Origin of the sequence: Vibrio sp. 10N.261.45.E2, assembly GCF_002875705.1 — a bacterium.
In the GTDB taxonomy this organism is placed as follows: Bacteria; Pseudomonadota; Gammaproteobacteria; order Enterobacterales; family Vibrionaceae; genus Vibrio.
On sequence record NZ_MCZZ01000113.1, the window covers coordinates 1 to 57,671 of the forward strand.

General features: G+C 44.3%; 41 protein-coding genes and 1 riboswitch (1 of these 42 running past the window's edge). Of the genes, 31 read left to right on the forward strand and 10 right to left on the reverse strand.

From position 1 onward, the window contains the following. Nucleotides 1-557 precede the first annotated feature (557 nt). Nucleotides 558-1,838: a sodium:proton antiporter gene (locus BCT34_RS09560; protein ID WP_076654585.1), complete on the reverse strand. Its 1,281-nt coding sequence runs from the start codon at nt 1,836-1,838 to the stop codon at nt 558-560. Nucleotides 1,839-2,007: 169 nt separating this feature from the next. Here BCT34_RS09560 and metH point away from each other — a divergent pair, with 169 nt between their 5' ends. Continuing rightward, nucleotides 2,008-5,685, forward strand: a complete 3,678-nt coding sequence (gene metH / locus BCT34_RS09565) for a methionine synthase (RefSeq protein ID WP_076654586.1) — start codon at nt 2,008-2,010, stop codon at nt 5,683-5,685. 98 nt (nt 5,686-5,783) lie between these two features. Here the strand turns inward: metH and lysC are convergent, their stop codons facing one another. Then, complete coding sequence (gene lysC / locus BCT34_RS09570) at nt 5,784-7,151, reverse strand: lysine-sensitive aspartokinase 3 (protein ID WP_076654587.1); 1,368 nt, start codon at nt 7,149-7,151, stop codon at nt 5,784-5,786. 108 nt (nt 7,152-7,259) lie between these two features. Further along, nucleotides 7,260-7,437: riboswitch (Lysine riboswitch) on the reverse strand. Nucleotides 7,438-7,613: 176 nt separating this feature from the next. Here lysC and BCT34_RS09575 point away from each other — a divergent pair. Continuing rightward, entirely contained in the window at nt 7,614-8,753 is a 1,140-nt protein-coding gene (locus tag BCT34_RS09575; RefSeq protein WP_076654588.1) for an alanine--glyoxylate aminotransferase family protein, read from the forward strand. Nucleotides 8,754-8,854: 101 nt separating this feature from the next. On the opposite strand, the gene BCT34_RS09580 is transcribed toward BCT34_RS09575, so the two are convergent. The 4 genes from BCT34_RS09580 to BCT34_RS09595 all read right to left on the reverse strand — a co-directional run bounded on the left by BCT34_RS09580 (nt 8,855) and on the right by BCT34_RS09595 (nt 15,372). Further along, nucleotides 8,855-10,618 carry a PglL family O-oligosaccharyltransferase gene (locus BCT34_RS09580; RefSeq protein ID WP_076654589.1) on the reverse strand — a complete coding sequence of 588 codons (1,764 nt, stop codon included), beginning with the start codon at nt 10,616-10,618 and terminating at the stop codon, nt 8,855-8,857. 96 nt (nt 10,619-10,714) lie between these two features. Next, nucleotides 10,715-13,546, reverse strand: coding sequence for an excinuclease ABC subunit UvrA (gene uvrA, locus BCT34_RS09585; protein WP_076654590.1), 2,832 nt, complete (start codon nt 13,544-13,546; stop codon nt 10,715-10,717). Nucleotides 13,547-13,694: 148 nt separating this feature from the next. After that, nucleotides 13,695-14,567 carry a UTP--glucose-1-phosphate uridylyltransferase GalU gene (gene galU / locus BCT34_RS09590; protein WP_076654591.1) on the reverse strand — a complete coding sequence of 291 codons (873 nt, stop codon included), beginning with the start codon at nt 14,565-14,567 and terminating at the stop codon, nt 13,695-13,697. Nucleotides 14,568-14,724: 157 nt separating this feature from the next. After that, nucleotides 14,725-15,372, reverse strand: coding sequence for a LuxR C-terminal-related transcriptional regulator (locus BCT34_RS09595; protein ID WP_076654592.1), 648 nt, complete (start codon nt 15,370-15,372; stop codon nt 14,725-14,727). Nucleotides 15,373-15,650: 278 nt separating this feature from the next. Between BCT34_RS09595 and BCT34_RS09600 the strand changes: the two genes are divergently transcribed. From BCT34_RS09600 to tldD, 26 genes are all read left to right on the forward strand, one after another. Beyond that, nucleotides 15,651-16,208 carry a single-stranded DNA-binding protein gene (locus BCT34_RS09600; RefSeq protein ID WP_017061342.1) on the forward strand — a complete coding sequence of 186 codons (558 nt, stop codon included), beginning with the start codon at nt 15,651-15,653 and terminating at the stop codon, nt 16,206-16,208. A 161-nt stretch (nt 16,209-16,369) separates the two neighbouring features. Then, nucleotides 16,370-18,385 carry an RNase E specificity factor CsrD gene (gene csrD / locus BCT34_RS09605; RefSeq protein ID WP_076654593.1) on the forward strand — a complete coding sequence of 672 codons (2,016 nt, stop codon included), beginning with the start codon at nt 16,370-16,372 and terminating at the stop codon, nt 18,383-18,385. A 2-nt stretch (nt 18,386-18,387) separates the two neighbouring features. After that, on the forward strand, nt 18,388-19,830 hold the full coding sequence (locus BCT34_RS09610) for an MSHA biogenesis protein MshI (RefSeq protein WP_076654594.1): 1,443 nt from the start codon (nt 18,388-18,390) through the stop codon (nt 19,828-19,830). Beyond that, nucleotides 19,830-20,477 (forward strand): type 4a pilus biogenesis protein PilO, encoded by a 648-nt coding sequence (gene pilO, locus BCT34_RS09615; protein ID WP_076654595.1) that lies wholly within the window; start codon nt 19,830-19,832, stop codon nt 20,475-20,477. The genes BCT34_RS09610 and pilO overlap by 1 nt, the downstream gene beginning before the upstream one ends. Further along, nucleotides 20,470-20,802, forward strand: a complete 333-nt coding sequence (locus BCT34_RS09620; protein ID WP_017061346.1) for a hypothetical protein — start codon at nt 20,470-20,472, stop codon at nt 20,800-20,802. The genes pilO and BCT34_RS09620 overlap by 8 nt, the downstream gene beginning before the upstream one ends. A 15-nt stretch (nt 20,803-20,817) precedes the next feature. Continuing rightward, nucleotides 20,818-22,464, forward strand: coding sequence for a pilus (MSHA type) biogenesis protein MshL (gene mshL, locus BCT34_RS09625; RefSeq protein ID WP_076654596.1), 1,647 nt, complete (start codon nt 20,818-20,820; stop codon nt 22,462-22,464). Nucleotides 22,465-22,517: 53 nt separating this feature from the next. Then, on the forward strand, nt 22,518-23,357 hold the full coding sequence (locus tag BCT34_RS09630; protein WP_076654597.1) for an AAA family ATPase: 840 nt from the start codon (nt 22,518-22,520) through the stop codon (nt 23,355-23,357). A 2-nt stretch (nt 23,358-23,359) separates the two neighbouring features. Next, on the forward strand, nt 23,360-24,538 hold the full coding sequence (locus BCT34_RS09635) for a tetratricopeptide repeat protein (protein ID WP_076654598.1): 1,179 nt from the start codon (nt 23,360-23,362) through the stop codon (nt 24,536-24,538). Further along, nucleotides 24,528-26,252, forward strand: a complete 1,725-nt coding sequence (locus BCT34_RS09640; RefSeq protein WP_076654599.1) for a GspE/PulE family protein — start codon at nt 24,528-24,530, stop codon at nt 26,250-26,252. Before BCT34_RS09635 ends, BCT34_RS09640 begins: the two co-directional genes overlap by 11 nt. A gap of 12 nt (nt 26,253-26,264) precedes the next feature. Further along, nucleotides 26,265-27,488, forward strand: coding sequence for a type II secretion system F family protein (locus BCT34_RS09645; protein ID WP_076654600.1), 1,224 nt, complete (start codon nt 26,265-26,267; stop codon nt 27,486-27,488). Between the two features lie 3 nt (nt 27,489-27,491). Then, nucleotides 27,492-27,947 (forward strand): MSHA biogenesis protein MshF, encoded by a 456-nt coding sequence (locus BCT34_RS09650; RefSeq protein ID WP_076654601.1) that lies wholly within the window; start codon nt 27,492-27,494, stop codon nt 27,945-27,947. A gap of 79 nt (nt 27,948-28,026) precedes the next feature. Further along, entirely contained in the window at nt 28,027-28,602 is a 576-nt protein-coding gene (locus tag BCT34_RS09655) for a prepilin-type N-terminal cleavage/methylation domain-containing protein (RefSeq protein WP_076654602.1), read from the forward strand. Nucleotides 28,603-28,637: 35 nt separating this feature from the next. Next, nucleotides 28,638-29,105 carry a type II secretion system protein gene (locus BCT34_RS09660; protein ID WP_076654603.1) on the forward strand — a complete coding sequence of 156 codons (468 nt, stop codon included), beginning with the start codon at nt 28,638-28,640 and terminating at the stop codon, nt 29,103-29,105. 144 nt (nt 29,106-29,249) lie between these two features. Next, nucleotides 29,250-29,756: a prepilin-type N-terminal cleavage/methylation domain-containing protein gene (locus tag BCT34_RS09665; protein WP_076654604.1), complete on the forward strand. Its 507-nt coding sequence runs from the start codon at nt 29,250-29,252 to the stop codon at nt 29,754-29,756. 2 nt (nt 29,757-29,758) lie between these two features. Then, nucleotides 29,759-30,145, forward strand: coding sequence for a type II secretion system protein (locus tag BCT34_RS09670; RefSeq protein WP_076654605.1), 387 nt, complete (start codon nt 29,759-29,761; stop codon nt 30,143-30,145). Beyond that, entirely contained in the window at nt 30,145-30,888 is a 744-nt protein-coding gene (locus BCT34_RS09675; protein ID WP_076654606.1) for a prepilin-type N-terminal cleavage/methylation domain-containing protein, read from the forward strand. Before BCT34_RS09670 ends, BCT34_RS09675 begins: the two co-directional genes overlap by 1 nt. After that, entirely contained in the window at nt 30,878-31,321 is a 444-nt protein-coding gene (locus BCT34_RS09680) for an MSHA biogenesis protein MshP (RefSeq protein WP_076654607.1), read from the forward strand. The genes BCT34_RS09675 and BCT34_RS09680 overlap by 11 nt, the downstream gene beginning before the upstream one ends. 3 nt (nt 31,322-31,324) lie before the next feature. Beyond that, nucleotides 31,325-35,089 carry a DUF6701 domain-containing protein gene (locus tag BCT34_RS09685; RefSeq protein WP_131828419.1) on the forward strand — a complete coding sequence of 1,255 codons (3,765 nt, stop codon included), beginning with the start codon at nt 31,325-31,327 and terminating at the stop codon, nt 35,087-35,089. A 150-nt stretch (nt 35,090-35,239) separates the two neighbouring features. Further along, nucleotides 35,240-36,283, forward strand: a complete 1,044-nt coding sequence (locus BCT34_RS09690; RefSeq protein ID WP_076654609.1) for a rod shape-determining protein — start codon at nt 35,240-35,242, stop codon at nt 36,281-36,283. Between the two features lie 360 nt (nt 36,284-36,643). Then, a complete protein-coding gene (mreC, locus tag BCT34_RS09700) occupies nt 36,644-37,531 on the forward strand; it encodes a rod shape-determining protein MreC (protein ID WP_076657002.1) in 888 nt (295 codons plus the stop codon). Next, complete coding sequence (gene mreD / locus BCT34_RS09705) at nt 37,521-38,009, forward strand: rod shape-determining protein MreD (RefSeq protein ID WP_076657003.1); 489 nt, start codon at nt 37,521-37,523, stop codon at nt 38,007-38,009. Before mreC ends, mreD begins: the two co-directional genes overlap by 11 nt. Before the next feature lie 7 nt (nt 38,010-38,016). Further along, nucleotides 38,017-38,661 carry a Maf family protein gene (locus BCT34_RS09710; protein WP_076657004.1) on the forward strand — a complete coding sequence of 215 codons (645 nt, stop codon included), beginning with the start codon at nt 38,017-38,019 and terminating at the stop codon, nt 38,659-38,661. Nucleotides 38,662-38,682: 21 nt separating this feature from the next. Then, nucleotides 38,683-40,152: a ribonuclease G gene (gene rng, locus BCT34_RS09715; RefSeq protein ID WP_017061363.1), complete on the forward strand. Its 1,470-nt coding sequence runs from the start codon at nt 38,683-38,685 to the stop codon at nt 40,150-40,152. A gap of 10 nt (nt 40,153-40,162) precedes the next feature. After that, complete coding sequence (locus BCT34_RS09720; protein WP_076657005.1) at nt 40,163-44,035, forward strand: YhdP family protein; 3,873 nt, start codon at nt 40,163-40,165, stop codon at nt 44,033-44,035. Nucleotides 44,036-44,109: 74 nt separating this feature from the next. Beyond that, a complete protein-coding gene (locus BCT34_RS09725) occupies nt 44,110-44,922 on the forward strand; it encodes a carbon-nitrogen hydrolase family protein (protein ID WP_076657006.1) in 813 nt (270 codons plus the stop codon). 19 nt (nt 44,923-44,941) lie between these two features. Further along, on the forward strand, nt 44,942-46,387 hold the full coding sequence (gene tldD / locus BCT34_RS09730) for a metalloprotease TldD (RefSeq protein ID WP_076657007.1): 1,446 nt from the start codon (nt 44,942-44,944) through the stop codon (nt 46,385-46,387). A 108-nt stretch (nt 46,388-46,495) separates the two neighbouring features. Here tldD and BCT34_RS09735 read toward each other — a convergent pair whose 3' ends face one another. Beyond that, nucleotides 46,496-47,875 (reverse strand): PhoH family protein, encoded by a 1,380-nt coding sequence (locus tag BCT34_RS09735; RefSeq protein ID WP_076657008.1) that lies wholly within the window; start codon nt 47,873-47,875, stop codon nt 46,496-46,498. A gap of 466 nt (nt 47,876-48,341) precedes the next feature. On the opposite strand from BCT34_RS09735, the gene rapA reads away from it, so the two are divergent. Further along, nucleotides 48,342-51,251 carry an RNA polymerase-associated protein RapA gene (gene rapA / locus BCT34_RS09740; protein ID WP_076657009.1) on the forward strand — a complete coding sequence of 970 codons (2,910 nt, stop codon included), beginning with the start codon at nt 48,342-48,344 and terminating at the stop codon, nt 51,249-51,251. A gap of 130 nt (nt 51,252-51,381) precedes the next feature. Here rapA and BCT34_RS09745 read toward each other — a convergent pair whose 3' ends face one another. Further along, nucleotides 51,382-52,659: a divalent metal cation transporter gene (locus BCT34_RS09745; protein WP_076657010.1), complete on the reverse strand. Its 1,278-nt coding sequence runs from the start codon at nt 52,657-52,659 to the stop codon at nt 51,382-51,384. A 158-nt stretch (nt 52,660-52,817) separates the two neighbouring features. Here BCT34_RS09745 and rluA point away from each other — a divergent pair, with 158 nt between their 5' ends. Together rluA and BCT34_RS09755 are read left to right on the forward strand one after the other, a co-directional pair. Then, entirely contained in the window at nt 52,818-53,552 is a 735-nt protein-coding gene (gene rluA / locus BCT34_RS09750; RefSeq protein WP_076657011.1) for a bifunctional tRNA pseudouridine(32) synthase/23S rRNA pseudouridine(746) synthase RluA, read from the forward strand. A 34-nt stretch (nt 53,553-53,586) separates the two neighbouring features. Then, nucleotides 53,587-54,549, forward strand: coding sequence for a D-2-hydroxyacid dehydrogenase (locus tag BCT34_RS09755; protein ID WP_076657012.1), 963 nt, complete (start codon nt 53,587-53,589; stop codon nt 54,547-54,549). A gap of 85 nt (nt 54,550-54,634) precedes the next feature. Here the strand turns inward: BCT34_RS09755 and BCT34_RS09760 are convergent, their stop codons facing one another. Next, complete coding sequence (locus BCT34_RS09760; protein ID WP_076657013.1) at nt 54,635-55,072, reverse strand: universal stress protein; 438 nt, start codon at nt 55,070-55,072, stop codon at nt 54,635-54,637. Nucleotides 55,073-55,179: 107 nt separating this feature from the next. Then, nucleotides 55,180-57,671, reverse strand: partial view of a TRAP transporter permease gene (locus BCT34_RS09765; protein WP_076657014.1) — the 3' portion only. Its footprint extends 88 nt past the window's final position; 2,492 of the gene's 2,580 nt are visible here — the last part of the coding sequence; the start codon falls outside the window, past its right edge; its stop codon occupies nt 55,180-55,182.

Here is a 57,671-nt window from a genome sequence, read left to right on the forward strand (position 1 = left end):
ATTAACGGAATTGGTATTAGCTTCTTGGCGTTTATCTAATGGAGTAGATCTAATTAATACCTTACAGATCTCGTCCTTTACCTGAGTAGTCGAGAGCCGGATACTTAGGTTTTATTCTGTTTCAGCTCTTTTTTTCTAGGGTATCACGTGTTTTAGCTAGCTTAACTCGTCGTTACTCTCGCCTCTAAATCTAGAATGATTCACTCCTCTCTCGCTTTTCACCACTTTCACTTGATTTGAAATTACTGGTTTAGGTTGCTAACGGTCATTTACCCTCATATCTATATTTTTGTAGTTTTGGGTGCTATCAAAGCGAATATAGGCATTGAGCTTAGCTGCTTTAAAAGCTTGTTTAGTTAGTACTCTGCGAAATTTATGATTTGGGAATGCAGAGAAGTCATGATTGAATCTCATTGTCTCTTCTTGGCCAAAAGAAAATAGAGAACTGTGAGAGTTTTGAAGCAAGATAAGGCGGGTATGGTGACCTGAGACAAGGGAGATAAATGGATTAAAAAAGGCCGCTTAAGTAAGCGGCCTATGTTCATAAGTGGGGAGAGTTAATCTAACTCTTTCTCGGCTTGTTTTGCTTTCTCTATCATAGGAGTGATTGTTGAGCCTTGAACCAGAATAGAGAACACAACAACGGCATAGGTCATGACAAGGATGATTTCTTTAACATCAATTGCCTTGTCTTCAATTACCCAGATACCAGAAGGGATTGAAAGTGCCATCGCGAGAGCTAAGCCGCCACGTAAACCACCCCAAGTTAGAATCTTAATCGACCATGGATTGTAAGTTCTAAAGCGCTTAAACCCGATATAAGACAAGAACACACTTAGGTAGCGAGCACTTAATACGAGAGGAGCAGCGAATGCCATTAAAATCCAGTCCTCTTGGTGGAATTTGAACAGCAGCATCGACATGCCAATCAATAGGAATAATACGCCGTTTAGGAATTCATCTATCAATTCCCAGAAGTGATCTAGGTGATCTTCACTCTCTTTCGAGAATCCGATAAAGCGAGTCCAGTTACCGATCATGATACCTGATACCACCATCGCTAATGGCCCTGATACATGCAGAACTTCAGCAAACGCATAACCAGCGGTTGGGATGCCGATAGTTAATAGCAACTCCATTGAGTGGTCATCGGTGTTGCTGATTAGGTAGTGGAATGCGAGACCCAAAACAAAACCATAGACAATACCGCCAATCGCCTCTTGAACGAATAACATTGTCACACTGCCGACGGTTGGTGCTTCTGTACCAAATGCGATCGTAAATAGAGTTACGAAGATAACTAAACCAAAACCATCGTTAAATAGAGATTCTCCCTCGATTTGAGTAGAGATTCGTCTAGGCGCATCGAGTTTCTTTACGATGGCTAATACGGCGATTGGATCGGTTGGAGAGATGAGAGAGCCAAACAGTAGGCAGTAAATCAGATCAAATTGAATACCGATGAACTGACAGAACCCGTACAGCACAAAACCAATAAAGAATGTTGAAAACAGCGTTGCACCTAATGCGAGTACTGTTATTTCCCACTTTTGGTCTTTTAGATTCGGTAATTTAATCCCTAAACCACCGGCAAAGAGCAAGAACCCCAATATCCCTTTAAGTAAGAAATCTTCAAAGTTGATACTGGCAACGGTTTCTGAGGCGATGTCAGCCAGTTGGAACCAATTGTTTTGTCCTGCAATGATAATCAGTAGAGATAACATCATTGAGCCAGCTGTGATGGCGATGGTTGTCTGCATTTTACCGATTTTCGTATTCACGAAAGCAATAAGCATGGCTGCAGCGGACAAGAAGCATAAGGTGTAATAGACCGACATTGGGATTCCAATATGTAACAAAGTATGAATATGAATTTTCGTTGTCTCATGCTCAAATAGCAAACATTTTTTTGTCATGAGTCGGTAATCAATTTCCTTTTTTAGACGTCTAGACTCCTTTTTAATGTGTGATAGGATGGAGGGATAATTAAAGGAATGAGGTTGTACCGTGGGAAGTAATGTAAGGCAAAAGATTGACGCTCTGTTGAAGCAACGAATTTTACTGATTGATGGCGGCATGGGCACCATGATTCAGGATTATAAATTGGAAGAGCAAGACTATCGTGGTGAACGCTTTGCTGATTGGCACAGTGACTTAAAGGGCAATAATGATCTTTTAGTTCTTACGCAGCCTAAGCTTATCAAAGATATCCATTCAGAATACTTGGAAGCTGGGGCAGACATCCTCGAAACCAATACCTTTAACGCTACAAGCATCGCTATGGCTGACTATGATATGGAAAGCCTCAGTGAAGAAATTAACTTTGCTGCTGCCAAGCTTGCTCGTGAAGCGGCTGATGAATGGACTGCAAAGACCCCTGACAAGCCTCGCTTCGTAGCCGGTGTATTAGGCCCAACTAACCGAACGTGTTCTATATCACCTGATGTAAACGACCCTGGTTATCGGAATGTCAGCTTTGATGAGTTAGTTGAAGCCTATTCTGAATCGACTCGTGCGCTTATTAAAGGTGGTTCAGACTTAATTCTTATTGAAACTATCTTCGATACTCTAAATGCGAAAGCGTGTGCTTTTGCAGTTGAGTCGGTTTTTGAAGAAGTTGGTATCACATTACCGGTGATGATCTCAGGTACCATTACTGATGCATCAGGTCGTACGCTTTCTGGGCAAACGACAGAAGCATTTTACAACGCCCTTCGTCATGTAAAACCTATCTCATTTGGATTGAACTGCGCATTAGGCCCTGACGAATTGCGTGAGTATGTTGGTGAGATGTCTCGTATCTCAGAAAGCTATGTTTCTGCTCACCCTAATGCAGGTTTACCTAATGCATTTGGTGAATATGACCTTTCTCCTGAAGATATGGCTGAACATGTTAAGGAATGGGTTGAAAGTGGCTTTTTAAACCTGATTGGTGGTTGTTGTGGTACTACGCCAGAACATATTCGCCATATGGCAGAAGCGGTTGAAGGCGTAACCCCACGCCAATTGCCTGACTTACCTGTGTCGTGTCGTTTATCCGGTTTAGAACCACTGACCATCGCTAAAGAGTCTCTTTTTGTAAACGTGGGTGAGCGTACTAACGTTACTGGTTCTGCTCGTTTCAAACGCTTGATCAAAGAGGAGCTTTACGATGAAGCTTTGAGTGTGGCTCGAGAGCAAGTTGAGAACGGCGCTCAAATTATCGATATCAACATGGATGAAGGGATGCTAGACGCTGAGGCGTGTATGGTTAAATTCCTTAATCTATGTGCTTCTGAACCTGAGATCTCGAAAGTGCCAGTCATGGTCGACTCTTCAAAATGGGAAGTTATCGAAGCGGGTCTGAAATGTATTCAAGGCAAAGGCATCGTTAACTCTATCTCTTTAAAAGAAGGCAAAGAGAAGTTTGTTGAGCAAGCCAAGTTAGTGCGCCGTTATGGTGCTGCTGTCATCGTAATGGCATTCGATGAAGTCGGACAGGCGGATACTCGAGAGCGCAAAGTTGAGATCTGTACTAATGCCTACAACATTCTTGTTGATGAAGTCGGTTTCCCACCAGAAGACATTATTTTTGACCCGAACATTTTCGCGGTTGCGACTGGTATCGATGAACACAACAACTACGCGGTTGATTTCATTGAGGCGGTGGGAGACATCAAACGTGACCTCCCGCATGCGATGATCTCTGGCGGTGTGTCGAATGTTTCATTCTCATTCCGCGGCAATAATTACGTACGTGAGGCTATTCACGCGGTGTTCCTATATCACTGTTTTAAAAACGGTATGGATATGGGCATCGTAAACGCAGGTCAGCTAGAAATTTACGATAATGTTCCAGAAGATCTGCGTGATGCTGTTGAAGATGTCGTACTAAACCGTCGTGATGATTCGACAGAACGATTGCTGGATATGGCGACCGAATACCTAGAGCGCGCTGTTGGTAAGGTTGAAGATAAGTCGGCATTAGAGTGGCGTACTTGGCCTGTAGAGAAGCGTTTGGAGCATTCTTTGGTCAAAGGCATCACCGACTTTATTGTTGAAGATACCGAAGAAGCTCGCGTTAATGCCTCTCGCCCTATCGAAGTGATTGAAGGCCCTCTAATGGACGGCATGAACGTTGTTGGAGACTTGTTTGGTGAAGGTAAGATGTTCTTACCACAGGTTGTAAAGTCTGCACGTGTTATGAAGCAGGCGGTTGCCCACTTAGAGCCATTCATCAATGCATCCAAAGAAGTAGGTGCGAGTAACGGTAAGATTTTGTTAGCGACTGTTAAAGGTGACGTGCACGATATCGGCAAAAATATCGTTGGTGTCGTTTTACAATGTAATAACTACGAGATTATCGATTTAGGCGTGATGGTTTCGTGTGAGAAGATTCTCAAGGTAGCCAAAGAAGAGAATGTCGACATTATAGGTCTGTCTGGACTAATTACACCGTCTCTTGATGAAATGGTACATGTTGCCAAAGAGATGGAAAGACAGGGCTTCAAGTTGCCTCTTCTGATTGGTGGCGCAACCACATCTAAAGCTCACACTGCGGTTAAGATTGAACAGAATTACTCAGAGCCTGTTGTTTACGTGAATAATGCCTCGCGTGCTGTGGGTGTTTGTACTTCACTCCTTTCTGATGAGTTGAAGCCCGCTTTCGTTGAGAAGCTAGATATCGACTATGATCGCGTTCGAGATCAGCACAATCGTAAGAAGCCTCGTACTAAGCCTGTCACACTAGAGAAAGCTCGAGCCAATAAAGTCGCTATCGATTGGGATTCTTATACTCCACCGGCACCCGTTAAACCGGGAGTTCATATCTTTAATGATTTTGATGTGTCTACTTTGCGCCAATACATCGACTGGACGCCATTCTTTATGACATGGTCATTGGTTGGTAAGTACCCAGCTATTCTGGACCATGAAGAAGTAGGTGAGGAAGCAAAACGCTTATTCAAAGATGCCAATGATTTACTGGATCGCGTAGAGAAAGAGAAGCTACTTGAAGCTCGTGGTATGTGTGCCATGTTCCCTGCGAACAGTGTTGGTGATGATATTGAGGTGTATACCGATGAATCGCGAACTGAAGTGCTAAAGGTTCTACACAATCTTCGTCAACAAACAGAGAAACCAAAAGGCTTTAACTATTGTCTGTCTGATTACATTGCGCCGAAAGATAGTGGTAAAGCGGATTGGATTGGTGGTTTTGCTGTAACGGGTGGTATAGGTGAGCGTGAGCTGGCTGATGAATACAAAGCGAAAGGTGATGACTACAACGCAATAATGATTCAGGCGGTTGCTGACCGATTGGCTGAAGCGTTCGCGGAGTATCTGCATAAAGAAGTGAGAAAGGATATTTGGGGTTACTCGCCAGATGAGGATTTGTCTAACGACGATTTGATTCGAGAGAAATACCAAGGTATTCGTCCAGCCCCGGGTTACCCTGCTTGCCCAGAGCACACAGAGAAAGGCACGTTGTGGGAGTTGATGGACGTTGAAAAAGCGATCGACATGTCGCTAACCACGAGTTACGCAATGTGGCCAGGTGCATCTGTGTCTGGTATGTATTTCTCACATCCTGATGCTCGATATTTTGCGATTGCACAGATTCAACAGGACCAAGTGGATAGCTATGCCGACCGTAAAGGTTGGGATATGTTAGAAGCCGAGAAGTGGTTAGGTCCAAACATTAACTAATGATTGTTCCATAAGGTAAAAAGGAAAAGGGTTGCTCAAGAGCAACCCTTTTTGTATCTGTCGTTTGGTAGTTCTAAATTAATCGAGCAACCGTCTTTTTATTCAAACAGTTCTTGATGCAGTTTTTGAATTGCTAGTTTAGATACAGATTCATCTAACAAGAAGCACAGGTTGTGTGGGCTTGCTCCGCAACAAATCATGCGCAGGTTAAAGTCTTCAAGAGTGCCGAACACCTGCTTCGCATAGCCTTTGCTTTCACTCATGTTATTACCAATAAGGGCAACAAGGCATAGATCGTGTTCAATATCGACAGAACACAGCTCTTCAAGCTCCAGGCGAGCGGCTTCTGGTAATTCAGGAGCTCCACCTGATGTATCTGTTTGATCGAGAGTGAGTGACACACTGATCTCTGAGGTGGTAATAAGATCGACCGAGATCTTATGCTTAGCAAGGATCTCGAATACTTTCGCAAGGAAACCGTAAGCGTGGAACATGTTAGCACTGCGGAGTGTCACCATGGTTTGGTTACAGCGAAGGGCAAGGGCTCTGAATAGTGGAGAGCTTTCCACTTGCTGTCGAATCCAAGTTCCACCTAATTCTGGCGCTTTAGAAGAGCTGACAAATACCGGGATTTGGTGGCGCAGTGCAGGTACTAGTGTTGATGGGTGCAAGATCTTCGCACCAAAGTTTGCCATTTCCGAAGCTTCACTAAAGCTGATCTCTGGGATTGGAGATGCTTTCGGCGCAATACGAGGATCCGTGGTGTAGATACCAGGAACATCCGTCCAGATATCTAGACCAATAGCTTGCACAGATTCGGCGATCAGTGCTGCTGAATAATCACTGCCTCCACGGCCCAAAGTTGTGGTGTTACCTTCGTTATCAGCACCGATAAAACCTTGGGTAACGACCACCTGCTGTTGGCAAAGTGGAATAAGTTTCTCTTTCGCTAGCGCTGAAATATCTTCAAGTTGAGGTTCAGCTTTACCGAAGTCATCATTGGTACGCATCACTTCTCTGATATCGAAACGAATAGCTGGTGTACCACGTTCACGAAGGATTTGAGCAAGGATATGTGTCGACATTAACTCGCCACAAGCGACAAGATGATCGGTTAGTTTAGTGCTTGCTTGAAATGATGCGGCCTCTGCTGCGCTCGCAATGTCATCAAGAATGCGGTGAACTTCTTTCTCGATGCTAATCGGGTCTGCGAGTTGGTCAAGAATCGCGTTATGAATGTCCGCTAATTGGGTCATCAATTCCTGACGACGCGCTTTGTCTTGAACACCATTTGCCAGTTCAACCAGTAAATTAGTGACGCCTGAACATGCACTGCTCACGACCAGTTTCGTATTTGAGTTGTTTTCAATAATGGCAGCACAACGGCTCATTGCTTCAAAGTTGGCAACACTTGTTCCACCAAACTTAGCGACATTAAAAGAACCAGCTACATTAGATGCACTCACGATATATCTCCCACGACTTCCTAAAATAAAATTACGGTTGGGTAATCCAACGTCCGATGTTTTTCGAAGAGAGTTTTAGAGCAAAAAGAGAGGAATTATTAGAATAGTAACCTCAGAAGCTCTTCACCATATAGAAATGGTGACAGTTGACGGGATTCAGCCCGCTCAACCGATAATAAAGGTCCGACATCCTTTTATTATCTCGGCACTGCTCCCCATGAATGTTCTGTATTGGAAATGCGGTTCCACAAAACATCTGCCTGGGCAGTGCTCCTCTTCTGCTAGATAGCCATTTCATTGAACGTGTTTGCGGTAACAATGTCAATCCGTAACTTGAGATAATTGAAAAATAATTTTAACAATTATGTGACACTGGTTTGACCTCAATACTTATGGCTAATTGCTGAGGTAATCAATTTGCTTTAGGGTGGATTGTTCACAACATTAACGTAAGGGATGTACATGTCTAATCTAACACTCACTACTGCTATCGATAGTTTTTACCCACCACACCGAACGTTAATGGGCCCTGGTCCTTCTGATATCTCGCCTCAAGTACTACAGGCTTTGAGTCGTCCAACCATCGGTCACCTAGATCCACTGTTTATTGCGATGATGGACGAGCTTAAACAACTTCTTAAATATGCATTTCAGACTGAAAACGAATTTACAATTGCCGTGTCTGCACCGGGCAGTGCGGGGATGGAAACTTGTTTTGTTAACTTGATTGAGCCTGGTGAAAAGGTGATCGTTTGTCGTAACGGTGTCTTCGGTGAGCGGATGCGAGAAAATGTTGTGCGCTGTGGTGGCGAAGCCATTCTTGTTGATGACGAGTGGGGCAAACCTGTTTCTGTCGATAAGGTAGAAAAAGCATTATCAGAAAACCCTGATGCCGTTGCCGTTGCATTTGTTCATGCAGAGACATCAACCGGAGCGCTCTCTGATGCTCAAGCAATCTCAGCTATCGCTCGTCAGTTTGATGCGTTAACGATTGTTGATGCTGTGACGTCACTCGGTGGCGTGCCTTTGCTGGTTGATGAGTGGCAGCTTGATGCGGTTTATTCTGGAAGCCAAAAGTGTCTGTCTTGTGTGCCAGGGCTATCTCCGGTGACCTTCTCTCAAAGTGCTGTTGATAAAATGAAAGCTCGCCAAGCGCCAGTGCAAAGCTGGTTCTTGGATCAAAGTTTAGTATTAGGTTACTGGAGTGGAGAAGGTAAGCGAAGCTACCACCACACTGCACCAGTAAATAGCCTCTATGCTCTACATGAGTCGCTGGTTTTGTTGAAAAATGAAGGCCTAGATAATGCGTGGTCTCGTCACCATGCGATGCACCAAGAGCTTAAAGAGGGTGTAGAGGCACTAGGATTAAAATTTGTGGTTGATGAAGAGAGTCGTCTGCCACAGCTAAATGCACTTTATTTCCCTGAAGGAATTGATGAAGCGAAGATCAGAACGCTGCTTCTAGAAGAGTACAATCTTGAAATTGGTGCAGGGCTTGGCTCTTTGGCTGGTAAGGCTTGGCGTATCGGATTAATGGGCTACGGTGCTCGTAAAGAGAATGTCGCGTTGTGTCTGAAAGCGTTAAAAGATGTTTTGAAATAACGGTAATAAACCGACATTAAAAAGAAAAGCGCACGATCTCTCGTGCGCTTTTTGTATTTAAACCAATCATCTAAATGGTGTTTGAGTGTGAGATCTAAATACTATTCAGCAAATGAAACACTGTCTTCTGCTTGTGACACTTTCTTATACTGAACCTTTGAAAAGTCTCTGTTAGGGAACAAAAACATCGCTTCGCTGCGGATTTGTTCTGCTTTGCTTTCTTCCCCTAAACCTTGGTAAGCAAGAATCAGATTGCTGTAGAAAGCCGGCCTTGGTTTAGTTTTTATGATCTCCAGTGACCAATCGATATAAGGTTGTATAAGACTCGGATCGGCTTTGTAGAGGCCAATGTTGAGGTAAGTGCTGTATATGTCCCAATCGTAGCGATCTTTCCACACCACAGGATTCGTTACCTGCTTAAGAATGTCCGGGTTTTTAGGCTTGGAAAGCTCAAACTTAGTCAATACATAGTTGGTATGCAGGGCGCTCAACATATAAAAACTGACCAAGATAGGGACCACTAAGCTCGATACTCTAAACAGGGTTTTACTGATGATGCTGAACGGTTGTTGGTAATGTCGGGAAGAGCGTTGATCGACCCAGTAAATCAATATAATGAATGTTATCCAGTGAATCGCCGAGTGGTAAAAAGGATACTCAAGCTGAGAGTGCAAAAGAATTGGGATGAATAATGCGAGCAGAGCTAGACGCGTTCCCTTTGCAGAACTTGCTATGCGTGACATCACCAATATTGCAGCAATCAAGATGCCGATGATTGGTACAATTCCTCCTTCTACTCCCCAAAACAGAAACTCATTGTGCGGGTGATCCATGGAAGGAAGACCTGGGTGATAGTTTGAATTCAGTTGATGCTGACGAGCGGTATATAGGGTGTACTCAGATTCAAATTTCCCGTAACCATAACCGGTAAATGGCTTTTCGATCATCATGTCTAGAGCTTGTGGGAAGGTATAAGCTCGCGGGCTTTCTAAGTGAGTCCTTTTACTTGCAAGACTATCTGTCGTGCTGAGGTTGATCACCGTAAACGCCACCGCGATACCGACAACTATGGATGCGCACCAACCGTAAAAGCGTTTCTTAGTCGCGAACTTGTATAGATAGGGCAGAATACAGATAAGCCCCATTACAGCGGCCAACCACCCTGTGCGTGACGCAATAATAATTAGTAAGGGCACGGTTAAGGTTGGAGTTAAATACAGTAGGAATGATTCGCTGATTTTATGGTTATATTTAGCAGGCTGCCTCGCTAATAAGTAAGCCGAAAGGACAAAACCAGTCGCCAAAAAGCTAGCCATTACATTAGGTTGTTGGAATATCCCATATGGTCGGTTTGCAGCTGTGTTGTAGCCAAATAGGTTGCCAGGTTCCAATAAGAAATATTGCACATAGCCAAATAGTGCTTGTATAACAACAGCAAGCACAATGAACCACAACATGCGTTGTTTGTGTTTATTGCTGAACTTAAATTGCTGCAGCACGACGAACAGTGCGAAACCTGCCCATAATCCAAGTAAGCGGCCTGATGCTCCTTCTGGAGATGCATTGCTGAATAAAATCGGCAGTGTCAATATTACGCAGCTGATCAGTAAACCTATTGTTAACTTGGAATACTTAAGTACTCGATTGGTCGCTAGCTGGTAAAAACCAATCGCTAGGGTGAAGCTTAGCGCCAGCCAAGTTGTTGGATTAAATGATAACGCAAGGCCTGAGCCACCAGGGTTCGGCATGAAAAAATGCATGGCCAACAAGAATACGACAGCCAATGAAGCCAGAAATGCTTTGTTGAGTGGTAGTTGAGTGACCTGATTTTCTAGCTGGGTACCGCTAGTGTGTATTGTTGCCATAAATCCCTAACCTTATAAAAACAGAGCTTGTTCCTTCTGAAACAAGCTCTGTTACTTTAACACTTTTCTGTCTGCCCACAGGGCGCTATTTTACACCTACTTCAAATTTAACATAGACTTAAGGAAGCGAGCAGTGTGTGAACCTTCGACCAACGCCACATCTTCAGGTGTGCCTTCTGCAACAATCTCACCACCACCTTGACCACCCTCAGGGCCAAGATCTAGTATCCAGTCTGCGGTTTTAACGACATCTAAGTTGTGCTCAATCACAACAACCGTATTACCGTGATCGCGCAGTCGATGCAGCACGGTTAATAGCTGTTGGATATCGTGGAAGTGAAGGCCAGTTGTTGGCTCATCAAGAATGTATAAGGTTTTACCGGTGTCTCGCTTCGATAACTCACGTGCCAATTTAACACGCTGTGCTTCACCACCAGATAAGGTAGTTGCCGCTTGGCCTAAGCGAATGTAAGAAAGTCCCACATCCATAAGCGTTTGCAGTTTGCGTGCAATTACTGGAACAGGATTGAAGAACTCACGGGCATCTTCAACGGTCATCTCTAGAACTTCGTCAATGGTTTTACCTTTGTAGCGAACCTCTAGAGTTTCACGATTATAACGCTTACCTTTACACACATCACACGGTACATACACATCCGGTAAGAAGTGCATTTCCACCTTGATAACACCATCACCCTGACATGCTTCACAGCGTCCACCACGCACGTTAAAGCTAAATCTTCCCGCTTTGTAACCACGTGAACGTGACTCTTGTGTGCCAGCGAATAATTCACGGATAGGAGTGAAGATCCCTGTGTAGGTTGCAGGGTTTGATCTTGGTGTACGACCGATAGGGCTTTGATCTATGTCGATCACCTTATCGAAATGTTCCAATCCTTTAATCTTTTTATGTGGTGCAGGTACTGCTGTGGTAGCTCCGTTAAGCTGAGTATGAGCGACCTTAAAGAAGGTATCGTTGATTAGCGTTGATTTCCCCGAACCTGATACACCAGTTATACAACTGAACAAGCCTACAGGAATTGTCGCGGTGACATTCTTTAGGTTGTTCCCCGTTGCACCAACGATCTCTACGACCTTTTTCTTGTCGATAGGTGTTCTCTTTTCAGGCACTGCAATCTCTTTAGCACCGCTCAGGTATTGGCCGGTTAAAGAGTTCGGGTTGTCGATGATGTCTTGCATAGTACCTTCTGCAACCACGTGCCCACCATGAACGCCAGCCCCAGGGCCAATATCGATGACATGGTCTGCACAGCGAATGGCATCTTCGTCATGTTCCACAACAAGCACGGTATTGCCTAAGTCTCTGAGGTGAATCAAGGTTTGCAAGAGGCGTTCATTATCACGCTGGTGGAGGCCAATCGATGGCTCATCTAACACGTACATGACACCCACTAAACCTGCGCCGATCTGACTTGCTAGACGAATTCTTTGTGCTTCACCACCAGACAGTGTTTCTGCACTGCGTGATAGGTTAAGGTAGTTCAAACCAACGTTAACCAAGAAATGCAGGCGATCATTGATCTCTTTCATTACTTTATCGGCGATCTGCCCACGTTGACCGTCTAACTTCAACTCTTGGAAAAACTGTAGTGCGTCAGCAATGCTGAGTTCAACGATTTCTGGCAGTGTTGTATCGCCGATAAATACATTTCGTGCTTCTAATCTCAGGCGAGTACCACCACAGCTAGAACACGATTTGGTTGAGATGTATTTGGCAAGATCTTCACGTACTGCGCTAGATTCAGTATCGCGGTAACGGCGCTCTAAGGTATTTAAAATCCCTTCGAATGGGTGACGCTTAACTCGAATATCACCTCGGTCATTGATGTACTTGAATTCCACTTCAGTACGACCTGATCCCTTGAGAATGATCTCTTGAGTCTTTTTAGGAAGAGAATTAAATGGCGCATACAGATCAAAACCATAATGGTCTGATAACGACGTTAGCATCTGGAAATAGTAGTAGTTCTTTTGATCCCAACCTTTAATCGCACCTTCTGCAATACTTAGGTTTTCATCTAAAATCACTCGACTTGGGTCAAAATATTGTTGAACACCAAGGCCATCACACGTACCACAAGCACCTGCTGGGTTGTTAAATGAGAATAGGCGAGGTTCAAGCTCCTGCATGCTGTAACCACACTTTGGACAAGCGAAGTTAGCAGAGAATACGATCTCTTCTTGATCTGTTTCATCCATCCAACCGACAACAGCAATGCCGCCAGAGAGCTCTAATGTGGTTTCAAACGATTCGGCCAAGCGTTGTTGAAGATCTGGCCGAACCTTGAATCTGTCTACCACGACTTCAATGGTGTGCTTCTTATGCAGTTCAAGTGCTGGTGGATCGGATAAATCACAAGTTTCACCGTCAACACGTGCACGAATAAAGCCTTGCGCGGCTAAGTTCTCCAGTGTCTTTACGTGCTCGCCTTTTCGCTCTTTAACAATTGGCGCAAGTAACATCATCTTTGAGCCTGCAGGCAGTTCTAATACCTTATCGACCATTTGGCTGATGGTTTGTGCCGCTAGGGGGATGTTGTGATCTGGACAGCGAGGTTCGCCGACTCGAGCGTACAATAATCGAAGGTAATCATAGACCTCAGTAATCGTACCGACGGTTGAGCGAGGGTTATGTGAAGTCGATTTTTGCTCTATTGAGATAGCTGGAGACAAACCTTCAATATGGTCGACATCAGGCTTTTCCATAAGAGATAGAAATTGACGAGCGTAAGCCGACAAAGACTCAACATAACGACGTTGACCTTCTGCGTAGAGAGTATCAAACGCAAGTGACGACTTTCCTGAACCTGATAATCCGGTGATAACCGTCAGCTTATCACGAGGTATAGTTAGGTTAATGTCTTTGAGGTTATGCGTACGAGCGCCTCTAATTTCTATTTTATCCATCTCAATAGACCATGTAATTTTAAGTGGCTAAAGTATTACATAGAGTGAGATTTGTGCAAAGTTTTACTGGATAAAAAAACAGTAAACAAAAAGGGCGACTCAAAGAGCCGCCCTTTTAAAATCAGTAAAGCGAGGTATTAACTCGTCGTTATGCTTCTTTCTTTGTCGAGTGTTTACCTAGCTCGACTTGCTGTTGATCTTTCTTGTATAGGTTCTCAAAGCAGTAGTTGGTCGCTTCGATATAACCTTCAACACTACCGCAGTCAAAACGTTGACCTTTAAATTTGTAAGCCAATACACAGCCCGCTTTTGCTTGTTTAAGCAATGCATCGGTAATTTGGATCTCACCGCCTTTACCTGGCTCTGTCTGTTCGATCAATTCAAAGATATCTGGAGTCAGAATATAACGACCAATGATCGCTAGATTGCTAGGTGCAGTGCCTTGCTCTGGTTTCTCTACCATGTCATCTACACGGAAAAGGTCATCTTTAATCATTTCACCAGAGATAACACCGTACTTGTGAGTCTCTTCTTCTGGAACTTCTTGTACAGCGACAATAGAACAGCGGAACTGTTTGTATAGCGCAACCATCTGAGCTAACACACCTTGTTGTTCATTAACACAAAGGTCATCAGCTAGTACAACGGCGAATGGTTCATCACCTACCAGTTCGCGACCCGTTAAGATGGCGTGACCAAGGCCTTTCATCTCACGTTGGCGAATGTAGGTGAAGTTAGCCGCTTCAATCGTTTCACGGATATTAACTAATAGGTCTTCTTTATTAGTGCCACTGATCTGATGCTCAAGCTCGTAGTTCTTGTCGAAGTGATCCATGATTGAATGCTTACCACGGCCAGTAACGATACACATTCCATCCATACCAGCTTCGATAGCTTCCTCTACACCATATTCAATCAGAGGTTTGTTTACTACAGGCATCATTTCTTTGGGCATTGACTTAGTCGCAGGTAAGAAACGTGTACCGTAGCCAGCCGCCGGGAAAAGGCACTTTTTGATCATGATAAGACCCTTTATCTATAATAATTATTGATTCAACCTGGGTAGTTGATATTTCTGAGGGCAACTCTAGCACAAGTCATGTCGAAAATTCAGCAACAATGCCTATGGTTTATTAGAGCTTCCCTCAAAATTATCGTCACTTTAAGAAGCGGATCAATTATGCAAGCAGATTCTGATTGGCCCACGCAATGGCTTGGACTCTATTTTTGACTGCCAACTTACGGAATATCTGATAAAGGTGAGATTTAACCGTGAACTCACTAATAAACAAGTCATCGGCGATTTGTGTGTTTGATGAGCCTGATTGAAGGCAGCGAATCACTTGAATCTCACGAATGGTTAAATCAACATTGGTTGGTGTCGTGTTGGTATTGACCATATTACGGTAATAAAACAGCAGTTGACTGGTTACCTTTCTTGGTAGCCAGTTATCGCCATCAATGACTTCTTGAAGACCACGAGCAATCTTGTCCTTTTGCTCGGTATTGTAAAAGAGCCCTTTTAGTACCCCATAGGTAAGAAGCTCTGAGGTCGGAAGTTGCTGAGGGACATTGAATAAGATGATCTCATTGTTTTTCCACATAACTGTCAGGTTAGGACAATTAACCAGTAGCTGTGGAACCTCTTTGTAATCGACGAGCAAGATCCGGTTGCTCTGCTTTCTATCGACTAACATTAATTCGTCGGGCGTCATTCGGTAGAGAATAATAGATAAGTGCTTTTCTATTTCGTTTACATGTAGATAGGTGTCGTTCGGGTCGATGCACATAAAATGCAAAGTGCGAGCGTATCGAGATTTTCTCATTGAAACGTCCTGTTTAAGTGGAATGGGATTCCACGTTGTCATGCAGGCTTTCGCTTCTCTAGCACCTTAATGGTGACTTGTGTTGAATATCAATTATCAAAGTAAATGAGTGGTTTGTAAGTGGAGAAAAAAGCAACATCGCTCTGAATATCATGATTTGTTACGTTTTTATTCTTTGTAGTGAGGAGAGAATAGGAATGCGATTTATCACTGCAGAAAAGCATGCTATTCTTGTGCGCTAAAATTTTCTGAGACTATGAATTTAGACGGAGCAAATCATGGCTAGCCGTGGAGTTAACAAAGTTATATTAGTGGGTAACCTAGGTAATGACCCTGAAATTCGTTACATGCCAAATGGCGGTGCAGTAGCGAACATTACCATTGCAACGTCAGAGTCATGGCGTGATAAAGCAACTGGCGAACAGCGTGAAAAAACAGAATGGCACCGTGTTGCTCTGTTTGGCAAGCTAGCTGAAGTTGCTGGTGAGTACCTACGTAAAGGTTCTCAAGTTTACATTGAAGGTCAACTTCAAACTCGTAAATGGCAAGATCAAAGCGGTCAAGATCGCTACACAACAGAAGTGGTTGTTCAAGGCTTCAACGGTGTAATGCAGATGCTTGGCGGCCGCGCTCAAGGTGGTGCTCCTGCTCAAGGTGGCATGGGTAACAACCAACAGCAAGGTGGTTGGGGTCAGCCACAGCAGCCACAACAACAGCAGCAACAATACAGTGCTCCTGCTCAACAGCAGCCAAAAGCACCTCAACAAGCTCCTCAGCAGGCTCAACCTCAATATAATGAGCCGCCAATGGATTTTGATGATGACATCCCATTTTAAGCCCTGTTTTTAATATATTATAAAGACAGTATTAAATTGGAAAAGGCCGCGTTCATCGCGGCTTTTTGTTACCTACAATTCTTAACGCTTTGTTTACAACGTCAATTTATAGTATAAGTAGCAATACGGTATAATGTGAGTTGAAAAGGATTTCGTTATTCATGAGATATACCCCGACACTAAAATTGAGCACACGATTGGTTGCATTTGTCACCGTGATAGTGATCAGTGCGATGTTCATTCTTTTTATTGGTGGCACACTTTCCTTTAAGCGTATTGGACAGGAATATTTAGACCATTATTTGGTTGGTATTGTCGACGTTGTAGATAAAGATATGGAAGATCCCGACGCTGCGTATTCAATGCAACGCTGGATGCCTAAGATGTTGCAGGCGAGCAATATTGTTGAGATGAAGCTCTCGAACAAGACTGGCATCATTTATCGTTTCAAAGATACTTCCCCACAAATTGATCCTAATCGACTATATGAAAAAAGCTTCGTTTTAGAGCGAAATGAAGGTTATCGGATCGAATTTAAAGCACTTCCACCTTATATTGGTTACAACTACTCAATGGAAGCGATGTGGTCAATTACTTTGGCTGTCGCATTGGTCCTGTTCTGTCTGGCTCGTGGTGTTCGTTGGTTGAAAGAGCAACTCATGGGCTCTGAGATTTTGGAAGAACGAGGAAGAATGATCTTGGCCGGTCAGGTAGAAGCTCATGCAAAGGGAGATGAACGTGAATGGCCTTATACCGCAAGTGAAGCTTTGGACGTATTGATTGAAGAGCTGCAAGATGCTCGTCAAGAGCGAAGCCGCTTTGATACCTTTATTCGTACCCACACCTTCCTAGATAAACTGACGGGAACCGCTAACCGAGTTTTATTCGATAATAAGTTGGAATCCGCTCTGCATGAAAGCGGTGCTCGAGGCGGTGTGTTATTAATACGTATCGATGAGTGGGAACAAGTTAGTGATGCTAACGACAAGCAAATCACTGACGGCTTTATTATTGAAGTGGGCGAAGTATTATCGAATATCGTTCAGCGTTATCCTGATGTCATTTTTTCTCGTTATTACGAAGCGGACTTTGCTGTATTTATCCCTCATCAGGGAGCAAAAGATATTGCGACCTTGGCCGCTCAATGTTTAAGACAGTTAGATAAGCTCACTCCACCAGAGCCTTTGGAATCGGATAACTGGTGTCATATTGGTGTCACCATGTATACCGAAGGTGAGCGCCACAGTCAGATCATGGATGAAACGGAAACGGCATTAAAGAGCGCTCAGGTAGAACGTATTAATAACTGGAGCCGTTACCCGAAACAGAATAAGAATGAGCTTGATAGAGGCAGCGTTCGTTGGAGAACATTACTTGATAAAGCACTGCTTCCTGAAAATTTAGTAATCTTTGCTCAGCGGTGTTATCTTATGCCGGAATCTGGTCAAGTTAATGAATTACATAGAGAAATATTCACTAGAATTCAAGATCCTGATAAAGGTTTATTGAAATCGTCTCGATTCATGCCTGCGGTAGAGCAAGTGGGCTATCAAGCTCAAATGGACCAATCGGTTCTAAAGGTTGTGTTGAAATCTCTCAAGGACTCAACTCAATCTATTAACTATTCGGTGAACCTGAATGTTACTCCATTTGCTAATAAACAGCATTTTAAGTGGTTTAGAAGTGAGTTGTTACAGCTCTCTGCCCAACATCGTTCTCAGCTTGCTTTTGAGTTTCCAGAGGGGCATTTGATCGCTCATCTTGATTATATGAGACCGGTGGCAAAGATGCTGCGTGGTTTAGGGTGTAAAGTTGTGGTTGGCCAAGCTGGACGAACCATTGTTAGCACACACTACATAAAGGATTTAAAGGTTAATTATATTAAGCTTCATCGAAGCCTAATAAAGAAGATTGATCAAAGGCATGAGAACCAACTGTTTGTCCGAAGCTTAATTGGGGCGTGCGGTGATTCTCCGACCAAAGTTATTGCAGTTGGGGTCGAGACAAAACAAGAAAAGAATACCTTGATAGAGTTAGGCATTAACGGCTATCAAGGGAGGTATTTCGACGAAGAGCAACAAATTATCCCTTTGCCTAATCAAGCTGAAAAGGCCGCGAAAGCGGAGTCTGTTGTGAAAGTTGGACGAAGAAATCGATGGCGTAAGAGTAGTAGTTAAGAATGAATTTTAAAGCGATTTTAGACAAGATAAAGCCAACGAATAATAAAGGTAGCTCGCAAGTTGTCCTGCTGGGCAATGATGCCATTTATATTTCATCGACAGAACAAGAGCCTCAAGTAACCAGTATTCCAGTGGTTAATGGAGACTGGGAAAGTGCGCTAAAAAAATCGCTTAGCAGTGAAGCGTTTACCACTCATAGCCTTCAATTGATCGTCTGTGCGAACTACTACCAAACCTACCAAATTGATAAACCGGATATTCCTGAGAGTGAATGGTCGGTAGCACTGCCTTTTTTACTCAAAGATCTTGTTTCTGAAAGAGTCACTGAAATTACGGCGAGTGCGGTCGCGCTACCAACGTCGAACAAGCTGCAAGTGTATGTTTTACCTAAAAAGCTGTTAGATAAGATCTTAAATGTTACCAACTCAGTTCAGACCGAACTAAGTGGTGTGGTTCCAGAAGATGAAATCTGGGGTTACAGTGCGGGTGAGCTGTCTAATTTCATTCTGTTACAACGCAGCACTAATTCACACTTTAAGCTTGGTGCGTTTGTTGAAAATACCGTCTGCTTTCAAAGAACAATTCGCAGTGTGGTTCCTCCTTTAACTGGTGTGGCATCAAGTGCTCTTCAGTTAGATGGCCTTGCTTTAGAACTGCAACGTTCGATTGACTACCTTTCTTCGCAGATTAAAGGCACTCAGCTTCACCAGCTGAAAATTTGCTGTGACGAAGAAGATGAAGCTGAATTACAGAGCGCTTTAAATAGTACATTGAGCTCGACGGTTTCATTGTTGGTTGAAGGTGATCGTGATAATACAGAGAGTTTGTTGGTCAAACTTGCCGCCGAAAAAGAGACTTTTAATGTCAATCTTTACCCTGAACATCTGAAGCCTAAAAAAGAATATTTTACGCTGACAAATGTTGTTGCGAGTTGGGCGCTCGTTTGTGTTTTGCTGCTTGGTGGTTATTTTGCGATGCAGTATCAAGTTTCTAATCTAGATAAAGATATAACAGCCCTGCAACAAGACTCGAATCAACTTAACAAGCAAGTTAACCAATTGAATAGTAAGTTAACTCAGCATAAACCGTCTCCAGAGAAAGTAGCGGCCGTTGCGCGTCTCAAACGTGAGACTGAGGCTAAAAAAGAGGCTTTGAAGGCTGTTGGACAATACGACGAATCCCAACAAGTCGGGTATTCTGGCGTCATGAATTCCTTAGCTAAATTAGGCCGAAATGACATCTCTCTTTCGCACATCTACATGACTCATGACACTCTAGATCTTAGTGGCTTGGCTCGTAACGCAAATGTCGTCCCTAACTGGATTGGTCAGTTTAAAAGTGAGCTTAATTTAGTTGGACGTGCTTTTGAAAAACTAAAAATAGGTCGTAATGATCAGGATGTGGTGACGTTTGAGTTAAGTACTCGTCGGGAGAGTAAATAATGCAGCAGTGGAATCAGCTTAGCGATAAGTTTCTTGCATTGAGCCAAAGAGAAAAATGGCTACTTTTCGTGTGTGGTTTTGTTGGACTATCCATGTTGTTGTTCACCTTACTGGTTGAGCCTGCGTATCTCGATCTGCAAGCGAAAAATGCCAAAATGACGAGCTTGACTCAATCAAACCAAAGGCAACAAGGTGAGTTACTTGTTCTACAAGCTAAGTTAAACAAAGACCCAGATAAAGAAATTAACCTCGAATACAAGAAACTGATGCGAGAGAGCCAAGATCTTTCACTGCAGCTTTCAGAGATTGTCGACGGGTTGATTACGCCTTCTCAAATGTCGCAATTATTGGAGAGTGTTCTTAATGCCGGCAACGGGCTTAAGCTTGAATCGCTAGAGTCGTTAAAACCAGAGGCGATTTCGAACAATAAAGAAACCAGTGAATATTCAGGCTACTTTCTTCACCCAGTGAGAATGGAACTAACAGGTAGCTATTTTGATATTTCAGCTTACCTTCAAGCTCTTGAGTCCCTTCCTGTTAGCTATTACTGGCGCACATTTGAATACACGGTAGAGGAATATCCTAAAGCTCGACTGGTGTTCGAGGTTTATACATTAGGTACCAGACAGGAGTTTATCGGTGGTTAGAACTCTTTTGTTGTCCTTGCTATTTAGCAGCTCCTTTGTGTGGGCTGAGCAAGATCCAACGGCGCCATTAGGCTGGCTTTCACCTCAACAGAAAACGGCACCTGCTAAGAAAGCACCAACTCGCTATCGCTTACCTTCTTTAGAAAGCATCGTGTGTAAAGGAGATACACCTTGTTATGCGATTATGAACGGTCAGATTCTCGGTCAAGGAGAGACGATCAGAGGGTATCGAGTTAAGAACATAGATCCAGAATACGTCACTCTGCAGAGAAGCTCTAAGCAGTGGAAATTAGAGATGTTCTCTTTAGATGTTAAGAATAATTAAGGTTAGAGTGAAGACATGCGTAAACTTGTAGTAGCAATTCTAGTGTCATCTTTAGTCGGCTGTTCGATGGGGCATAGAGATCCTGTTGAGATTAAAGAATCTTTAAACGAATCAATTAATGAAGCCAATAGCAGAGCGCTTCATGAGCTGCCTTCGTCGGTTCAAGATGACCTTATGCCTCAGCTTAGTTCTGATTCCATGTCTCCGGGTATGGATACCGTTAAGCGCTTTCGTATTCAAGCAAAAGGCGTTGAAGCGAGAACCTTTTTTGCCAGCTTAGTGAAAGGTACAGAGTACAGTGCAGCCATTCACCCTGGTGTATCTGGAAATCTTACGCTTAATCTAACAGACGTGACGCTAGATGAAGTATTGGCTGTTGCTCAGGATATGTATGGCTACGATATTGAAAAGCGTGGCAAAGTTATTCAAGTTTACCCTGCCGGTCTTCGTACTGTAACAATTCCCGTCGATTACTTACAAGTTAAGCGTGCCGGTCGCTCATTAACGACGATCACAACAGGTACGATCTCGAACTCAGACAACAACTCATCGAGCTCATCAAGTTCAAACTCTAACTCGTCGAATTCATCCAATTCTTCTAATTCTTCCAACTCTTCGAATTCAACGTCGAACGGTGGTACAGAGATTGAAACAACGTCTGAAAGTGATTTTTGGCCGCAGCTTGAAGCGGCAGTGGCTCACTTAATTGGCTCGGGTGACGGGCAAAGTGTTGTCGTTACCCCACAAGCGAGTGTGATTACCGTGCGTGCTTATCCTGACGAAATCCGTGAGGTGCGAGAGTTCTTAGGCATCTCTCAAAAACGCCTGCAGCGTCAAGTAATCCTAGAAGCTAAAATCATGGAAGTAACCTTGAGTGATGGCTATCAACAAGGTATTAGCTGGTCTAATTTATCGAAATCTATCGGTAGCGGTGGTGTGGTTATTGACCGTCCTGCAAGTACTCTACCTCCGCTAGATGCGATTAGCTCTCTACTTGGTGGGCAAACAAACGTAACGATTTCTGATGGTAGCTTCGAAGCGGTATTGAGCTTTATGGATACTCAAGGTGACCTTAACGTTCTTTCTAGCCCAAGAGTGACCGCATCTAACAACCAAAAAGCGGTGATCAAAGTCGGTACGGACGAATACTACGTAACGGATTTATCAAGTGCGGTCGGTAGTGGGGATAACGCGAATGTGGCTCCTGAAGTCGAGTTGACTCCGTTCTTCTCTGGTATCTCTTTAGATGTAACGCCTCAAATCGATGATAAAGGTAATGTGTTCCTACATGTTCACCCTGCCGTTATTGAGGTTGATGAAGAGGTTAAGGAGCTGAACCTAGGGTCTACGACGGGGCTGGTTTCATTGCCATTAGCAAAAAGTTCTATTCGTGAATCTGATTCGGTGATTCGAGCTCGAGATGGCGATGTTGTCGTGATTGGCGGTTTGATGAAATCAAATACCAGCGATGTGACCTCTAAAGTCCCATTCCTTGGTGATATTCCAGCACTTGGCCACTTATTCCGTAACACCAGTCAGCTAACGCAGAAAACCGAGTTGGTGATTTTGCTGAAACCAACCGTAGTCGGAGTGAATACTTGGCAATCAGAACTGGAGCGTTCACGTGACCTTCTTCAGCAGTGGTTCCCTGATGAAGAGTAATTGCCTACTTTCTCGATGTAGATTGGCAGCATCTTACTAAGCTAGGTCGCCTTATGTATCAAGCTCATTTTGGTTTTGAACAGCTGCCATTTACCCTAACGCCGAATACCGATTTCTTTTATGGTTTAGCGCCTCATTTTGAAGCGATTCAGACGGTAATATCGGCGTTGGAAATGGGCGAGGGTGTGATTAAGGTGACCGGAGAGGTAGGCACCGGAAAAACCATGGTTTGTCGAATGTTGGTTAATCACCTCCATGACTGTACAGCTCTGATCTACTTACCCAACCCTGTGTTATCAGGGGCTGATTTGCGCCATGCCGTTGCTACCGAGCTTGGCCTAACTGTTGAGAATGAAGCCACTTTGGTGGATAACATTCAACACAAGCTCATTGAATTACATAACTCAGGTTTAAGAGTGGTGGCGATTCTTGATGAAGCTCAAGCTCTATCGGATGAAGCCCTCGAAACATTAAGGTTGTTCGGTAACCTTGAAACGGAAGACAAAAAACTGCTGCAGATAGTGTTATTTGGTCAACCCGAATTAGATGCTCGATTAGAGGCTTACCACCTAAGACAGTTTCGTCAAAGAATCACATTTAGTTCAACATTGAGGCCACTGACTCTCGATGAAACCGTGGCGTATATTGATAATCGAATCGCTAAGTCTGGTGGTAATCCTGAGTTGTTCAGCTTGAATCAAAAAAAGGCAATTTGTCGCTCTTCATTAGGTATCCCTAGATTGATAAACCAACTTTGCCATAAGGCTCTATTGCTTTCGTTCAGTCAAGATAAGAAAAGTATCGACAATCAGCACCTGTTTTCCGCTATGCATGAAACATACGATGTGTGTAAGCCTAAATTTAAAACGCCAATACTGTGGGGTTGGAATTAATTATGAGCGTCATTAACAGCGCCTTGTCTGAATTGGCAAAGAAAAAATCTGCAACTTCGATTGAAGCGGCCGTCGTGCCTAAAGTAAAAACACGCTCCCCGTTAGTTTGGGTTATTGCAGGTTTTACTTTGAGTTTAGCAATGGGCGGGTGGGCGATATCGCAAGGCCCAGCGATTGAATCACCTATTGTTGAGCAGTCAATATCAACTCGAGATTTGCAGGTGCAAGTCTCTGTCGTTGACCATTCAAATGGCGCACAAGAAGATGTTCAACCGATTTCGTCGCCTACCAAGAAGTTGGTGACGTTAGACTCTGCGAACTTTTCAACAGAAAACACAGCGGTGGTAAAAAGTGCCCAAGCTAAGCCTATCGTATCTGAACCGGTGTTTGCTCCTGCCCCAAAAGTAACAAAACCGCAAACTCCAACTCAGCAGCAAGCTTTAGCTAAACCGCTAAGCAAGCCTAAAACTGAAATTTCCCAACCAGTTCATATTGCTAGTGTGGCAAAAAAAGAAACTATCTCTAATGAACGTGTAGCTCCTGATAGTTCAGAAAAAAGCGGGATGTTGATTGAGCAGGTTGAGTTAACACCTGAACAGTTATCCGTGAATGCACAAGGTCGCGCTCAGAAAGCACTTGATGCGAACGACCTGACGGGCGCATTGAAAGGTTATACCGAGGCGCTTCGTTACGCTCCAAAAAATGAAGATGTCCGTCAAAAACTGGCGATACTCTATTTTGGTAAAGGCGATACTCGCAAGGCCTATGAGCTTTATCAGTCTGGTATCAAGCTCAACATCAACAGTGAAAAACTGCGTTTGGGGTTATCAAAACTGCTGGTTAAAGCAAATCAATCAGAAGCGGCTTTAAGTCCTTTAATTCACTTGCCACCGAATCCGACCCAAAATTATTTGGCCATGCGTGCGGCGTTGAGTCAAAAGTCTCAGCAAGAAGAAGTAGCACTGGAGAGTTACCAGAAGTTGGTAGAGGTCGATTCAGATAACGCTCGCTGGTGGTTAGGCTTAGCGATTCAGCAAGAACGCCAGCTCGACTTTAAGGCCGCTAAAGTGTCATACCAAGGAGCTCTAACCAGAGTCGGTATCTCATCTCAATCACAAAACTTTGTGCGCGACCGGTTAAAAATACTTAATGCTTTAGAGGAGAGCGGCGATGCAAATTAGATTAAGAAAAAGACTTGGTGATTTGCTTGTCGAAGAAGGCATCATCACTGAAGCTCAAGTTGAACAAGCATTGGCAGCTCAGAAAAGTACCGGGCGTAAGCTAGGTGATGCGCTAATTGAGCTTGGCTTCTTGTCAGAACAGCAAATGCTGAGCTTTCTCTCACAACAGTTAGCGATTCCTCTTCTTGATTTAAGCCGAGCTGTTGTCGATGTTGAAGCGGTTCAGCTTTTACCAGAAGTGCATGCTCGTCGCCTTCGTGCATTAGTGATTGGACGCCAAGGTGACACTTTGCGTGTCGCGATGAGTGATCCTGCAGATCTGTTTGCACAAGAGTCTTTGCTTGGTCAGCTTGGTGATTACGCTCTTGAGTTCGTTGTTGCCCAAGAGAGACAACTGGTTGATGGCTTTGACCGTTATTACCGAAGAACCAAAGAAATCGCCTCGTTTGCTGAGCAACTTCACGCTGAACATCAAGTTAATGATGCCTTTGACTTCGATATTGCAGAAGAAGATAGCGACGAAGTTACCGTCGTTAAGCTGATTAACTCGCTATTTGAAGATGCAATCCAAGTGGGTGCTTCGGATATCCATATTGAGCCAGATTCAAACGTATTGCGCCTCCGTCAGCGTATCGATGGCGTGCTGCATGAAACATTACTTAATGAAGTGAACATCGCTTCTGCATTAGTACTGCGCTTAAAGCTGATGGCTAACCTCGATATCTCAGAGAAACGTCTTCCTCAAGATGGTCGCTTTAATATTCGCGCTAAAGGTCAGTCGGTTGATATTCGTATGTCGACCATGCCTGTACAGCACGGTGAATCTGTGGTTATGCGTCTTCTTAACCAATCAGCAGGTCTACGTAAATTAGAAGAATCCGGTATACCAAGCAATCTGTTGGTTCGTCTTCGTCAACAGTTACGCCGTCCACATGGCATGATCTTGGTTACTGGCCCAACGGGTTCAGGTAAAACAACAACCTTATACGGCGCGCTCAGTGAGTTAAACGAACCAGGTAAAAAGATCATTACCGCGGAAGACCCTGTGGAATACCGTCTTCCTCGTGTGAACCAAGTTCAGGTAAACCCTAAGATCAACCTCGACTTCTCGACTATCTTAAGAACTTTCCTGCGTCAGGATCCCGATATTATCCTTATTGGTGAGATGCGTGACCACGAAACGGTTGAGATAGGCTTAAGAGCCGCACTGACTGGTCACTTAGTATTGAGTACGCTGCACACCAATGACGCGGTAGACAGTGCGCTGCGTATGATGGATATGGGCGCTCCGGGTTACTTGGTGGCGAGTGCGGTTCGAGCAGTTGTCGCACAGCGATTGGTTCGTAAAGTCTGTAATGACTGCAAGATCGAAGATGAGTTAGACGAACCTCGTAAGCAGTGGCTGAGTGTCCGCTTCCCAAATCAAGTAGGTGTGCCATTTATGAAAGGCCGAGGTTGCCAGAACTGTAATTTAACCGGTTACCGTGGGCGTATTGGTGTCTTCGAGATGTTAGAGCTAGAACAAAACATGATGGATGCCCTCAGAGCGAATGATGCGGTTGGTTTTGCCCAAACGGCAAGACAGTCTGAAAACTACAAACCGTTACTCGCGTCTGCGATGGAGCTTGCTTTGCAAGGGATCGTGAGCCTTGATGAGATCATGTATCTTGGCGAAGGCGATGCTTCCGGTGCGACTGACCCAATTTATCTGTAAGGGTAGAGTGATATGCCAACGTATCGTTATGTAGGTCGCAGCTCTGATGGTAGCCAAGTAAGTGGGCAATTGGATGCGAATAACGAAGATCTTGCTGCTGAAAGTTTGATGAGTAAAGGGATCATTCCAACCTCTATCAAACTGGGTAAAAGTGGTGGTTCAACCTTAGATATGGATGTATCGAGCCTGTTTTCGCCAAATGTACCACTTGAGGTCTTGGTTCTGTTTTGTCGACAGCTATACAGCCTAACCAAGGCAGGTGTACCACTATTAAGGTCGATGAAAGGCCTCACTCAAAACTGTGAAAATAAACAGCTAAAAGCGGCGCTTGAAGAGGTGGTCGCTGAACTAACCAATGGTCGTGGATTAGCAGCATCGATGCAGATGCACCCTAAGGTATTTAGTCCGCTGTTTGTGTCGATGATCGGAGTGGGTGAGAACACGGGTCGTTTAGACCAGGCTTTGCTGCAATTGGCGGGTTACTACGAACAAGAAGTCGAGACTCGAAAGCGAATCAAGACCGCGATGCGTTATCCAACCTTCGTGATCAGTTTTATTTTGATCGCAATGTTCATACTTAACATCAAGGTTATTCCACAGTTTTCTAGCATGTTCGCACGTTTCGGTGTTGAGCTGCCGCTGCCTACTCGGATCTTGATTGGTATGTCGGAGTTCTTTGTTAATTATTGGGGCTTAATGCTTGGCGTTATCTTTGGTCTTATCTTTGCTTTTAAAGCATGGGTTAAGACAGACAAAGGGCTAGAAAAGTGGGATAGATTGCGCTTAAAGATGCCAGTTATTGGTGGGGTGGTAAATCGAGCACTGTTGTCACGCTTTTCACGTACTTTTGCCTTGATGTTAAAAGCGGGTGTGCCACTTAACCAATCGTTAGCGTTATCGGCCGAGGCTCTGGACAATCGCTTTCTAGAATTACGAGTTCAAGCCATGAAGTCAGCAATTGAAGCGGGTAGTACGGTTTCATCAACTGCGATTAACGCCGAAATTTTCACACCACTGGTGATACAAATGATTTCAGTCGGTGAAGAGACGGGGCGTATCGATGAGCTCTTGCTCGAAGTGGCTGACTTTTATGATCGCGAAGTCGATTACGATCTAAAAACCTTAACTGCCAGAATTGAACCGATCTTGTTAACCATCGTTGCAGGTATGGTGTTGATTTTGGCGCTAGGTATTTTCTTGCCGATGTGGGGAATGCTGGATGCAATCAAAGGCTAGGGAATGCTAAATAACCTACAACGCTCACGTTTTGTTATTTGGAGTGTGGTTATTCTTTTTCTGATTGTAGGCCTACTTTCGTTATCGAAAACGGTAGAAGAAGAAGCGACTAACACGGCATTTATCGTGGCGAGTAAGCAAATGCTAGAGCGAGCCAATCGTTTCAAGCAGCAGTATTTATTAACGGGTGTTGAGCGAAATGGTATTTCAGAGCAACCAAGGTTATATAGCCGAACGGGTTGGATAATGCCGATCCAAGGTTCAGAACGGGACTGCAATTATTGGCTGGATCAATTGTATCCTCAGGGGAGCATTTTAGGGCTAAGCTTTCCAAGTGTTGAAGATAAAAGTGATAACATACAGTTTCATTGCAGTTATCATTATAGTGATAAGTATCAGGTAGATATATTACTCAAAAAAGAAAGATTTAGTATTAAAGCCAATATTTTGGCTTTGTGAAAATATTGACAGTTTTTGTATGGTTTTATACGAGCGTGAATGTATAATGCGCGTTAATAATTAGATGAGTAGGTAGAAAATGCTTAAGAATCAAAAGGGTTTCTCCCTTGTCGAATTAGTCATAGTGATTGTGGTCGTTGGTTTATTGGCGGTGGCTGCTTTACCTCGCTTTCTCGATGTGACAGATGAAGCCAAGAAATCAAGCATTGAAGGCGTTGCTGGTGGTTTTGCAACGGCAGTTTTGTCGGCAAGAGCACAGTGGGAAGCAGAAGCGCGACCATCAGAGAAGATAGGTGTTGAAACATACAATACTGTAAATTATGATGGTGTTGATTTTTGGTTAACAAGATCAAAGAACAGTAACAACGAAGATACCGACTTTCGAGATGGTTACCCTTGGACTCTGAATAATAATTCTAGCACCGCGCCACAAGACATTTCAGATAAAACATGTTCTGAACTGATGGAAAACTTGCTGCAAAATCCACCTAAAGTAGGTGCGGTTTCGGAAGTTGATAGTGACTCAAATTACAAATATTCAGCGCAAGCGAATTCAGGTGATGCAACCTGTACCTACGTTCAATTAGAAGGTAGTACCGAGCATGAGTTTGTTTACGAAATTAAAACTGGTCGTGTGACCGTAACTTTGCAGTAAGTCTGCGTAAAATTAAACATAGAGAGAGCTTAACTATGAAAAGACAAGGCGGTTTCACCCTAATCGAATTAGTGGTTGTAATTGTTATTCTTGGTATTCTTGCTGTAACTGCGGCACCACGTTTCCTAAACCTGCAAGATGATGCGAAAAATTCAGCGCTTCAAGGCCTGAAAGGTGCAATGTCTGGTGCTGCTGGCATTACTTATGGTAAAGCGGCCGTTGATGGCGTTGAGAGTGTTGACCGTAGAACGGATGCTGATGTTTCTGCTGCTGGTATTGCAATTAACTTTGGTTACCCAACAGCGACAAGCGCTGGTATCCAAGTCGCAGTTGAAGGTCTTGCTGAAGATTGGGATGTTTTGACATCTTCTGCAACTGCACCTGCTTCAATTACTTATGGCTTTGCTGGTTATACGGATAGTTGTGTTGTTTATACTGAAGCTGTAGATGCGGATACTGCGGCTACAGCTGTCGTTACAGATGTACCTGCTAACTGTCGATAAGCTTTAATCGTTTCATATTGGCCAGCCGTTGCTGGCCTTTTTTATATCTGCAACACATAAACATCAAAATACATTAGTTACATATAATTTTGACTGTTCATTATCTTGTATACTTTATATTCGCTAGGCGGTTAGAGGCTCATCATGGATAACAACCCCACATCCAACGGTTTTACTTTGATAGAGCTGATCATTGTTATCATCATCCTTGCTATCGTATCTATTACAGCGGTATCACGTATGCCTGGCCGAAGTGGTTTTGAACTTTATGCTTTACAGGATCAAGCCATCTCAGTTGTAAGGCAAGTTCAAGTCAATCGCATGCAATCAAATATTGATTCGTCATCATCTCTAGATCAAGCTAACTTTCAACTATCTGCCAATGGTAATTGTTTAGGCTCTCCTAATGCGTGTTCATCAGATGAAAACACTGAGCCAAGAAGTGATCGCGTGATGGATGACGGATACCAATTCCAATTCCAGCCAAGCCTCATTGATAATACTCTTGAATTTGATCTCCTTGGTAACCCTCTGTCTGCTGCTTCAGCTGGAGTGGGTATTTCAATCAGTGAGCAAGGAAACACTAGTAACCGTGTTTGGGTATGTATCAATGAACAAGGATTCGTTTCTGCTGAAATAGGAGGGTGTTGATAGTGACAACCAATGCCAAAGGATTCACTTTAATAGAATCAGTGATTGTTATCGTCTTACTGGGATTTGCGGCGCTTACATTATCCTCTTTTTTAGCTCCGCAATCTGCCCAATCTAGCGATGCCAATTATTACAACAGAGCTTCAGCGTTAGGCGGTAGTGTTATGTCTAGGTTACTTGCTCAAAGCTATAGCGATATTGATGCTTTTGACGGTGAAACCGATTTAAGTAATCTGATAAAAGATGCATCTACTTACTCGAACTTTCAAATAGAGGTATCTATAGACCCAGTATCAGGCGCGAGTAGTAATCTTAAATCTGTCATTGTTGAAGTTACTGCAAGTTCACAGCCAACAGTGTCCTTTAACGCTTTTAAGGGGAACTATTGATGCGAATTAAAGGTTTTACATTGATCGAACTGATTTTAGCCATCGTTGTATCTAGCATTCTGTTGCTCGGTTTAGCTAATTTCACGGAAGTGGGTGTAAAAGGTTATTTTGGTACGGTAGAACGTTATCGCTTACAAACTGAAGCCAATTTTGTTATTGAAAAAATATCGCGTGAGATGAGACATGCAGTACCAAACCTATTTCCCTCAGCAGCATCGAGTGGGTGTGTCTCTTTTTACCCAATCGTAGATTCTGGCTTCTATGTTGTCTCTGGGGCAGATATCAATTTTTTAGTAAGCGATTCAGATAGTGATATTCAATCACTGCAAAATTTATCAATGGTTATCAACCCAACGCGCCCTTACGAAGAAATTAATAAAATCGATAATGTATTCCCATTGACTAATGTTAGCGAAGCTACAGGTACAAATGTATCAGGGGCTGCGTTTACTTTGCTCGGTCAGACGAATGACTTGGTCGGAGGTTCTGTGAGTAATAGGCATTATATTTTTGATGATGATAACCCTGTTGAATACTGCCTTTCTGGCGATAATTTTTTAACAAGATCCAATGGTGGAGAACCAGTCATCATTAGTGATAAATTAAATGTTGCTCAAAGCTCCCTTTTATATTCTCCGGCTACGGTTCAGCAAAACGGAATTGTAGATTTAACTCTTACATTTACTATTAATGATGAAACCACGACCTTTGAACAAGAAGTGCAGGTGCTAAATGTCCCTTAATTATCAACAGCGTGGTAGCGCACTTGTCATTGTTATTTTTGTGATTGTTATTATTGGCTTTCTTGCGACAAGTTTAACGCGTACCAGTTGGTCAACTCATGACACTAATACTCGTTCTGTATTGGGCACTCAAGCTTGGCTATTGAGTCATTCTGTAAATGAGTATGTGATGACTCAATTTTATCCGAGTCTTGATCCACTTGCTTCTTCTGCTGTTTCAGCCGTGTGTACTAACCTAGAGCCACTTGGTGTGATTTCTGAAGCTAAATCTTTGATATCCACAGTACCAATGAACTGCTCTCTCAATAGTTTAGAATGCTCAAGTCGGGGTGAACTAGGTGGTTTGGTGTTTTATGTTTTAGAGTCATCTGTAATTTGCGGCTCTGGTGTTAGTCGAGTTCAACGTAATCAAGAAGTTTGGGTGAGGGATTGATTTATGAACAGTTGGTTTAAGATTCTTTTATCAATATGCATTATTTATAGCTCCCAAGCGCTGGCGCAGTTCGAATTTGGAGAGATAACCAATGACGACTGTCTTCAAGAACAGTGTTTGATTAATTTTAAGAATAGATATTCAGAGCCCCCGGTTATTGTACTAATGTCTTCTATCTCTCCAGATGATCCGGCTGATGATAATCCGTCTGCAGTGTTGGTTGATACTATTACCAATTCTTCTGCTTGGATTAGGCAGAGAAGCATTTTTAGTTTTGGTAATGAAGAGATGGATCCTATCTACTTTCTTGTCGCTGAACCCGGTGAAATAGTTCTAGATCCAAATCAGCCAAATCGAGTGATAGAAGTTGGAAAGCTAACGACAAATAGATATCAAAGGCAAGGAAGTCGTATTGGTGAAAGTTGGGGGAATCATAGTTTTACTTCCAACTTTAATGGGCAAGCACCCGTAGTATTCAGTCAGATCCAGCCTGATCCTGGGCGTACTTATTTTGTAACTTCTACAGTTCAAAATGTTTCATCAGCGGGGTTTCAGTATGCGTTGGAGTTTGGCCGACAAAGCTTACCAAATACCAGTAATCAGCGGACTCGAACATTTGGATATATTGCCGCTCCTGTTTTTTCGGGGACAACCAGCGATGGCTTTAATTTTGAATTTGGCCGCCCTTTGAGAACTTATGCCCAAGCAAGTAACTCTGACTCAGCTTTTGAAGCATCATGTCGTAACAACACCGTTCCATTTAAACAAGATTATGACCATTATGCGCCAATAATTCGTAAACAAGTTCGTAATGGGGGAGATGGAGGTTGGATTCGAGTCTGCGATGTATCTCAAGATGACAAAGTAAGCATTATCATTGAAGAAGATGCTTCTAATCGTAGTCATCCTGTAGGTGAGACTGTGGCATATGCTGTCTTTGATCAAGAACTGTCTCGTGGGCGTGATGTATGTGAGGTCTTCACTGGGCCTGCTCAGTCATGGACCAATCAGTCTAAATTAAAAATGGTTGGTTCTACTCGTATTTTTGGAGCAGCTAACGCATTGGTTGGGTTTGGCAACGTAGATAGTTACAGTAACCCACCTACGTCTTGTGACACCGGTATCTGTACTGTGGATACTAGCCTCATTACTCCTAGACCTCCATTTGATAACTTAGTACCGTCGGGGCCAAGTAGAACTTTCAATGGTAGTGGAAGCGTTGATTTTCCTGAAGGAAGTTACACCTCAGTTACTATTGGTGGTAACAGAACAGTGAATTTTACGGGGTCAAACTATGAGATTGGGCGCCTGGAAATTTCGGGAAGTGCAACGATTAACTTATCGAGAGGAACTTTAATCCTTGCCAATGATATTGACATCGGTGGGAATCCTTCAATTAATGTGCCAGGCAACAATCCGGGGAATTTAATACTCTGGGCTATCCCTCAAGAGCGAGGGGGGGATGCTGAAGTTGATATCGGCAGTGGTATTACGCTCTACTCCTACATTTTTAGTGCTGATGAAGTAGAGCTCAGTGGTAGCTCGCATATTTTTGGTTCGATAACGACCAAGCATTTAGATATGTCTGGGAGTGCCAGGCTTACACACACCACAGGTGAGTGTTTACCTAGTGAAAGTGATGTTAGTTTATCTGTCAGTCCGTTACGCCAAGTCGCATTAATGTGTGGGGATGATACTCCTAAAATATCCGTAACTACAAGCAGCGATGATGGAGGTATATCAAAGGGGTTCAGCGTCGAATTTAACAATGCATCAGATAGTTCATTATTTTCAATAACTTCTGATAGTGGCACGTTTCCCAATTTTACAACGGATACATTTGGAGCGGCAGAGTTGACAGTCAACGTTACGGATATCGATAACATTGAACTGGATAAAAATTACCAAATTACGGTTACGCTCGACTCTGACACTTCACAGAATGAGACAGCAACGTTCAAGTTTGTCCCGTTTACTTTTAAGTCAACGGAGTCAAATAATATACTTGATGTGATTGCAGGAAAGCCAACCTCTGTTACAGCACAAGTTTTAGCATGTGATGATGAGAGTAGTACCGTTGCTATTAATTATGAAGGGACACCAAGCATTACTCATCGAGTTGAACTTCCAACACCAAGTAATGGTGGCACTATTGGCACTCTTGATTATGAGCCAGTCTTCACGCCTCAGGAAAACGGCAGGACGACGGATTTTTTGACGGTTTCTGAATCCGGCGAGTTTACAGTATCGCTTAAAGATCAATTTGAGTGCACTGGGTATGATGGTTGCCCGAGTGATAATCAGTACGAGGTTGAAGGTAGCATCACAGTTAAATCGCGCCCTTGGACTTTCGCCGTTTGCCCTACACAATCTAATACTAATGGTAATAGTATCGATGCAAACTCGGACTCATTTATAGCAGCTCGAGAGGTGTTCAACTTACAGGTTAAACCAATTCGTTGGGATGGAGCGCTCGATGGGGTGGTTGATGGGGAGAGCAAGCGAGAGCGACAAAGAGATGCCAATGTAGACTTTTGTTCAGGGTTTGTTACAAAGAACTTCTTTAAAGTGGGAGTTGATGCTTCGGTGACACTAACGCATACAATAGCCACTCCAGAACAAGGGAGTACAGGTTCAGTATTAACTGGGCAAACAATTGATAACATTAGTGGTAGTGATGTTCTTGAATTTACGAATATTCAAATCGATGAAGTTGGAAGCTTTCATTTTGCCGTTAATGCGACCAGTAGTTTTTACGATTACGTTAAAGAAGGGATTGAGCAGGGAGCCCGTGAACTGGGCCGTTTCTATCCTAAATATTTCCAAGTTATCGATCAAGGTTGGAGCTATGCTGGTACCCAAACATTCAATTATATGAACCAAAACTTTGAACAAGTGAGCTTTGACGCTGAAGCTTTATCCAAAGAAATGTCGATTAACGGCGGAGCTAAAGAGCCTCAACCTGTGCACAATTACCAATATTTTGATCGAAAGTTAAAAACGAGTTTTTCTTTATATGAGAGTAAGCTGTCAACACGCCTAATCTCACCAAGCTTTGGAGATGGGGCTTGGAGTGGAACGAATCAGAGTGTTGGTCGCTTTTCAGTTGATCTATCTGGGGAGTGTGGAGGAAATATTAGTTTCTGCTTAACCAAGGCAGATACCGAAATAGAGTATGAAGATGGGCCATATAATTTTAATGAAGGAACGTCTGGAGATACTACAGACATTAGGCTAGCTGTTGAAGATAACGTTGATCCTGTTGAGTTTTGGAATGATGGTGACCAGCTCTTAAAAGAACCCGATATCCGCTTTGGTCGAATAGATCTAGACGATGTTGGTGGTAACTCAGATACAACTATTGCTATTCCATTAAGAGCTGAGTACTGGGATTCCAGCCGTAAGCGCTTTGTTCTGAATGACGATGATAGCACTACACGTGTTGATGCATCCACGAGCGCTAGCGATGTAATTTGGTCAGAAGACGGTAGTCTTACCACGAAAGTGACACTCGCTAATGGCGGTCAAGTCTCTGATGGAGAATCTCGTAACCTGAAGGCTTCTCAAGGCGAAAGCGTAAGTATCCGTGAGCAAGTCCAGTTGTGGCAAAGCATGGATGATACTCCATGGCTTAGATACAATTGGGATAGTGATAAAGTATCGGATGTCAATGGAGAGCAAGATCCCTCCACCGTCGTCACATTCGGCATCTACCGCGGTAACGATCGTGTGATCTACCGAGGGGAAAGTGGTTTAACAGGTCAGTAATAATATAATTTTTGCCCCTTAAGTTAGGAATCTGTAAGAAATTGCGGGTTTCAGTCCATGTTTATACTTCAATGCCTTGCCGTGACAGCAAGGCATTGGTACATTTAGTGCAATTTTTGTCTTCTAATTCTTGCAGGATGAGCGAAGAATATGTTTAAAAAACTTCGTGGCATGTTTTCAAACGACCTATCGATTGATTTAGGTACAGCCAATACCCTTATTTATGTAAAAGGCCAAGGCATTGTTCTTGATGAGCCTTCAGTTGTAGCTATTCGCCAAGATCGTGCGGGTTCTGCAAAGAGTGTCGCTGCTGTTGGTCACGCTGCTAAGCAAATGCTTGGTCGTACACCTGGTAACATCTCAGCGATCCGTCCAATGAAAGATGGTGTAATCGCCGACTTTTACGTAACGGAAAAAATGCTTCAACACTTCATTAGACAAGTGCATGACAACAGTGTGCTTAAACCAAGTCCTCGTGTTTTGGTTTGTGTACCTTGTGGCTCAACACAGGTTGAGCGTCGTGCTATCCGTGAATCAGCGCTAGGTGCTGGTGCTCGTGAGGTTTACCTAATCGATGAGCCAATGGCTGCAGCAATTGGTGCTGGCCTACGTGTCTCTGAGCCAACAGGTTCAATGGTTGTTGATATCGGTGGTGGTACAACAGAAGTTGCAGTTATCTCACTAAACGGTGTGGTTTACTCATCTTCAGTACGTATCGGTGGTGACCGTTTTGATGAAGCGATCATCAACTACGTTCGTCGTAACTACGGCAGCTTGATCGGTGAAGCTACGGCTGAGAAGATCAAACACGAAATCGGTTCAGCTTACCCTGGCGATGAAGTAGAAGAGATCGAAGTACGCGGTCGTAACCTTGCTGAAGGTGTGCCACGTAGCTTTAGCTTGAACTCAAATGAGATTCTTGAAGCACTACAAGAGCCACTATCTGGTATTGTTTCAGCGGTAATGGTTGCACTTGAACAGTGTCCACCAGAGCTTGCTTCAGATATCTCAGAAAACGGCATGGTTTTAACAGGTGGTGGTGCACTACTTAAAGATCTTGATCGTCTGCTAACGGAAGAAACAGGTATTCCTGTTGTTGTTGCAGAAGAGCCATTAACCTGTGTTGCTCTAGGTGGCGGTAAAGCCCTAGAGATGATCGACATGCACGGCGGCGATCTGTTCAGCGAAGAATAATATCTAGGGCGTGTTGATCTTGCGAGCTGATTTTTGCAGCGAGTTGCTGGGTATTTATACAAGACAGAGGCTTTGATGTGTAGCTAGCCTACATGAGAAGCCGATAACGTAGTAGAAATGACCAGCAAACGCTGCCCGAAGGGTTCGGCTAAAAGCGTTTTACTCTTTGTTGAGGGAGATTTGCTTAGAATGACTAGGCTACTTCTCCCTCGCCTCGATTAAAACGCTTTTATCTCGAACGAAATTTAACCGCGAAAGGTCAACACGCCCTAGTGTTAGGCCCTTTTCTTATCTATTTTTATGTAAAGAGCCTAGGACCTTGTCTATAGGATCAAATGTAGCTCTAGGACCAAATATAGAATGAAGCCAATTTTTGGTAGAGGTCCCTCTCTACAATTGCGCCTGTTTTTTGCTGTAATTTTATCAGCCAGCCTCATGCTGGCTGATAGTCGTTTAGATGCTTTCTCAAATGTCCGCTATCTATTGAACAGCATGGTTGCGCCTATTCAATATGCAGCCAACTTGCCTCGCACTATGTTCGATGGTGTATACGACCGTTTTAGCACTCGCAAAGGGTTAATTGAATCCAACCATAATATTAAACGAGAAGTCTTGCGTCTGAAGAGCGAGCTGATTCTGCTTGAGCAATATCAAGAAGAAAACAAACGCCTTCGTAAGCTATTAGGCTCTCCGTTTATCCGTGATGAAAAGAAAGTCGTCACAGAGGTTATGGCGGTAGACACTTCACCATATCGTCATCAAGTCGTGATCGATAAAGGTCAGATTGATGGGGTGTATGAAGGCCAACCAGTGATCAACGAAAAAGGCATCGTCGGCCAAGTCACTTTCGTTGCTGCGCATAATAGCCGCGTATTACTACTGACTGATGCAAACAATGCGATTCCTGTGCAGGTTATTCGTAATGACATCCGTGTGATTGCTTCGGGCAATGGCATGATTGATGAGATTCAGTTAGAGCACATCCCAACCAGTACTGATATACAAAAAGAAGATCTGTTGGTGACATCGGGGCTTGGTGGGGTATACCCAGAAGGTTATCCCGTCGCTTATGTTAGTGACGTTGATTACGACCCGAAACGTGAGTTCGCTGTTATTAAAGCAGAACCTGTTGTTGAGTTCGATAAGCTCAGATACTTGCTACTTGTATGGCCAGATGAAAACAAACAGATGCAAGCGGATCAATCCAGCATAGAACAAGCATTGTTAGAGGGCGAAAATGGCCAATAGCGTTTTGAGAAGCAAGGTAGTAATTTTCTGCTCATTTTTAATAGCACTGATTCTACAAACCATTCCTTGGCCTGGTAGCTTAGATCTTTTTAGACCCTCTTGGTTACTGCTGGTTACTTGTTACTGGGTTTTGGCTCTACCGCATCGTGTTAACGTAGGTAGTGCTTTGATTCTGGGCTTATTGTGGGACCTTTTGATCGGCTCTACTTTAGGCATTCGAGGTATGATGATGGCAATCGTGATGTACATTATTGCGATGAACTTCCTCGTTATTCGTAACATGGCGCTATGGCAGCAAGCGATGATCATTGCCGCGTTAACGGTATTGTTTGAGGTGTTGATCTTCTTTGGTGAATATTTGATCCAAGATGTTATTTTCAATCCGTTATCGTTATGGAGCGCATTGATAAACTGTATACTTTGGCCTTGGATGTTTTTATTAATGAGACGCGTGCGTCGCCATTGGCATGTGAGGTAGCGTGACGATGGAAAAGAAACATTTAGTTTTGGCATCCGGTTCACCACGCCGTAAAGAATTACTATCTCAACTCGGGTATGAGTTTTCTGTCCTTGTAACCGATGTTGAAGAGTGTAAACACGCCCAAGAAACCGCCGAAGAGTATGTTCAGCGACTATCTTTAGATAAAGCCTTAGCAGCGTTGTCTTTATTAACAGATAACCCTTCTGAAAAGCAGCATGTCGCTCCTAGTTCTGATACTGTAGTTATTGGTTCTGATATTGCAGTTATTGGTTCTAATACTGTTGTTCTGGGATCGGACACAGTCGTTGTTAGTCAAGGGCAAGTGCTCGAGAAGCCTGTCGATTTTGCTGACTCTAAGCGCATGCTTACTCAGTTAGCGAATGAACGTCACCAAGTGATGACAGCGATTTCTGTGGTTTCAGAAGAAAAACAAAAAACAGAAATAATTATTACCGACGTATGGTTTAAACCCCTCAGTGAAAAAGAAATAGAACAATACTGGCAAACAGGGGAGCCATGCGATAAAGCCGGTAGCTATGGGATCCAAGGTTTGGGCGGACGTTTTGTTACCCGAATCGAAGGTAGTTATTACGCCGTTGTCGGCTTACCTTTATTTGAAACGGACCAGCTACTGCAAGAATTCTTATAATTTACTAATCTGAGGTGCACCATGAGTGCTGAATTGTTGCTGAACGTGACCCCGAGTGAAACTCGTGTGGCCATGATTGAAGGGGGAGCTCTTCAAGAGATCCATGTCGAACGAGATGCTCGACGCGGTATCGTAGGAAATATCTATAAAGGACGTGTAAGCCGTGTTCTTCCTGGAATGCAGGCGGCTTTTGTGGATATAGGCCTTGAGAAAGCAGCTTTTTTACACGCCTCTGATATTGTTCCACACACTGAATGTGTCGCTGAAAACGAAAAGAAGCAATTTCAGGTTCGTGACATTTCAGAGCTTGTTCGCCAAGGGCAAGATATTGTGGTGCAAGTGGTCAAAGATCCTCTGGGTACTAAAGGTGCCCGCCTAACCACGGATATCACTCTACCGTCTCGTTATTTGGTATTTATGCCGGGCGCAAGTCATGTCGGCGTCTCCCAACGAATCGATAGCGAGTCTGAACGTAACCGTCTTAAAAAAGTCGTGTCTCGTTACTGTGACGAACACGGTGGCTTCATCATTCGTACCGCAGCAGAAGGTGCAGACTCAAATGAGTTGGCACAGGATGCCGCATTCTTGAAGCGACTGTGGCTAAAAGTATTAGAGCGTCGTGGAAAACATAAAGCTCGTACTCGCTTGTATGGTGAGCTCTGCCTAAGCCAACGTATCTTACGTGACTTTGTCGGTACTGAACTGAGTAAGATTCAGGTCGATTCTCGTCTAGAGTATGAAAACCTAAAAGAGTTTACCTCTGAATACGTGCCAGAGCTTACAGACAAGCTTGAGCTGTATGAAGGTGATAAGCCTATCTTTGATATGTACGATACCGAGAACGAAATTCAGCGTTCATTGGATCGTAAAGTCGAATTAAAGTCGGGTGGGTATCTGATTATCGACCAAACGGAAGCGATGACCACGGTTGATATCAATACTGGTGCGTTTGTTGGTCGCCGTAATCTAGAAGAGACGATTTTCAACACCAACGTCGAAGCGACTCAAGCGATTGCTCGCCAACTGCGTTTGCGTAATTTAGGTGGCATCATCATTATCGACTTTATTGATATGCTATCTGAAGAGCATCGTAAGCGAGTGCTCACTTCTTTAGAGGCAGCGCTCGACAAAGATCGTGTGAAAACCAATATTAATGGCTTCACACAACTGGGTTTGGTTGAGATGACCCGTAAACGTACTCGTGAAAGTATTGAGCATATCCTGTGTTCGAGCTGCCCTGCTTGTGAAGGCCGTGGCAGTGTGAAGACAGTAGAAACCGTTTGTTATGAAATTCTTCGAGAGATCACGCGAGTTAATCGTGCGTACGACGCTGATAAATTTGTGGTCTATGCGGCAGCTGCCGTCGCTGAGGCGTTAGAGGGCGATGAATCTCATGCGCTTGCGGAGCTTGAAGTCTTTATTGGTAAGCAAGTTAAAATCCAGGCTGAGCCTCTGTACATACAAGAGCAGTTTGATGTTGTTATGATGTAATGGAAATTTTGTGAGCTCAAGCGTTACTCTGATTCTACGTGCATGTTTATGGTTAGTGGTTACTCTCTTAGTAACGCTAGCCATTGCCGTTACTACACTGCGTGTAGCCTTACCCAATTTAAACAAGTATCAATCTGAAATTGAGCTTTGGGTAAACCAACATTCCGGTTTTGAGTTTTCGATTCAAGACGTGGGCGGTTTTTGGCGTAACACTCACCCCTCTATTGCTCTACAAGGCGTAAAAGCTAGCCTTCCTAATGCAGAAGATGTGTCGTTCTCTGTTGAGCGTGTTGAAGTCGAGTTTGACTTAGTTCAATCGCTTGTTGAGATGCGTCCGGTTGTGGCTGATCTGGTCATGAATCAAATGTATCTTGATATCCGCTCTATTGACTTGTTTGCTGGGCAAAATAGCAAAGATGAGCCTAAAGATTCTGGCTCTTCCCAACGAGCGATGCAAGAGCTTGATAATTTACTGCTAAAAACACTCGTCGATGTCACGGCAAAAGATTCTTCTATTCTTTATCACTCTGTTTCGGGCGAAGAACGTCAGCTCGATATAGAAACCTTAAAATGGCAAAACTCAGATAAACACCACCTTGCTGAAGGCGTGGTGAGTATCAAAGATGCCAATCTAAATTCTCTGTCAGTGAGTGCTAACTTTATTGATGGTGGGTCACTGACTGATGTGACTGGTGAGTTTTATGTCAGTGCCGACAGTATTTCGGTTAAGCCATGGCTTACGCATTATATGCAGGCTGAATCGGGGATTGAAACCGGGACTGTCAGCTTAAATAGCTGGCTCACGCTAAGAAATAGCAAGCCTGTGAGTGCTTATGTTGAGGTTTTGCCATCAGAATTGACGTGGAACGAAGATGGCGAGCACGACTTAATGCTTGAGTCCGGTGTCTTTAAGTTGTCTCCGATTGATGATGGTTGGCAAGTAAATGGTCACTCACTAAACCTAAGAACTGATGACACACCTTGGCCTGAACTCGATGTCGCGTTTAAGTGGAATCAAGGTCCGTGGCAACTCAACGTTTCTGAGTTGGATATTACAACCATAACTCCGTTGATCAAGTTGCTGCCCGACTCTGCACAATCAACCAAGATGATCAATTTATTGTCTCCTGGTGGTTCGGTTTCTGATATTCGAGTGTCGATGGATTCAGACATCGAGAGTTTACGCTACTCGGCCAGTTTTTCAGACCTAGCTATTGAGCAATGGGATTTAGTTCCAGGCTTTAGCCAAGTGTCAGGCAGTGTGTTTGGCTCTGCATCAGAAGCGAAAGCCAGCTTACACGTTATTGATGACGTGTTCCCTTATGGTGATGTCTTCCAAGCCCCTTTGAATATCAAACAAGGTCAGGTTGACATTGTTTGGCAGCAAGATGAAAACGGCTGGAAGCTTTGGTCGGACAAAATCACTGCAGCAACCCCAGATTTACAAGTACTCGGTGCATTTCGCTTAGATTTTCCAAAGGATGAGAGCCCATTCTTATCCTTTTACGGCGAAGCAGACGCTTACAACGTGGGCGAAACATGGCGCTACCTACCAACGTTGGCTCTTGGACAAGACCTTACCGACTACCTTTCAACGGCGATTCAAGCGGGTAAAGCGGATACAGTAAAACTGTTATGGCATGGTGAATTGGCTCAATACCCATACACCAATCATGATGGTATTTTCCAAGTTTGGGTTGGATTAGAAGATGCGAAGTTCAGCTTTGATACTGCGTGGCCACTGATTACTGATCTTCAGCTCGATCTGTTATTTGAGAACGATGCGATGCATCTGGATTCTCGCTCTGCGCAACTGATGGATGTGACCGCAGATCGAATTACTGGGCGTATTCCTTATCTAGGAGAAGGCGGCCATATTGAGATCGAAGCTAAGGCAACAGCGTCTGGTAATGCAGTTCGAGATTATATGACCGCTTCACCATTGGTTGATTCCGTTGGTGCTGCACTAACTGCTCTTCAAGTAAGTGGTGATGTCTCTTCTGAGTTTCAGTTAAATATTCCGTTTGATTCTGATAAAGACGCAAGAGCATGGGGTTACGCCGACCTAAGCGGTAACCATGTTGAGATTGAGGCGCCGCCAATGGTGCTGGAAAACACCACAGGTCGTATTGAGTTTGATAATGATGTGGTGACGGCAAATGGTTTGGCCGCCGACTTGCTTAAACAAGGTATCTCGGTTGATTTCAAGGGACAGAATGATGGTCCTGGCTACGCGGTCGATATTGATGTCTTGGGCGATTGGGATGTAAAACCTCTAGAACCTTACATCGGTGAACAATGGCTAAGTCGTCTGTCTGGTCATGCGCAATGGCAAAGTCAGATTGATATCCAACTGAATGATATCGGTTTTACCTACCAACTTGATTTGCAGTCTGATCTAAAATATCTCGCGAGTGATTACCCATACCCATTAGCGAAGAAGTCATTAGAAAGTGGGTCGGCAAGGCTACAAGCATCGGGTAACCAAGAAACCATTACTGCACGTCTACAGCTTCCGAATACTAAGTATCAAGCAGAAATTGATATCACGGGCGATGTACCTGAATTGACGGCGACTAACTTAGTACTTGGTCGTGGTGGCTACAAAATTAGCCCTGTGGTTGGTCATCATGCTCTGATTCGTACCGACAAATTCAATGCTGATGATTGGCTTTCGGTGATTATGGAACCTGTGCAGCCATCAACCGCTGTTCTGAGCCAAATGAACACACCAACCATTCCGGCGCCAAGTCGTGTTACTTTCGAAAGTAAAGAGCTGATTCTTGGTGGTATTTCTTGGAATGATGTCGATTTTAGCGCCCGTAAGAACAAACAAGCTTGGCAAATGGAAGTTTCTAGCCAAGAGCTGGAAGGGGATATTAACTACCTGCCACCTTACGATTTGACGGTTTCACTGGATCGCCTGCATTTGTTTGTTCCTGAGTGGAGCGACAAGACAAACCAAGAGCAACTGCTACAGCGTAAAGCGCAAGAAGCGCCATTGATCTCTAAGTTGGATAGAGAGATCCACGATGCGATGCCAAACTTGACACTGACTCTGAACGACTTTTGGCTTCAAGGCTATAAGGTTGGTAAGGTCGATGTCGAAATGACTAGGAACGAAGATCGTATTGAGTGGAACAAGATTCAGGTTCGAAGCGGCGGCAATAAAGCGGATGTAAGCGGCTGGTGGGAACTGGACGGCGACAAGAGTCATTCATCGCTAACTGTTGATGTTGAAGGTGAAAACAACAGTGAACTCATGGAGCGCTTCGGTATCACTTCAGGGATTCAAAAAGCGCCATTTGCGTTGGAAGGTCAACTGAATTGGGATGGCTCGCCTTGGGGGATCAAAATGGATACCCTTGATGGCAACGTTAAAACCAAGTTTGGTAAAGGAATTATCTCGGATGTGAGTGGTGCGGCTCGATTGCTTGGTCTGTTTAGCCTTGATTCGATCATCCGTAAGATGCAGCTCGATTTCTCGGATGTGTTTGATAAAGGCATGGCGTTCAATAGCATCACCGGAACGGGCGAGATCCAAAATGGTATCTTCCTGACCAATGATCTGAATATGGATGCGGTCGCCGGTGAGATGAAGATCAAAGGCATCGCAAACCTCAATACTCGTCAGGTTGATGCAGAAGTGAACTTTACCCCAGATATTACCTCGGGTATTCCAGTATTAACGGCCTTCGCGGTAACCCCTCAAACGGCGCTGTACGTATTGGCGGTGACCACGGTTATTTCGCCAGTGGTTGAGGTCTTTACCCAAGTTAATTACTCGGTGAAAGGGCCACTAGATTCACCAACGGTGAGTGAGCTATCTCGTAGCTCTGGCGAATTCCAGCTACCAGATAAACTGAGAAAGTTAGCCGAATAGGCCTTAGTATTTAGTCAGTTAATATACGGTGAAATGCTGATTTCTGAATCATAATGAATGGAGGAGCGATACACATGGATTGTGTTGGGTTGATTCAAATGACATCTGGTCCTAGCCCTGAGTTGAATTTTGAGTATCTTGCTCACGAAGTAGCAAAGTGCAAAGAGTTGGGAGCTAGGTGGGTTGTGTGCCCTGAAAATGCATTAGTTTTTGGCAGTAAAGCTGACTATCACCGGTATGCTGAGCCTTTAAATGATGGCCCACTGCAAAAGAAAATCTCTGAGCTAGCAAAGCTCCACCGAATTTGGATTGTCATTGGTAGTATGCCAATAAGCACAACTCAAGGCGTGACTACTACAACCTTGGTGGTTGATGATTTTGGTTGCCTAGTGGCTCACTACGACAAGCTACACATGTTTGATGTGGATGTTGCTGATGCCCATAAGTGCTACCGAGAGTCGGATATTTTCACTCCGGGCAACCAAGTTGTGACAACGGAAACGCCTTTTGGTCGCTTAGGTTTGAGTATTTGTTATGATGTGCGCTTTCCGCACCTGTATTCAGAGTTACGTAAACAGGGTGCACAAATCATTGTGGTGCCTGCGGCTTTTACCGCGGTAACGGGCCAAGCGCATTGGGAAGCACTGTTAAGATGCCGCGCGATTGAAACACAGTCGTGGATTGTCGCGGTAGGGCAAGGTGGAAAACACCCTTGCCAAAGAGAAACATGGGGACACTCAATGGTGGTTGATCCATGGGGACGAGTGGTCGCACAGTTAGACCAAGAGCCTAAAAGTATGGTGGTTGAGATAGACACATCCAGTTGCGAGTCAATTAGGCAAAATATGCCAATCACGCAACATTCTCGATTTACCAATCAATTTTAATTACAAACAAGAGCCATTTATGAGCATTAATCAAATTGAAGAAGCGCTACTGAACCCAACAGGGCTTACGGAGCAAAATATCGCAGATACATTGGCGAGCATTGCTACCCGCCAAATTGATTATGCTGATATCTACTTTCAGTCAAGCTGGCACGAATCTCTAGTGCTAGAAGATAGCATTATTAAAGACGGCTCTTTCAATATCGATTGTGGTGTTGGCGTTCGTGCAGTATCGGGTGAAAAAACCGGTTTTGCTTATTCTGACCAAATCCAATTAGACGGTCTTAAGCAGAGTGCAATTGCAGCTCGCGGTATCGCTAAGCAAGGTCAAAACGGCAAGGTTCACGCTTTCAAACGCAACTCTAACCAAGCTTACTATGATGCAGTTAACCCGCTAGCGAGCTGGGAAAAGCAGCAGAAAACAGAATTACTAAAATCATTGGATGCTTACATTCGCACTAAAGAGCCAATGGTTACTGAAGTATCGGTAAGCCTAAGTGGTGTGCATGAGCAGATGCTGATTGCCGCGACAGATGGCACCTACGCTGGCGATATTCGTCCGCTGGTTCGCTTGTCTATTAGCGTACTGGCTCAAAAAGGTGATCGTCGTGAGCGTGGTAGCGCTGGTGGCGGTGGTCGTTTTGGTTACGATTTCTTCCTAAGCGATGACAAAGGCACCCAGGTTGCTTACCAATTTGCTGATGAAGCGATTCGCCAAGCCCTTGTTAACCTTGAAGCGGTTGCTGCCCCTGCTGGTGCAATGCCTGTCGTTCTTGGTTCTGGTTGGCCGGGCGTTCTGCTGCATGAAGCGGTAGGTCACGGTTTAGAAGGTGATTTCAACCGTAAAGAGTCGTCAGTATTCTCGGGAAAAGTTGGCGAACAAGTTACTTCAAGCCTATGTACGATTGTCGATGACGGTACATTGACTGATCTTCGTGGTTCATTGAACGTGGATGATGAAGGTGTTAACGGTCAGTACAATACGTTAATCGAAAACGGCATCCTGAAAGGTTACATGCAAGACAAGCTGAATGCTCGTTTAATGGGGGTAGCTCCGACTGGTAACGGTCGTCGTGAGTCTTACGCGCATCTTCCTATGCCACGTATGACGAACACCTACATGCTACCGGGTGAGCACACACCTGAAGAGATCATTGCAACGGTTGAGAAAGGCATCTACGCACCGAACTTCGGTGGCGGTCAGGTTGATATTACTTCTGGTAAGTTTGTATTCTCGGCTTCTGAAGCGTATATGATTGAAAACGGTAAGATCACTCACCCAGTGAAGGGGGCAACGCTAATCGGTTCTGGTATTGAAGCGATGCAGCAAGTGTCTATGGTCGGTAACGACCTAAGCATTGACCGTGGTGTGGGTGTGTGTGGTAAGGCTGGTCAAAGCGTGCCAGTAGGTGTTGGTCAACCAACATTGAAACTAGATTCGCTAACCGTTGGTGGTACTGAGTAATTCAGACGAACCTCTGCTAACTTACTTCAAATTATTGAATTGAAAGCGCCTCCAATGTGAGGCGCTTTTTGTTTTTTGGGTGAATGATTAGTAAGAGCAAAAAAACTATTACATGTTCTCTTCGGCAAACTCAGCCAGTCGGCTACGCACCACACCATTGAGGTGGATGTTGGCACTGCCTTCGAAGTTTTTAAAACGCTCGACCATGTAGGTTAAGCCAGAGGTTACAGGGGTTAAGTAAGAAGAATCTATCTGCGCTAGGTTTCCTGAGCAGACGATCTTCGTACCTTCACCACAACGGGTGATGATGGTTTTTATTTGCGAAGCGGTCAGGTTTTGACACTCATCGAGCAGTACAAACGCATTCTGGATTGAGCGGCCACGCATGAAGTTAATCGATTTGAACTGGATATTGGCTTTATCACAGATGTACTTCATCGACCCTTCGGTGCAGTGGTCATTCTTGTGCAGCGCTTCCAGAGTATCGGTTACCGCGGCTAACCAAGGTAACATCTTCTCTTCTTCGGTACCTGGGAGGAAACCAATCGACTCACCAATATCAGGTGTGTTTCGGGTTACGATGATCTTGTCGAACTGTTTACGCTCAATGGTTTGTTCGAGTGCTGCAGCCATGGCTAACAGTGTCTTACCACTACCTGCCGCGCCGGTGAGAATCACAAGATCAATATCAGGGTCGAGCAGCGCATCGATTGCCATACCTTGATAGACATTCTTTGGTGTGATGTCCCATGCCCTGCGATTCATTAGTCTTTCGCGGCTGAGGTCTCTCAGTGTAATGCTTTCAGGTTCTATCTCCTCAACTCGCGCAGCAAAGTCACTTTCTTCATCAATCACATATTGGTTGAGGAAGGTTGGCTCGAAAGGCGCTCTTGCTAGAGTATGTAATGTCTTTCCGCCTAGGTTTTTGCTTTCTACGTTATCGATACCGTCCCAAAATGAACCTTCCAGTTGTTGAAAGCCTTTGGTGAGGTATTGGATGTCATCAATGAGTTGGTCGGTTTGGTAATCTTCAACAAAGCGAACACCTGCGCCCTTTGCTCGCAAGCGCATGTTGATGTCTTTGGTGATAAGAACCACTTCGCGTGGAGCGCGTTTGTTTTGAAGATAGAGGACTGCGTTGAGGATTCGGTTATCACCTGCCTTGTCATCGGCGAAGGCTTTGATGCTTTCTTGAAGTTCGTAGTCAGCGAGTATTGAAATACTGCCAGATGCGTTGATGTCTTTAGAAAAAGGAATACCTTCCGATATTTGGTCTGGTGTGGCTTCTCTGAACAGGTCTTCGAGCGTTCGAATCGCAATTCTCGCATCTCGAGCAACGTCTCTTTTACTGTCTTTGATTCTGTCGAGTTCTTCTAGCACTGTCATGGGGATAACGACATCGTGCTCTTGGAAAGAAAATATAGCGAAGGGTTCGTGAAGTAGGATATTGGTGTCTAAAACAAATAGCTTCCGGTTGGTCTCGCCCATAGCATCTCCTTGCCGACGTGCGGCTTGCTTTGCATTCATTGAACGTAGATAAAGCTCACTTAAAGATTAGTATCTGATTCTGGTGATAGTCAACTACCCACCTAAACTTCATCTCGAGGAACAGCACCATATTGTTGCGAGTGAATATGGCGCATTCGTTTGAGAGCAGCAATCTGCTATCTATAGATTAACCATGAGTTTTTGACAGTTTGATTGCATTGGCGAAAACAGAAAAAAAGCATCAAATCATCTCCTTTAGGCGTGACCTAAATCACAGCATCGAGTAAGATTAGCGACCTTTTTCTGCACCATTTTCTCGAGATATTTATTATTGAGAGCGCACTTAAAAAGTGGCTGCAAACTAGGCATTTTTGGCTATATTTTTAGTTCAGGAGCGAGAACGTTCTTGTTTGAAATTGCAGTTAAGAAGACCAAATTCCAACTATAAGATTGAGGTAGTCGATTCATGACATTTGCTTTGGGGCAACGCTGGATAAGCGATACGGAGAGCGATTTAGGTTTAGGTACCGTTGTAGCAATGGATGCTCGCACAGTGACACTAATGTTTGCAGCGTCAGAAGAGAACCGTGTGTATGCACGTACTGATGCTCCCGTAACCCGAGTAACGTTTAATGTAGGCGATGTCATTGAATGCCAAGAAGGTTGGTCTCTGTCTGTTGAAGAAGTTATCGAAGACAAAGGGCTACTGACTTACTTGGGTACTCGTGAAGATACTCAAGAAACAGAAGTTACTCTGCGTGAAATCTTCTTAAGCAACCAGATCCGCTTTAACAAACCACAAGACAAACTGTACGCAGGTCAAATCGACCGTATGGATAACTTTGTGTTGCGTTACCGTGCGCTAAGCAATCAATACCAACAGCACAAGAGCCCAATGCGTGGCTTGTGTGGTATGCGTGCTGGCTTAATTCCTCACCAACTGTACATCGCTCATGAAGTGGGTCGTCGTCACGCTCCACGCGTTTTACTGGCCGATGAAGTTGGCTTAGGTAAAACCATTGAAGCAGGCATGATCATTCACCAACAAGTATTGTCTGGCCGTGCAGAACGTATTCTGATTGTGGTTCCTGAAACTCTACAACACCAATGGTTAGTTGAGATGATGCGCCGTTTCAACCTGCACTTCTCTATCTTTGATGAAGAGCGTTGTATTGAAGCTTTTGCTGAATCAGACAACCCGTTTGATACCCAGCAATATGTTCTATGTTCTTTGGATTTCCTACGTAAGAGCCGCAAGCGCTATGAGCAAGCACTTGAAGGCGAGTGGGATCTGTTGGTTGTCGATGAAGCGCACCACCTTGAGTGGAGCCAAGACAAACCAAGCCGTGAATACCAAGTGGTTGAAGGCTTAGCTGAAAATACTTCTGGCGTACTACTACTAACAGCAACTCCTGAACAGCTTGGTCGCGAGAGTCACTTTGCACGTCTGCGTCTTCTGGATCCTGATCGTTTCTACGATTACGAAGCATTCGTTGAAGAAGAAGATCAGTACGCACCAGTTGCTGATGCCGTAACGGCTCTGTTCTCGGGTGTGAAGCTTGAAAACAGTGCGAAGAACCAGATTACTGAGCTGCTTTCTGAGCAAGACGTTGAGCCTCTGTTTCGTGTTATCGAAGGTGATAGCAGCGAAGAAGAGCAAGCACTAGCTCGCCAAGAATTGATTGATAACCTTATGGATCGCCATGGCACTGGCCGTGTTCTATTTAGAAACACACGTGCTGCAATCAAAGGCTTCCCTAAGCGAAATGTAAACCTACTGCCGATGGATATTCCAACGCAGTACACCACCTCGATGCGTGTCTCGGGCATGATCGGCGGCAAGATGGCTCCTGAAGCTCGTGCAATGAAGATGCTGTACCCAGAAGAGATCTTCCAAGAGTTTGAAGGTGAAGATTCAAGCTGGTGGCAGTTCGATTCACGTGTTAACTGGCTGATTGAAAAGATCCAAGACAAGCGCAGCGAAAAGATTCTAGTGATCGCCTCTCGTGCAAGTACTGCTCTTCAACTAGAGCAAGCATTGCGTGAGCGTGAAGGTGTACGTGCAACTGTATTCCATGAAGGCATGTCGATTCTAGAGCGTGATAAAGCGGCGGCTTACTTCGCTCAAGAAGAGGGGGGGGCTCAGGTTCTTATCTGTAGTGAGATCGGCTCTGAAGGTCGTAACTTCCAGTTCGCAAACCAGTTAGTGATGTTTGATCTGCCGTTCAACCCAGATTTGCTTGAGCAACGTATTGGTCGTTTGGACCGTATTGGTCAGCTGCGTGATATCGACATTCATGTTCCTTACCTAAAAGGCACATCACAGGCGATTCTTGCGCGTTGGTTCGATGAAGGTCTGAACGCATTTGCAGAGACGTGCCCAACGGGTCGCACGGTTTACGATAAGTACTCAGATGTTCTTATTGAGATGCTGGCTTCTGGTAACACAGAGCAACTTGATGAAGTGATTGAAGAGTCTGCCAAGCTAAACCAAAGCCTGAAATCAGATCTAGAAAAAGGCCGTGATCGCCTATTAGAGATGCACTCAAACGGCGGCGACAAAGCGCATGAGATTGCAGAAAAGATCGCGTCGACTGACGGCGATACTAACCTAGTGACGTTTGCACTGAGCCTGTTCGACACGATTGGTTTAAACCAGGACGACAAGGGTGAAAATGCTCTCGTTGTAACCCCGTCTGAGCACATGATGGTACCAAGCTACCCAGGCTTACCTTACGAAGGTGCGACTATCACGTTCGACCGTGATACCGCACTTTCTCGTGAAGACATGAACTTCATTAGCTGGGAACACCCAATGATTCAGGGCGGTATTGATCTGCTATTGAGTGAAGGTGTGGGTGCATCAGCGGTATCGCTATTGAAAAACAAAGCGCTGCCTGTGGGTACTATTCTGCTTGAGCTGGTTTACCTTGTGGATGCGCAAGCGCCGAAGCGCAGCGGTATCAGCCAGTTCTTACCTAAGACACCAATTCGTTTGATGATGGATGGCCGCGGTAACGATCTATCTGCTCAGGTTGAGTTTGATAGCTTTAACCGTCAGCTAAGCCCTGTAAACCGTCACTTAGCGAGCAAGCTAGTGAACTCGGTGCAAGGCGAGATCCACAAGCTAATTGAAGCGGGTGAGACGCACGTACTTCCTAAAGTGGAAGAAGTGCGAGAACAAGCTCAACGAGACATGCAAACTAACCTGAACGGCGAATTAGAGCGTCTACAAGCACTTAAAGCCGTAAACCCTAACATTCGTGATGAAGAGCTAGAAGTTATCGAAGCTCAAATCAATGAACTGACAGGTTACATCAGCAAAGCTCAGGTTCAACTCGATTCATTACGCTTGATTGTGGTTTCTCACAACTAGTTTTGAATTAGCGAAATGCTTCAACGAAATAAGGCCTTCATCATGAAGGCCTTATTGTTATCTAGCATTTGAAAACTGTATCGGTTGTTGAAATATGTATTAGTTGATGAGAGATGTTTTGGCTGAGGGATTACATCAACCACTTCCACCAAACAAATATCGCTAAGAAACCAAATAGGTAAATAAGGCCTGCGACAGACAACCATTTTAGCTTGCTGCCGATAGCTAGAGCTTTTGGAAGCTTAGCTTTGTTCACTAAGATGAAGTTAAGCAGCGCGAAGAATGGCGTAGTCGCAAAGGCTAGCACCATCGCAAAATCCAACATTGGCATCAGTGCTGCGCTAAAGAACATCACAATCGCCAATGCCGCGATAGAGACAATGATTATCCAACCTTGCAGCATTCTTGGGCGCGAGTCTTTTTTGAATAATAGACGTTGTGATTCAGCAAGCACACGTGAGTAGCCATCGATAACCGTAATCGTGCTACCAAAGATACAGAAGAAAGCGATAAGAGCTATTAATGGACGAGACCATTCACCAATTGTAGAAGCGTAGATACCGACCAATTGATGAGTGAAGCCAACACCAGAGCGAGACAGTTCAACACCTGAACCGTGAAGCACTAACGCCCCTAGCGCAACGAATACTAAAGCAAGCAGTGCAGTACCAATGTAGCCGACATTGAAATCGAACAGTGCTGATTGAGCAGTCACTTCTTGTTTCTCTTTTTGGCTTTTTAGCCACATAGAGGTGATGCTTGAGATCTCGATAGGTGCAGGCATCCACCCCATGGTTACCACGATAAAGCCAATAGCAGCCAAAGACCAAGGTGATGGTGGAACAAAAGCGGCGTCAGGTTCGACTGGAGAACCTATCGCAATCGCAACTGCAGCTAAGGTTGTGATGGTCAGGATCGCCATGATCGCTTTGGATAACGTATCAAGCGCACGATAGTGGCCAGCAAATAGAATGATCAAACAGGTCGCCAACACGATCATACACAATGTGCTGGTCGCTAAATCGAAAGGAATGAAGTAACTCAGTAGGCTTGCACTGAATAACAACAAAGCAGCGGTATTCACGACCGCAGAAATAGCACTCAAGATCGAAAAGATCACAAGGTATGGACGGCCTAGGTTAGAGTAACCCTCAACCAGGCTTTGACCTGTTCCTAATGTATATTGGATACCGGCTCTGAAGAATGGGTACTTAAATATGTTTACGAGGATAATAAGCGCGGCTAGCTGCCAACCATAAATTGCACCAGCTTTGGTTGAGGCTACTAAATGAGAGCCACCTACCGCTGCTGCGGCCATCATAATACCTGGGCCAAGAGACTTAATTAAACTTGATAGGGGAGCTGAGGTTGGTGTTTTTGTATTAGTGTTTTTAACCGTACTTTCCATCATTTTTCCTTTGATGCTGACTTCTTATTATCCGTTACCCTATCAATACCATGTTTTGTAAAGTCGTCAACTTTTATGTACAAAAATGTTTGAAATTGTATTTAATAATAAACAAATCAACCGAAAATTATTTATTCATCAGTAGTTAAGAGGCTTCAATGGCGTTAGAACAGTACACACCACCACGTGAACCTTGGATCGATATCGTTTATCAAGATGACGATATTTTTGTGGTGAACAAGCCTGCGGGTCTACTTTCAGTACCGGGCAGGTTGCCAGAACATTACGACAGCATGTGGAGTCGTTTGGTGGAGGAATTTCCGGAGATTCAGGTTGTTCACCGTTTGGACATGTCGACCTCAGGCTTGATGTTGTTGGCTAAGCATAAGCAGGCAGAACGTCATTTGAAGAAGCAGTTCCAATATCGCTTGACTCACAAGCTCTATTACGCGCGAGTATGGGGTTCAGTTGAAGAGAAAGAAGGCTTGATTGACCTTCCTCTTATTTGTGACTGGCCAAATAGGCCGAAGCAGAAAGTGTGTTTCGAGGATGGTAAATCATCTCAGACTCGCTATGTGGTCGAGCAAGAGGAGCAACAAACGACTTTATTGAAGCTACTGCCTATCACGGGACGCTCTCATCAGTTGCGTGTTCACTGCATGGAACTAGGGAATCCAATCGTTGGAGATGAGTTTTATGCGACGTCAGATGCATTTAACTGTAGCGATAGATTGGCTCTGCATGCGTGTGAGTTGAGTTTTTATCATCCAGCGAATAATCAGTTATTCAAAGCCTTCGTGCCATGCGAATTTTATCCTCAAGCATTGCCACAAATAGAACAGCACTTTGAAATTGCGCCAGAGCTTCCAGACTACAGCAAGCTAAAAGCTTAGAATGATGCCATCAATATCAATTCAAGGACGTACAATGCCGAAGTTGAAAGTGGTCTTTCTCGACAGAGCCACCATCCCATCTCAAATCCATTTAAAACCTCTCAGCTTTGAACATGAATGGGTTGAGTATGACTTTACAGCTCCAGAGCTCGTTGCTGAGCGCGTTGTGGGAGCGGATGTCGTGATCACCAATAAGGTTGTGCTCAACGCTGACAATTTAGCTCAAGCACATCAACTTAAGCTGATCGCTGTGTCAGCGACTGGTGTCAACAATGTCGATGTCGACTACTGCAAGGGCAACAATATCGAAGTGACTAACGTACAAGGCTATGCGACTCAGTCGGTACCTGAACATGTTATTGCAATGCTGTTTACGTTAAAGCGAAACCTCGTGGGTTATCACCAAGATATTGAAGCGGGAGAGTGGCAGAAGGATAAGCAGTTCTGTTTCTTTACTCATCCGATTCAAGATGTAGCGGGCAGCACATTGGGTTTAATCGGCAGTGGCAGCTTAGGACAAGCAACAGCGATATTAGCTAAAGCGATTGGTATGAAGGTCATCTTTGCAGAACGTAAAGGGTCTGACTCTTGTCGAGAAGGGTATCTGCCTTTTGAAACTGTTTTAAAGCAAGCGGATACGATCAGCTTACATTGTCCATTAACCGAAGCGACTCTAAATCTGATTTCAGAACGAGAACTCGCGATGATGAAACCAGGTGCAGTGTTAATCAATGCTGGGCGCGGTGGGTTAGTGGATGAAGAGGCTTTAGTTGGTGCTTTGAAGAACAATCAAATCGCTGGAGCGGGCATGGATGTGTTTACTCAAGAGCCGGCTGATAACTCGAATCCACTATTGGCTAACAGCCATTTACCAAACTTACTGCTTACACCACATGTGGCATGGGGCAGTGACAGTTCAATTCAAAAGCTGTCTGATATCTTAATCGATAACATTGATGGCTTTATTGCTGGTCATCCGCAAAACTTAGTCAGTTAAATGATTAGTTAAGTGGCGTGAGTTAAAAACAAAAAAAGGTTGGCTGTTAGACCAACCTTTTTAGATTGTGTGTCGATTGAATGACTTAACCTTGCGGCTTAACCACCAATACATTGATTGGTGAGTTCTGTACTACTTTGCTCGCAACAGAACCCAGTACCACTTTGTCGATTTTCGAACGCTTATGGCTAGGCATCACGATTAGGTCTGCGCCAAGCTTTTCTGCATAGTCGAGAATCGTCGCGTAGGTTTTGCCCTCTGCAACATGAACTTTGTAAACCACTTCATCGTCGATGTGTTTATCGGCGAACTCTTTCAGCTGATTCTTAACATCTAGCTTCATTTGGTTCGCAGCATCTTTCGGGAAGTAAGACGCCACCATCGACATGTGAATGCCAGGTAGTACGTTTAGAATGTGGACTTCAGCATTGCTGTGTTTCGCGTGCCATACCGCTAGTTCGACTGCTTTATCAGAAAAGCCTTTGTCGTTAAGATCAACGGGAACAAGGATTTGTCTATACATGTATTCGTCTCTTTTTGAGCAGCGCTTAGTACATACCAAACGCTGTAATTATCTTTTCCATGTAGTAAAAAAGCCAAATAGAGTAGAGCGCTACTTGGCTCTATCCATTACGCGCTAATCTCATCCTTACGAGCACGCCTTCTTTGGTTCATCGCTAAACCAATCAAAATCAGTAGGGCAGGTAAGAATACCCACTCTTTCATTGGTCGATCTGCATCTTGGATAACGGATTTAATTTCCCAATCAAAGTCAATGCCAGCTGCTTCTGCAGGGCTACCGAACTCAACCATATCAACAATCATCTTGTCGTCAGTTTGTGTCAGCATTAGGCCCATTGAAGCAATGCGGTCTTCACTTGTTGTTGCAGAATCTTCAAATGGAAGGCGAACTGTTTTCTCAGAATAGTTACCTTCTAAGTTTTCACCGCCTACTCTTAATTCAAGTGATTGTCCCACAGATAGATTTTCTGTGATTTGAGCGATCTCAACTCCAGGTGAAAGAACTTTCTCTGGATAAATCATGTCCCACCAGTAACCTGGGCGGAAGAAAGAGAAGGTCAGAACGATTAACAGCACCGTTTCCCACCACTTGTTCTTGGTAAACCACCAACCTTGAGTTGCTGCTGCAAAGATAAGTACCGCAGTAACAGAAGAGAAGATAGTCAGCGCTAAGTGCCACCAAGAATCAATGCCCATTAACAGTAGTTGGGTATTGAAGATAAACATGAACGGCAAGATCGCGGTTCGTATATCGTAGGTAAAACCTTGGATACCGGTTCGAATCGGATCGGATTTCGCAATCGCGGCTGCTGCAAATGCTGCCAGACCTACCGGAGGTGTGTCATCCGCGAGAATACCGAAGTAGAACACGAACAAGTGCACCGCAATCAGTGGGATGATAAGACCGTGCGCTGCACCTAGGGTTACGATTACCGGAGCCATCAGCGTTGATACAACGATGTAGTTTGCTGTGGTTGGTAAGCCCATACCCAAGATTAAGCTGATTACCGCAGTAAATAGCAGCATAAGAATGATGCTACCGCCTGAGATGAACTCAACGAAATCAGTCATCACAAGACCGATACCGGTCAGAGTTACCACGCCAACAACCGTACCTGCAGCAGCTGTCGCTACACCGATACCAATCATGTTACGTGCGCCTGAAACCAAGCTCTCTGCTAGGTCAACGAAACCAGCTTTAGTTTGCTCTGCAAGATCGTCAGATTTGTTCATCAGAGTCATCAAAGGGCGCTGAGTGATCAAAATGAAGATCATGAACACGGTTGCCCAGAATGCAGATAGACCTGGAGAGAAACGTTCAACCGTTAAACACCAAACTAGCACTACGATAGGCAGTAGGAAGTGCAAACCAGATTTAATCGTCGGGCCTGGATCCGGAACTTCTTTTAGGTCCGCATCGATTTCCATGCCACCTTCAGCGGCGTATTTTGCAGAAACTCGAACAAGAGCGACGTAAGCGATTAATAGCGCCACAGTTACAATTGGTGTTGCTGCTGCACCAAAGACATCTTTCGTCCAACCCACGCCGTAGTATACCGCGGCACTGATGACACAAAGACCTAAAATGGTGCCAGTGAAAGACAGAAGGCTTTGCACGATAGTTGGTGTGTGACGGCGAGGTAGACCAGTCATGCCAGCTTTACATGCTTCTAAGTGAACAATGTAAATCAGCGCGATGTAAGAGATCAGAGCGGGCAGTAGCGCCGCCTTGATTACTTCTACATATGAGATGCCCACATACTCAACCATCAAGAATGCTGCAGCACCCATGATAGGTGGTGTTAATTGGCCGTTAGTTGAAGCAGCTACTTCTACAGCACCTGCTTTTGTGCCCGGGAAACCAACGCGCTTCATTAGCGGGATAGTAAAAGTACCTGTGGTTACTACGTTAGCGATAGATGAACCAGATACTAAACCTGATAGGCCAGAAGCAACAACGGCAGCTTTCGCTGGGCCGCCTTTCATGTGGCCAAGCAGAGAGAATGCAACTTTGATGAAGTAAGCACCTGCGCCTGCACGTTCTAGCATTGCACCAAATAGTACGAACAAGAATACGAATGACGTTGATACGCCAAGAGCTACACCGAATACACCTTCTGTTGTTAACCACAGGTGAGACATTGCCTTGTTCAGGCTCGCACCTTTATGGGCAATAACGTCTGGCATGTGTGGACCGCCAAAGGTGTAAAGTAGGAATACTGCCGCCACAACCATAAGAGGTGGACCTAAAGCGCGTCGTGTTGCTTCAAGCAGTAAAACCATGCCAAATACCGCAGCAACAATATCGAATGTTGTTGGTGCGCCCGAACGACCGGCAAGTTCTGTGTAGAAAATATAGATATAAGAAGCTGAAAAACTACCTACCAGCGCTAATATCCAGTCGACTGCTGGGATGCGATCCCGAGGCGAGTTCTTCATGGCTGGATAAGCGGTAAAGGCTAGGAAAATAGCAAACGTAAGGTGAATTGCTCGAGCTTCAGTGTCGTTTAAAATTGCGAAGTTAAAAATGAACGGCAGCGGAGATGCATACCAAAGTTGGAACAGTGACCAACATAGAGGCACAAACCATAAAATACGGC

What these genes read in the sequence shown, in the direction of transcription:
- BCT34_RS09595 (WP_076654592.1), bottom strand. Translation starts at nt 15,372, where the DNA reads ATGAGAAAATCTCGATACGCTCGCACTTTGCATTTTATGTGCATCGAC.
- BCT34_RS09760 (WP_076657013.1), bottom strand. Translation starts at nt 55,072, where the DNA reads ATGTATAGACAAATCCTTGTTCCCGTTGATCTTAACGACAAAGGCTTT.
- BCT34_RS09645 (WP_076654600.1), top strand. Translation starts at nt 26,265, where the DNA reads ATGCCAACGTATCGTTATGTAGGTCGCAGCTCTGATGGTAGCCAAGTA.
- BCT34_RS09640 (WP_076654599.1), top strand. Translation starts at nt 24,528, where the DNA reads ATGCAAATTAGATTAAGAAAAAGACTTGGTGATTTGCTTGTCGAAGAA.
- BCT34_RS09755 (WP_076657012.1), top strand. Translation starts at nt 53,587, where the DNA reads ATGCCGAAGTTGAAAGTGGTCTTTCTCGACAGAGCCACCATCCCATCT.
- galU (WP_076654591.1), bottom strand. Translation starts at nt 14,567, where the DNA reads ATGATCAAAAAGTGCCTTTTCCCGGCGGCTGGCTACGGTACACGTTTC.
- rng (WP_017061363.1), top strand. Translation starts at nt 38,683, where the DNA reads ATGAGTGCTGAATTGTTGCTGAACGTGACCCCGAGTGAAACTCGTGTG.
- BCT34_RS09660 (WP_076654603.1), top strand. Translation starts at nt 28,638, where the DNA reads ATGAAAAGACAAGGCGGTTTCACCCTAATCGAATTAGTGGTTGTAATT.
- mreD (WP_076657003.1), top strand. Translation starts at nt 37,521, where the DNA reads ATGGCCAATAGCGTTTTGAGAAGCAAGGTAGTAATTTTCTGCTCATTT.
- mreC (WP_076657002.1), top strand. Translation starts at nt 36,644, where the DNA reads ATGAAGCCAATTTTTGGTAGAGGTCCCTCTCTACAATTGCGCCTGTTT.
- BCT34_RS09685 (WP_131828419.1), top strand. Translation starts at nt 31,325, where the DNA reads ATGAACAGTTGGTTTAAGATTCTTTTATCAATATGCATTATTTATAGC.
- rluA (WP_076657011.1), top strand. Translation starts at nt 52,818, where the DNA reads ATGGCGTTAGAACAGTACACACCACCACGTGAACCTTGGATCGATATC.
- BCT34_RS09610 (WP_076654594.1), top strand. Translation starts at nt 18,388, where the DNA reads ATGAATTTTAAAGCGATTTTAGACAAGATAAAGCCAACGAATAATAAA.
- BCT34_RS09650 (WP_076654601.1), top strand. Translation starts at nt 27,492, where the DNA reads ATGCTAAATAACCTACAACGCTCACGTTTTGTTATTTGGAGTGTGGTT.
- BCT34_RS09680 (WP_076654607.1), top strand. Translation starts at nt 30,878, where the DNA reads ATGTCCCTTAATTATCAACAGCGTGGTAGCGCACTTGTCATTGTTATT.
- BCT34_RS09675 (WP_076654606.1), top strand. Translation starts at nt 30,145, where the DNA reads ATGCGAATTAAAGGTTTTACATTGATCGAACTGATTTTAGCCATCGTT.
- BCT34_RS09735 (WP_076657008.1), bottom strand. Translation starts at nt 47,875, where the DNA reads ATGGGCGAGACCAACCGGAAGCTATTTGTTTTAGACACCAATATCCTA.
- BCT34_RS09630 (WP_076654597.1), top strand. Translation starts at nt 22,518, where the DNA reads ATGTATCAAGCTCATTTTGGTTTTGAACAGCTGCCATTTACCCTAACG.
- uvrA (WP_076654590.1), bottom strand. Translation starts at nt 13,546, where the DNA reads ATGGATAAAATAGAAATTAGAGGCGCTCGTACGCATAACCTCAAAGAC.
- rapA (WP_076657009.1), top strand. Translation starts at nt 48,342, where the DNA reads ATGACATTTGCTTTGGGGCAACGCTGGATAAGCGATACGGAGAGCGAT.
- mshL (WP_076654596.1), top strand. Translation starts at nt 20,818, where the DNA reads ATGCGTAAACTTGTAGTAGCAATTCTAGTGTCATCTTTAGTCGGCTGT.
- BCT34_RS09665 (WP_076654604.1), top strand. Translation starts at nt 29,250, where the DNA reads ATGGATAACAACCCCACATCCAACGGTTTTACTTTGATAGAGCTGATC.
- BCT34_RS09690 (WP_076654609.1), top strand. Translation starts at nt 35,240, where the DNA reads ATGTTTAAAAAACTTCGTGGCATGTTTTCAAACGACCTATCGATTGAT.
- BCT34_RS09725 (WP_076657006.1), top strand. Translation starts at nt 44,110, where the DNA reads ATGGATTGTGTTGGGTTGATTCAAATGACATCTGGTCCTAGCCCTGAG.
- tldD (WP_076657007.1), top strand. Translation starts at nt 44,942, where the DNA reads ATGAGCATTAATCAAATTGAAGAAGCGCTACTGAACCCAACAGGGCTT.
- BCT34_RS09745 (WP_076657010.1), bottom strand. Translation starts at nt 52,659, where the DNA reads ATGGAAAGTACGGTTAAAAACACTAATACAAAAACACCAACCTCAGCT.
- BCT34_RS09580 (WP_076654589.1), bottom strand. Translation starts at nt 10,618, where the DNA reads ATGGCAACAATACACACTAGCGGTACCCAGCTAGAAAATCAGGTCACT.
- BCT34_RS09635 (WP_076654598.1), top strand. Translation starts at nt 23,360, where the DNA reads ATGAGCGTCATTAACAGCGCCTTGTCTGAATTGGCAAAGAAAAAATCT.
- BCT34_RS09655 (WP_076654602.1), top strand. Translation starts at nt 28,027, where the DNA reads ATGCTTAAGAATCAAAAGGGTTTCTCCCTTGTCGAATTAGTCATAGTG.
- pilO (WP_076654595.1), top strand. Translation starts at nt 19,830, where the DNA reads ATGCAGCAGTGGAATCAGCTTAGCGATAAGTTTCTTGCATTGAGCCAA.
- BCT34_RS09600 (WP_017061342.1), top strand. Translation starts at nt 15,651, where the DNA reads ATGGCTAGCCGTGGAGTTAACAAAGTTATATTAGTGGGTAACCTAGGT.
- BCT34_RS09710 (WP_076657004.1), top strand. Translation starts at nt 38,017, where the DNA reads ATGGAAAAGAAACATTTAGTTTTGGCATCCGGTTCACCACGCCGTAAA.
- BCT34_RS09575 (WP_076654588.1), top strand. Translation starts at nt 7,614, where the DNA reads ATGTCTAATCTAACACTCACTACTGCTATCGATAGTTTTTACCCACCA.
- csrD (WP_076654593.1), top strand. Translation starts at nt 16,370, where the DNA reads ATGAGATATACCCCGACACTAAAATTGAGCACACGATTGGTTGCATTT.
- BCT34_RS09560 (WP_076654585.1), bottom strand. Translation starts at nt 1,838, where the DNA reads ATGTCGGTCTATTACACCTTATGCTTCTTGTCCGCTGCAGCCATGCTT.